Annotated in this window: 47 protein-coding genes (1 of these 47 running past the window's edge); 24 read left to right on the forward strand and 23 right to left on the reverse strand. The window is 30.9% G+C overall.

Going from position 1 to position 57,671, the window contains the following annotated elements; all coding sequences use genetic code 11:
• From AAGU07_RS12135 to AAGU07_RS12165, 7 genes are all read left to right on the forward strand, one after another.
• A partial coding sequence (locus AAGU07_RS12135; RefSeq protein WP_342459378.1) for a CDP-glycerol glycerophosphotransferase family protein occupies nt 1–2,232 on the forward strand: 2,232 nt, incomplete at its 5' end.
• Nucleotides 2,233–2,863: 631 nt separating this feature from the next.
• Complete coding sequence (locus tag AAGU07_RS12140; protein ID WP_342459379.1) at nt 2,864–5,104, forward strand: right-handed parallel beta-helix repeat-containing protein; 2,241 nt, start codon at nt 2,864–2,866, stop codon at nt 5,102–5,104.
• 594 nt (nt 5,105–5,698) lie between these two features.
• Nucleotides 5,699–7,870, forward strand: a complete 2,172-nt coding sequence (locus tag AAGU07_RS12145) for a bifunctional glycosyltransferase family 2 protein/CDP-glycerol:glycerophosphate glycerophosphotransferase (protein WP_342459380.1) — start codon at nt 5,699–5,701, stop codon at nt 7,868–7,870.
• A 29-nt stretch (nt 7,871–7,899) separates the two neighbouring features.
• Nucleotides 7,900–9,135, forward strand: coding sequence for a CDP-glycerol glycerophosphotransferase family protein (locus AAGU07_RS12150; protein ID WP_342459381.1), 1,236 nt, complete (start codon nt 7,900–7,902; stop codon nt 9,133–9,135).
• Between the two features lie 74 nt (nt 9,136–9,209).
• The gene (locus tag AAGU07_RS12155) at nt 9,210–10,361 is read left to right on the forward strand and encodes a CDP-glycerol glycerophosphotransferase family protein (RefSeq protein ID WP_342459382.1); all 1,152 of its coding nucleotides are present in this window, start codon (nt 9,210–9,212) and stop codon (nt 10,359–10,361) included.
• Nucleotides 10,362–10,382: 21 nt separating this feature from the next.
• Nucleotides 10,383–11,543, forward strand: coding sequence for a CDP-glycerol glycerophosphotransferase family protein (locus tag AAGU07_RS12160; RefSeq protein WP_342459383.1), 1,161 nt, complete (start codon nt 10,383–10,385; stop codon nt 11,541–11,543).
• Nucleotides 11,544–12,154: 611 nt separating this feature from the next.
• Nucleotides 12,155–14,506 carry an XcbB/CpsF family capsular polysaccharide biosynthesis protein gene (locus AAGU07_RS12165; RefSeq protein WP_342459384.1) on the forward strand — a complete coding sequence of 784 codons (2,352 nt, stop codon included), beginning with the start codon at nt 12,155–12,157 and terminating at the stop codon, nt 14,504–14,506.
• 279 nt (nt 14,507–14,785) lie between these two features.
• Here AAGU07_RS12165 and AAGU07_RS12170 read toward each other — a convergent pair whose 3' ends face one another.
• The 3 genes from AAGU07_RS12170 to AAGU07_RS12180 form a co-directional block, all read right to left on the reverse strand.
• Nucleotides 14,786–15,517: an ABC transporter ATP-binding protein gene (locus AAGU07_RS12170; RefSeq protein ID WP_342459385.1), complete on the reverse strand. Its 732-nt coding sequence runs from the start codon at nt 15,515–15,517 to the stop codon at nt 14,786–14,788.
• Nucleotides 15,518–15,548: 31 nt separating this feature from the next.
• A complete protein-coding gene (locus AAGU07_RS12175; protein ID WP_342459386.1) occupies nt 15,549–17,021 on the reverse strand; it encodes an ABC transporter permease in 1,473 nt (490 codons plus the stop codon).
• Between the two features lie 340 nt (nt 17,022–17,361).
• Nucleotides 17,362–17,739 (reverse strand): hypothetical protein, encoded by a 378-nt coding sequence (locus AAGU07_RS12180; protein ID WP_342459387.1) that lies wholly within the window; start codon nt 17,737–17,739, stop codon nt 17,362–17,364.
• 1,136 nt (nt 17,740–18,875) lie between these two features.
• Between AAGU07_RS12180 and AAGU07_RS12185 the strand changes: the two genes are divergently transcribed.
• Nucleotides 18,876–19,439: a zinc dependent phospholipase C family protein gene (locus AAGU07_RS12185; RefSeq protein WP_342459388.1), complete on the forward strand. Its 564-nt coding sequence runs from the start codon at nt 18,876–18,878 to the stop codon at nt 19,437–19,439.
• A 219-nt stretch (nt 19,440–19,658) separates the two neighbouring features.
• On the opposite strand, the gene AAGU07_RS12190 is transcribed toward AAGU07_RS12185, so the two are convergent.
• The 3 genes from AAGU07_RS12190 to AAGU07_RS12200 form a co-directional block, all read right to left on the reverse strand.
• Entirely contained in the window at nt 19,659–20,861 is a 1,203-nt protein-coding gene (locus AAGU07_RS12190; RefSeq protein ID WP_342459389.1) for a glycosyltransferase family 2 protein, read from the reverse strand.
• 76 nt (nt 20,862–20,937) lie between these two features.
• Nucleotides 20,938–22,335: a UDP-glucose/GDP-mannose dehydrogenase family protein gene (locus tag AAGU07_RS12195; RefSeq protein ID WP_342459390.1), complete on the reverse strand. Its 1,398-nt coding sequence runs from the start codon at nt 22,333–22,335 to the stop codon at nt 20,938–20,940.
• A 909-nt stretch (nt 22,336–23,244) separates the two neighbouring features.
• Nucleotides 23,245–26,922, reverse strand: a complete 3,678-nt coding sequence (locus tag AAGU07_RS12200) for a glycosyltransferase (RefSeq protein WP_342459391.1) — start codon at nt 26,920–26,922, stop codon at nt 23,245–23,247.
• Nucleotides 26,923–27,942: 1,020 nt separating this feature from the next.
• On the opposite strand from AAGU07_RS12200, the gene mtxX reads away from it, so the two are divergent.
• The 4 genes from mtxX (at nt 27,943) to AAGU07_RS12220 (ending at nt 31,832) form a co-directional block, all read left to right on the forward strand.
• A complete protein-coding gene (gene mtxX / locus AAGU07_RS12205; RefSeq protein WP_342459392.1) occupies nt 27,943–28,677 on the forward strand; it encodes a methanogenesis marker protein Mmp4/MtxX in 735 nt (244 codons plus the stop codon).
• Nucleotides 28,652–29,419: a polyprenyl diphosphate synthase gene (gene uppS / locus AAGU07_RS12210; RefSeq protein WP_342459393.1), complete on the forward strand. Its 768-nt coding sequence runs from the start codon at nt 28,652–28,654 to the stop codon at nt 29,417–29,419. The genes mtxX and uppS overlap by 26 nt, the downstream gene beginning before the upstream one ends.
• Nucleotides 29,420–29,461: 42 nt before the next feature.
• Nucleotides 29,462–30,220, forward strand: coding sequence for a YchF/TatD family DNA exonuclease (locus AAGU07_RS12215; protein ID WP_342459394.1), 759 nt, complete (start codon nt 29,462–29,464; stop codon nt 30,218–30,220).
• 1,168 nt (nt 30,221–31,388) lie between these two features.
• Entirely contained in the window at nt 31,389–31,832 is a 444-nt protein-coding gene (locus AAGU07_RS12220) for a DUF1565 domain-containing protein (RefSeq protein ID WP_342459395.1), read from the forward strand.
• A gap of 878 nt (nt 31,833–32,710) precedes the next feature.
• Here the strand turns inward: AAGU07_RS12220 and AAGU07_RS12225 are convergent.
• Both AAGU07_RS12225 and AAGU07_RS12230 read right to left on the reverse strand, forming a co-directional pair.
• Nucleotides 32,711–32,929 carry a PRC-barrel domain-containing protein gene (locus tag AAGU07_RS12225; RefSeq protein WP_342459396.1) on the reverse strand — a complete coding sequence of 73 codons (219 nt, stop codon included), beginning with the start codon at nt 32,927–32,929 and terminating at the stop codon, nt 32,711–32,713.
• 230 nt (nt 32,930–33,159) lie between these two features.
• Nucleotides 33,160–33,543, reverse strand: a complete 384-nt coding sequence (locus tag AAGU07_RS12230; RefSeq protein WP_342459397.1) for a carboxymuconolactone decarboxylase family protein — start codon at nt 33,541–33,543, stop codon at nt 33,160–33,162.
• A gap of 339 nt (nt 33,544–33,882) precedes the next feature.
• Between AAGU07_RS12230 and AAGU07_RS12235 the strand changes: the two genes are divergently transcribed.
• The 3 genes from AAGU07_RS12235 (at nt 33,883) to AAGU07_RS12245 (ending at nt 35,549) form a co-directional block, all read left to right on the forward strand.
• Complete coding sequence (locus AAGU07_RS12235) at nt 33,883–34,176, forward strand: hypothetical protein (protein WP_048082372.1); 294 nt, start codon at nt 33,883–33,885, stop codon at nt 34,174–34,176.
• A gap of 365 nt (nt 34,177–34,541) precedes the next feature.
• Nucleotides 34,542–34,814: a hypothetical protein gene (locus AAGU07_RS12240; RefSeq protein ID WP_342459398.1), complete on the forward strand. Its 273-nt coding sequence runs from the start codon at nt 34,542–34,544 to the stop codon at nt 34,812–34,814.
• Nucleotides 34,815–34,886: 72 nt separating this feature from the next.
• Entirely contained in the window at nt 34,887–35,549 is a 663-nt protein-coding gene (locus AAGU07_RS12245) for a 2,5-diamino-6-(ribosylamino)-4(3H)-pyrimidinone 5'-phosphate reductase (protein WP_342459399.1), read from the forward strand.
• Between the two features lie 157 nt (nt 35,550–35,706).
• Here AAGU07_RS12245 and AAGU07_RS12250 read toward each other — a convergent pair whose 3' ends face one another.
• Nucleotides 35,707–35,910 (reverse strand): hypothetical protein, encoded by a 204-nt coding sequence (locus AAGU07_RS12250; protein ID WP_342459400.1) that lies wholly within the window; start codon nt 35,908–35,910, stop codon nt 35,707–35,709.
• Nucleotides 35,911–36,394: 484 nt separating this feature from the next.
• Here AAGU07_RS12250 and AAGU07_RS12255 point away from each other — a divergent pair, with 484 nt between their 5' ends.
• Both AAGU07_RS12255 and AAGU07_RS12260 read left to right on the forward strand, forming a co-directional pair.
• The gene (locus tag AAGU07_RS12255; protein WP_342459401.1) at nt 36,395–36,685 is read left to right on the forward strand and encodes a hypothetical protein; all 291 of its coding nucleotides are present in this window, start codon (nt 36,395–36,397) and stop codon (nt 36,683–36,685) included.
• A gap of 54 nt (nt 36,686–36,739) precedes the next feature.
• On the forward strand, nt 36,740–37,453 hold the full coding sequence (locus AAGU07_RS12260) for a glycerophosphodiester phosphodiesterase family protein (RefSeq protein ID WP_342459402.1): 714 nt from the start codon (nt 36,740–36,742) through the stop codon (nt 37,451–37,453).
• Between the two features lie 55 nt (nt 37,454–37,508).
• Here the strand turns inward: AAGU07_RS12260 and AAGU07_RS12265 are convergent, their stop codons facing one another.
• Nucleotides 37,509–38,177, reverse strand: a complete 669-nt coding sequence (locus AAGU07_RS12265; RefSeq protein WP_342459844.1) for a histidinol phosphate phosphatase domain-containing protein — start codon at nt 38,175–38,177, stop codon at nt 37,509–37,511.
• 301 nt (nt 38,178–38,478) lie between these two features.
• Here AAGU07_RS12265 and AAGU07_RS12270 point away from each other — a divergent pair, with 301 nt between their 5' ends.
• Nucleotides 38,479–39,351, forward strand: a complete 873-nt coding sequence (locus tag AAGU07_RS12270) for a pantoate kinase (RefSeq protein ID WP_342459403.1) — start codon at nt 38,479–38,481, stop codon at nt 39,349–39,351.
• Nucleotides 39,352–39,563: 212 nt separating this feature from the next.
• On the opposite strand, the gene AAGU07_RS12275 is transcribed toward AAGU07_RS12270, so the two are convergent.
• The 10 genes from AAGU07_RS12275 to purC all read right to left on the reverse strand — a co-directional run bounded on the left by AAGU07_RS12275 (nt 39,564) and on the right by purC (nt 47,444).
• Nucleotides 39,564–40,349, reverse strand: a complete 786-nt coding sequence (locus AAGU07_RS12275) for a winged helix-turn-helix transcriptional regulator (protein ID WP_342459404.1) — start codon at nt 40,347–40,349, stop codon at nt 39,564–39,566.
• A 286-nt stretch (nt 40,350–40,635) separates the two neighbouring features.
• A complete protein-coding gene (locus tag AAGU07_RS12280) occupies nt 40,636–41,079 on the reverse strand; it encodes a universal stress protein (protein WP_342459405.1) in 444 nt (147 codons plus the stop codon).
• A 277-nt stretch (nt 41,080–41,356) separates the two neighbouring features.
• Complete coding sequence (locus tag AAGU07_RS12285; RefSeq protein WP_342459406.1) at nt 41,357–41,524, reverse strand: hypothetical protein; 168 nt, start codon at nt 41,522–41,524, stop codon at nt 41,357–41,359.
• A gap of 220 nt (nt 41,525–41,744) precedes the next feature.
• Complete coding sequence (gene recJ / locus AAGU07_RS12290; protein ID WP_342459407.1) at nt 41,745–43,154, reverse strand: single-stranded-DNA-specific exonuclease RecJ; 1,410 nt, start codon at nt 43,152–43,154, stop codon at nt 41,745–41,747.
• A gap of 617 nt (nt 43,155–43,771) precedes the next feature.
• Complete coding sequence (locus AAGU07_RS12295; protein WP_342459408.1) at nt 43,772–44,044, reverse strand: signal recognition particle protein Srp19; 273 nt, start codon at nt 44,042–44,044, stop codon at nt 43,772–43,774.
• Nucleotides 44,044–44,838 (reverse strand): uroporphyrinogen-III synthase, encoded by a 795-nt coding sequence (locus tag AAGU07_RS12300; RefSeq protein WP_342459409.1) that lies wholly within the window; start codon nt 44,836–44,838, stop codon nt 44,044–44,046. Before AAGU07_RS12300 ends, AAGU07_RS12295 begins: the two co-directional genes overlap by 1 nt.
• A gap of 20 nt (nt 44,839–44,858) precedes the next feature.
• Nucleotides 44,859–45,572 carry a uroporphyrinogen-III C-methyltransferase gene (gene cobA / locus AAGU07_RS12305; RefSeq protein ID WP_342459410.1) on the reverse strand — a complete coding sequence of 238 codons (714 nt, stop codon included), beginning with the start codon at nt 45,570–45,572 and terminating at the stop codon, nt 44,859–44,861.
• Nucleotides 45,573–45,627: 55 nt separating this feature from the next.
• Nucleotides 45,628–46,284 (reverse strand): phosphoribosylformylglycinamidine synthase subunit PurQ, encoded by a 657-nt coding sequence (gene purQ / locus AAGU07_RS12310; RefSeq protein WP_342459411.1) that lies wholly within the window; start codon nt 46,282–46,284, stop codon nt 45,628–45,630.
• A gap of 43 nt (nt 46,285–46,327) precedes the next feature.
• Nucleotides 46,328–46,582: a phosphoribosylformylglycinamidine synthase subunit PurS gene (gene purS, locus AAGU07_RS12315; protein ID WP_342459412.1), complete on the reverse strand. Its 255-nt coding sequence runs from the start codon at nt 46,580–46,582 to the stop codon at nt 46,328–46,330.
• Between the two features lie 115 nt (nt 46,583–46,697).
• Nucleotides 46,698–47,444 carry a phosphoribosylaminoimidazolesuccinocarboxamide synthase gene (purC, locus tag AAGU07_RS12320; protein WP_342459413.1) on the reverse strand — a complete coding sequence of 249 codons (747 nt, stop codon included), beginning with the start codon at nt 47,442–47,444 and terminating at the stop codon, nt 46,698–46,700.
• Between the two features lie 257 nt (nt 47,445–47,701).
• Between purC and glmS the strand changes: the two genes are divergently transcribed.
• From glmS to AAGU07_RS12335, 3 genes are all read left to right on the forward strand, one after another.
• Entirely contained in the window at nt 47,702–49,480 is a 1,779-nt protein-coding gene (gene glmS, locus AAGU07_RS12325) for a glutamine--fructose-6-phosphate transaminase (isomerizing) (protein ID WP_342459414.1), read from the forward strand.
• Between the two features lie 336 nt (nt 49,481–49,816).
• Nucleotides 49,817–50,587: an epoxyqueuosine reductase gene (locus AAGU07_RS12330; protein WP_342459415.1), complete on the forward strand. Its 771-nt coding sequence runs from the start codon at nt 49,817–49,819 to the stop codon at nt 50,585–50,587.
• Between the two features lie 99 nt (nt 50,588–50,686).
• Nucleotides 50,687–51,721 (forward strand): NAD(P)/FAD-dependent oxidoreductase, encoded by a 1,035-nt coding sequence (locus AAGU07_RS12335; protein ID WP_342459416.1) that lies wholly within the window; start codon nt 50,687–50,689, stop codon nt 51,719–51,721.
• Between the two features lie 39 nt (nt 51,722–51,760).
• On the opposite strand, the gene AAGU07_RS12340 is transcribed toward AAGU07_RS12335, so the two are convergent.
• Together AAGU07_RS12340 and AAGU07_RS12345 are read right to left on the reverse strand one after the other, a co-directional pair.
• The gene (locus tag AAGU07_RS12340; RefSeq protein WP_342459417.1) at nt 51,761–52,570 is read right to left on the reverse strand and encodes a response regulator; all 810 of its coding nucleotides are present in this window, start codon (nt 52,568–52,570) and stop codon (nt 51,761–51,763) included.
• Nucleotides 52,571–53,380: 810 nt separating this feature from the next.
• On the reverse strand, nt 53,381–53,551 hold the full coding sequence (locus tag AAGU07_RS12345; protein WP_342459418.1) for a hypothetical protein: 171 nt from the start codon (nt 53,549–53,551) through the stop codon (nt 53,381–53,383).
• 82 nt (nt 53,552–53,633) lie between these two features.
• Here AAGU07_RS12345 and AAGU07_RS12350 point away from each other — a divergent pair, with 82 nt between their 5' ends.
• From AAGU07_RS12350 to AAGU07_RS12360, 3 genes are all read left to right on the forward strand, one after another.
• The gene (locus AAGU07_RS12350; protein WP_342459419.1) at nt 53,634–53,864 is read left to right on the forward strand and encodes a hypothetical protein; all 231 of its coding nucleotides are present in this window, start codon (nt 53,634–53,636) and stop codon (nt 53,862–53,864) included.
• A gap of 258 nt (nt 53,865–54,122) precedes the next feature.
• Nucleotides 54,123–54,431 carry a hypothetical protein gene (locus tag AAGU07_RS12355; protein WP_342459420.1) on the forward strand — a complete coding sequence of 103 codons (309 nt, stop codon included), beginning with the start codon at nt 54,123–54,125 and terminating at the stop codon, nt 54,429–54,431.
• Nucleotides 54,432–54,625: 194 nt separating this feature from the next.
• The gene (locus AAGU07_RS12360; protein ID WP_342459421.1) at nt 54,626–57,148 is read left to right on the forward strand and encodes a DUF5814 domain-containing protein; all 2,523 of its coding nucleotides are present in this window, start codon (nt 54,626–54,628) and stop codon (nt 57,146–57,148) included.
• 143 nt (nt 57,149–57,291) lie between these two features.
• On the opposite strand, the gene arfB is transcribed toward AAGU07_RS12360, so the two are convergent.
• A protein-coding gene (arfB, locus tag AAGU07_RS12365; protein WP_342459845.1) for a 2-amino-5-formylamino-6-ribosylaminopyrimidin-4(3H)-one 5'-monophosphate deformylase crosses the window boundary here: on the reverse strand, nt 57,292–57,671 show its 3' portion. 313 nt of this gene lie beyond the right edge of the window; the window shows 380 of its 693 coding nt (coding positions 314–693); its start codon lies off the right edge, out of view; it ends in the stop codon at nt 57,292–57,294.

Genomic DNA, 57,671 nt, shown 5'->3' on the forward strand with positions numbered 1-57,671 from the left:
AATATAAAAATTGATTTAAATGACCCTAAATTTCTAAAACTAGGATCTGGTAAATATAAACTTATAATAAACCTTCAAATGCCAGGAATAAACAGGGACATAATTTTAGGAAGCCCAAATAAAAAACCAAAACTAAAACCTTACTTAACTCATTACAACAATATAATATTTGAATATAATGCTAAAGGGGATTTATGCCTTTTTGTAACAGAACAACATTTGGGAATTAACAATTCTTATTTTAAGAATGATGATTTATATTTTGAGGGATGGGTCGATGATGAAAAATTAACCCATGAATTTAGGATCGATGCAATAGAAACTGAATCAATGACCAACAAAAATATAAAAATTCCAATTACCCTCAAAAACTGTGACATCAAATTAAATAGATTAATACTTGATAAATTTCCAAATGCAAAGTGTTTCACTTCTATTATTTCTGATGATCTAATAAATAATTTAAAAATAGGTGAATGGTCCTTAAATTATTATAGAAATAATCAAAAAGAGGAGTTAAATGGAAATATTTATCAAAAAAAGATTTTTGGCAATAATCTAATTGAATTAAATAATTCAACGTCAGAAGGAGTCATAATAACAAAATATCGTGCTGAAACCTATTTAAATTCATTAAATTGGGAAAATGATAATTTAAAACTCTCCATATATTTAAATAAAAATAGTTTAGGCGAAGATCAAGAGATATTAAATTCTAAATTAAGGGGTGTTTCCAAAAAACAGGGTTTTATTATTTCTGTTAAAGAAGAAAACATTGAAGAAAATGAGAATATTTTAAAGAACACATTTATCATTAAAACTAAAGATGAAATGAACAACAACTTATTCATTAGTGATACATGGGAATTTTATGTAGATTATACTGTTAAATCTGGCACTATATCTCATAAAATACAGATAATCTATGATAAAACTTTTGAAAATAAGCAGTTTAAAACTCATAAGTACAGAATTATCAATTCTAATGGTTATTTAAGTTTAAATGTGAGTTTAACTTGGTCAAGAAAAGAAAATACCACAAGAAAAAGAGAAGCCTTAGAAAGATATTTCTATCCATTAATGAGGCTTTTACCAATAAATAAAAAAAGAATAATATTTGAGTCTTACTGGACTAACAAATACAGTTGTAACCCCCGCTATCTGTACGAATATATAGATAAAAATTATCCGGAATACGACTGTATCTGGGTATTTTTCGATGAAAGTGTTAAAATTAATGGAAATGGAAAGAAAGTACGTTTTAGATCCTTAAAATACTTTTACTACATGGCCACTGCTAAATACTTTGTAAACAACGTTAATTTCCCAGACTTTTATAAAAAAAGGAGCGGTGTAGTTGAAATTCAAACCATGCATGGAACACCACTTAAAACACTGGGAATAGATGTGCCTGATGACTTTAAAACAAAAGAAAGTTTAAATAGATATATAAACCGGTGCAACAGATGGGACTATATTACTGTATCCAGTGATAAAGTAGCAGATATTGCCAAACGCTGTTTTATGTTTAAAAAAGAGTTTTTAAAGTCAGGTTATCCTCGTATAGATGAAATATTTGCATTGAATACTCCTAAATCCATAAATAAAATTAAAAAAGAATTAAACATTCCTGAAGACATAAAAATTGTTTTATATGCTCCAACATGGCGTGTGAAAAACAAATTTGACTTAATGTTAAACCTTAAAAAGATGAAAGAAAAATTAGGAGACGAATACGTCCTACTCTTAAGAGCACATCCACTATCAGCTAAAGGGTTAAAAAGGGAATTGTTGAATGATTTTGCAGTAGATGTAACTGGATATAGCAGTATAGAAGAGTTGTATGTTATATCCGATGTCATGATAACTGATTATTCCTCTGCTATGTTCGATTATGGAGTTTTAGACAAGCCTATGATATTTTTTGCTTACGATTTGGAGTTATATAAAAACAATTTACGCGGATTTTATCTAGACTTTGAACAAGAAGTACCTGGACCAATAGTATCCACTTCAGATGAGGTTATTGAGGAATTACTAAAATTGGATTCCATCAAATCCAGGTACAAAGACAAAATAAATGCTTTCCATAAAAACTACTGCCAGTACGAGAATGGTGATGCATGTAAGAGTATTTTTAACGATGTTTTTAACAAAAATAATCCACAATATAAAGAAGAAAATCCATTTAAAAATATTTTTAGCAGAATTTTTAAAAGACATGTTAATTAAAAATTAGATATGTTTGAATTAGAACCTGCAGATAATGAGAGAATATTTAACAAATTTACAGCAAAAATATTTACTATAAAAGAGGATATAGCTACTGGATTCACTATTTCACAAATATGTGAGGTAATTATCTTTTTGGAAAATTAGTTTTTATAATTTAGCCAGTTGCTGCCAAATAAGATTTTATTCTTAACGGCATAATATCCTATTTTTTGTTTTATTATGTGTTTTTATCACCCTATTGATCTTTACTGCATTTACACCATTTATATCAACGAAATCCAATTTAAGCGTCAGTTCATAAATGCAATGTTTTATGGAATACTTTTAGCAAACTAATGGAACCAGTGTTTAAGTTTTATTACTGGATTTAATGGTAATTATATTAAACAGTACATTTTCATCATAATATTTGAATTAAAGTAGATAAAATAAAAATACATTACTACTCTATTTTATATTCATTTAATTTGCTTTAGTAATATTTTTTCATACTAATTAATTCATTAAGATTTAACTTTCAAAAATAAAAAATAGCAAATGATATATAAAATAAAACAGTATCCATATGTGTATGAAAAAGATAATCCTCGTTTTTTTATTTTGTAGCATAGCTTTTGCAGCGTTATCAATGACTAACACAGTTTCTGCTTCTTCTACAATTATTTATGTAAATAGTTCGCATGGAAGTGATTCATGGGACGGTCTTTCCTGGAGAACAGCAAAATTCAGTATTAAAAATGCAACAGGGACGGTATCAAACGGTGGAGCAATTAAAATTGCAAATGGGGTTTACACAGGGACAAAAAATACGGGCATCATTATTAACAAGGATATAACCTTCACTGGTCAAAGCAAAACGAGTACTATAATAAACGGAACCAATAGAGCTGAAATATTCCAGATTATAGCAGGTAAAACTGTAACATTTCATAATTTAACATTTGCAAATGGAAATACAACGTATGGCGGTGCTATTGCAAATAGCGGTAATTTAATTCTTGATAATTGTAATTTTAAAAATAACTATGCAACTAGTGGCGGAGCTATTTATACTGTAGGTAACTTGACTGTTAGCAGCAGTACATTTACAAGTAACCATGCATCTTATGGCGGCGCTGTCTACGGTAAGTACGGATCTTTGACTTTTATTAAAAGTATTTTTACAAGTAACAGTGCAACTTGCGGGGGTTCAATTTATAATATGGGTAGTTTGGGTGTTAGCGGCAGTACCTTTACAAGCAACTATGCAACTTATGGAGGTAATGTCTACAGTACAAGCAGTTCAACCTTTAATAGCAGTAATTTCAAGGGTAACCATGCAACTAGTGGTGGTATGATCTTTAGTACGGGTAGTTTGGGTGTTAGCGGCAGTACCTTTACAAGCAACTATGCAACTTATGGAGGTAATGTCTACAGTACAAGCAGTTCAACCTTTAATAGCAGTAATTTCAAGGGTAACCATGCAACTAGTGGTGGTATGATCTTTAGTACGGGTAGTTTGGGTGTTAGCGGCAGTACCTTTACAAGCAACTATGCAACTTATGGAGGTGCTGTCTATATTAACAATAGTTTGAGTATTAATGATAGTATTTTTACAAGTAATCATGCATCTTATGCAGGAGCTATTCTTAATTATGGCAGATCTTTGACATCTATTAAAACTACCTTTACAAATAACAGTGCTTCTAATGCAGGAACTATTCTTAGTTACGGCGGATCCTTAACTTTTATTAAAACAGCTTTTACAAATAACAGAGCAACTGTTGATGATGGCGGCGCCATATTTAATAAAATAGGCGGACGTCTAACTATAACTGACAGTACATTCACGAATAATACTGCTGGTGATGGAGGCGGTGCGATCCACAATTATGGTACTTTAAAGGTAACAAACAGTACTTTCACAAAAAATAAAGCAGATCACGGCGGCAGTATTGACGATGTTACTGAAGGTACTGAAGTCTACACTTCGACTTTTATCAGTAGCAAGTTCTATAATAACTCTGCAACCGGTGTGGGTGGTGTTATACTTTCTTACGTTACTTTGATCATTAGTGGCAGTATTTTTACAGGTAACCATGCAAATTATGGGGGTAACATTTACGAAAACGGTAAATTGACTGTCAGTAACAGTACTTTTACAAGTAACAGGGCAGATAAAAGTGGAAGTGTTATCTTCAATAATGGTAAATCATTGACTATTAGTAACAGTACTTTTACAAGTAACCATGCGGCTTATGGAGGTACTATTTACAGTACAGGTAGTTTAAGTATTAATAACAGTATTTTCATGGGTAACAGTGCAAATTATGGTGGAGCTATTTTCAATAAAGTAACCTTAACTGTAATTGGCAGCACATTTACTGGTAATTCTGCATCGTATGGTGGTGCTATCTGCAATAGCAACGGTACTTTAACTGCTCACTTTAATAGGTTTGTTAGAAACACTGCGACAAGTAAAGGTAAAGATATCCTCAGTTCAAGCGGCACAGTTAATGCCAATTACAACTGGTGGGGCTTAAATAGTGGCCCTGCTACAGGAAGTATAATCGGTTGCACTCCTACAACATGGTTAGTACTCCGCGTTGCGTCTTCTCCAAGCTCAATTAATAATCTCACAACATCTACAATAACTATAAATTTAATGCATGATAACAAAGGTGTTTACCATAATCCTTCTTCAGGGCATGTTCCAAATGGCATTCCTGTGAGTTTTACTACCAGTTTAGGAAGTATAAAAAGTCAATTATCTACAATTAATGGAACTGCCACGAATAATTTAAGTAGTGGAACTGTTAACGGAACTGCACGTGTTACCGTAACGGTGGACAGTCAAAAAGTACAGACTTCAGTCACTGTTAATAAATAAGTAGTATTTTTCTTTATTTTTTTGTTGTAAACAACTATCAAAGGTTAAATATCGTTCCAAACGGTTCTTTAGTTTTGAAAGTTGAGTCAATGTTTGAAAAATTAAAATATGACATTTACACAAATAATGAATTCTAAAAAAGTTTTTAAAGATAATTATACGACTTTTAATAAAAATGAATTGTTTAAAATTAAGATTAAACTTTGAATTTTGGTTATAAATTCATAAAATATTATAAATCATTTTCAATTAGTTTTATGAAGTAAATATTAATTTTTAATAAACAGCACTGTTTATTCAATTAGCATTTAAATTTATTTAACTAATGATCATCTAAAAAGAATCTAAATGTCATGAATCCATTATAAAAATACAATACTAAAATGCATGAAGTATCTACTAAATAGTTTAATATTAAGTAATGAAATATATCGCCCAAATAATTATATAATGATAACTTAAGGATAAAATAAATAAGAGGAATAGTTGAATATCATCATATTCAATCAGAGTTTTTAAGTACGTTAAAAAACATTATCCGATATTTATTAGAAAATTAAAATGTATAACACTTTTAATAACTATGGTGATTTTATGGTCTTTACAAGTATAATTATACCATTTAACAAAGGTAAAAAATATCTTAAAGAATGCCTTGAAAGTTTGTGTAATCAAAAAATAGAAAATTATGAAGTTATTTTAATTTTTAACGGTGCGGATGAAAATGTAGAAGATATTATCACCACTTATCAGACAAAATTGCCTTTAAAAATAAAACGCTTTGAAGAAGAAATTGGAGTTAGTAAAGCTCGTAATGAAGGAATAAGGACATCTAACGGAGAATATGTGTATTTTTTAGATAGTGATGATTATTTATTTCCCCTTTCTCTTGATAAATTAGTTGCTGTAGCAAAAAATAGTAATGCAGATGTTATAAGCGGGAGAAAAATTGATACTTTTTATAATCTTGAAAGATTTTATGATAGTTATTCCCAAGATGATTTTGATAATGAATGTAAAATTTCTGCCAGGGATTGTTCAATTAACAGCATGATTCCTCCCAGTGGCGATATTTCAAATATATCAGCTTTACATGTTTTAATAAAAAAAACAGTGCTAAAAAATGATATATTCTTTGATGAAAGTTTAAGATATTTCTCTGATGTTCCCTTTATTTTTCAAGTTATTGAAAATTCAAAAACTTTTAAACATGTTGAAAATGCAATTTACGCTAAAAGAGAAAGGGATGATCCAATTCAATTACCTTCCTTAGATCAAGAGGATCCTGAAAATAATCCTTTGCATCATGCAGAAGTGTATACTAAATCTTTAAGTTTTATTGATTCTGAGGAAAAGTTAAAGATAAGACTTGATAGAAAAATGGTATATTATTATTTAGAAGATTTTTCACCAAAATTTCACAGGGACCCTGAAAATCAGTTAATTAGCGAACATTTTAAAAAATTAGCTGAAATTTCAACCAATTTCCATCCAAAATCCATTAGATGGTATCAAAAACCTGAAATCAGATCATTACAAAAAGATGATCTTAAGGGCGCAAAAAAATATTTAAAGCTTAGATTAAGTTTTAGAAAGATCAAATTACTTATTAAATCACCTTCCAAAGTAGATATAGCCATTTATATCAATATATTCAATAAGCTAAAAATAAAAGAGAATATGATCCTTTTTGAGAGTTTTAGAGGAGATTATTACAGTGATAGCCCTAAATATCTTTATGAATACCTGTATAACAACTATAAAGACAATTTTAGATTCATCTGGGTTATAAATGATAAAAATAAAAAGATACCAGGTTCTCCCAAACTGGTTAAAAGACTTTCACTTTCCTATTATTATTATATAGCCCGCTCAAAATATTGGGTAATTAATCTCAGACAGCTGAGAAGGCTACGTAAAAGAAAAGGACAAGTAATATTATCTACATGGCATGGGACTCCCCTTAAAAAGTTAGGACTGGATATTGATGAAATCTATTCCGCTACACCTCAAGTTAAGAAACATTATGTAAGTGATGCAAGTAAATGGGATTATTTAATATCTGCCAATGAATACTCCACCAAAATATTAAAGAGAGCTTTTAAGTATACTGGGGAAATTTTAGAGTACGGTTATCCCCGTAATGATATATTATACACTAAAAATAAAGAACATTCAATAAAAATTAAGAAAGACCTAGGGATACCTTTAGATAAAAAAGTAATTCTCTATGCCCCTACATGGAGAGATGATGAATATTATGAGCAGGGACAGTACAAATTTAATCTAAAATTAGAATTAGACAAGATTCAAAAAGAATTGAGCGAAGAATACGTTATTCTAGTGAGAACCCATTATTTTATAGCAGATAATCTGGACCTATCAAGATTTAACAAATTTGCTTACAATGTTTCTTATTACGATGACATTGCAGAACTTTATCTGATATCAGACATATTAATAACCGATTATTCATCAGTATTTTTTGATTTCGCTAATTTAAAAAGACCTATACTCTTTTATACATATGATCTTAAAAAATATTCATCTGTTTTAAGGGGATTTTATATAGATATAGAAAAAGAGGTTCCAGGACCACTGTTATTTACAACCGAAGAAGTAATTGATAATATTAAAAATATTGATAGAATTTCTGAAGAGTATAAAGAAAAATATGATGCATTCTATAATAAATTTTGTTACCTGGACGATGGTTATTCAAGTAAGAGGATATGTGAAAAGGTATTTAAGGACCATCTTAACTAAGATGATAATTATTTTAACAAGGGACAACCATGATCAAAAATTTCATTAAAAAATATTTAATTTTACCAGGATATGCTTTTTTCAGAAAATTACCTGCAAATAACGATTTAATCATCTTTGAGAGCAATATGGGGCGCAATTACAGTGGAAATCCTAGACACATTTATGAAGAAATGGTTAAACAGGGATTAGACAAAAAATTGAAATGTGTATGGATACTGGAAGATGTAAATACTGAAATCCCAGGAAATACCTTAAAAATAAAGAGATCAAGAATAAAATATTACTATTACATGGCAAGGGCTAAAATATGGGTGTTTGATACACGAGATCCTCCCCATATCCAAAAAAGGGAACAATGTTATTATATACAAACCTGGCACGGCACTCCCCTTAAAAAACTGGGGTTAGATATGGATGATGTTTTTATGGCAGGTAGAGAAGATATAGAAACTTATAAACGTAATATTTATCAGGATTCCAGGAAATGGGATTTTCTTCTCTCCCAAAATGAATTCTCAACAGAGATATTTAAAAGTGCATTTGCATTTTCTAAAAAATTTTCCCCTTGCAAAGAGATATGGACTTACGGCTATCCTAGAAACGACATTTTAGTTAACAGTAACAATAAAAAGTATATAAATAAACTAAAAGACGATTTAGGTATTCCTAAAAACAAAAAAGTACTTTTATATGCCCCTACATGGAGGGATAATGAATTTCACAGAAGAAGCATATATAAATTCGCCACAGCTATGGATTTTGATCTTCTGAAAGAAAAATTATCCAAGGATTATATTATAATAGTTAAATATCATTATCTTGTTATGGAAAATATCGATTGGTCAGATTATAAAGATTTTGTCTACATATTTGGAGCAGGCCAGGATATAGCAGATCTATATCTGGTTTCAGACATGTTAATTACAGATTATTCCTCAGTGATGTTTGATTACAGTATATTAAACAGGCCAATGTTCTTTTTTATGTATGATTTAGAATCATACCGTGATAAACTCAGGGGATTCTATTCCAATGTAGTTGAAGAGATCCCTGGGCCCATTTCAAAAACTACTGAAGAACTAATCAATGATATAAAACAATACGATCCCAGTTTGTATAAAGATAAATATAATGCATTCCAAGATAAATATAACAAAAAAGACGATGGTAAATCATCCGAAAGAATAATCCGTCGCATTTTAGAACTCAGAAATACTGATAAAGTAGCCGCTCAAAAACAGCTGGAAAAAGAATACAATTAAAATTACCATTATAAAAACTAATATCAGAGGCTAACATGAACATTAGACAGATAATTAAAAAATTAGTGATATTAATGTATCACATTTTTCTAAAGCTTTTACCTGTAAATAACAGTGTAATATTCTTTGAAAGCAGCGTTGGCCGAAATTATTCCAGCAATCCAAAATATGTCTATGAAGAAATGGTAAAGCAGGGATTAGATAAAAAATTTAAGTGTATATGGTCTTTAGAAAATACTGATTTAGAAATTCCAGGAAATGCTAAAAAGATTAAAAGAGCAGGATTATTTTACCTATATTATTTAGCAGTAGCTAAAATATGGGCATGTGACACAAGACTACCTGCATTTTTAGTTAAAAGGCCAGAAACCACATACATCCAGCTGTGGCATGGGACTCCATTAAAGAAATTAGCTATGGACATGGATATTTTGAGTATGAGTGAGAAAATGGAGCTGTCAGAATATAAAAAGTTGTTTAAGGAAAATACTGAAACCTGGGATTATTTAATCTCTCAAAGTGATTATACAACGCAGCGATTCAAGTCATGTTTTGATTTTAAAAAGGAAATATTATCCACTGGTTTTCCTAGAAATGATATACTCTTTAAAAAAAATGATACAAAATCAATAGAATCTATTAAAAAGAAGTACAATATACCTCTAAACAAAAAGGTCATTTTATATGCACCTACATGGCGAGATGATGAGTTCCATAAAAATGGGATATATAAGTTTTCCACACAGATAAATTTTGACTTATTAAAAAAAGAATTGGGCGATACCCATATAATACTGGTTAAGTTACATTATTTAGTGAAGGACCCAGTAGATTGGAGTAACTATGAAGGATTTGTCTATAAATGTGATCATCTCCAGGATATACAGGAGCTGTACTTGATTTCTGATATTTTAGTAACAGACTACTCCTCAGTAATTTTTGATTATGCACTACTTAAAAGGCCCATGATCATTTACGCCTATGACTACCAAAAATATAAAAATGATTTAAGGGGATTTTACTTCAACATATTTGAAGAATTCCCTGGCCCAGTTGTAAAAAATAACATTGATTTAGTTGATTCAATTAAAAACTATGACTGTAATTGCTACAGCGGAAAATATAGAGAATTTCTGAATAAATTCACGAGTTTTGATAAGGGAAATGCTTCTTCAAAAATTGTTGATCTGATCCTGGAAAAAACGCATTGTTCAAATAACAGCTGAAATTAGATAAGAGGAATAACAATGAACAAATTAGCTTTTTTCAAACGCACATCATATCATATAATGGCTATATTCTTTTATCTCAGCTATCTATTTCCCATAAACAAAAAAAAGATACTTCTCATTATGACCCATGATAATACTAATGAAGGAAATGTAGGGTCAACCTACCACTACTTCCAAAAACAGGACCCCACATTAATATTTAAAGAAGTTACTCGAGATAATTACACATTTAAATCTGATAAAAACCTGTTTAAGAATTTAATTTACATGTTCATATCTGTACCTTACCACATGGCCACTTCCAGAACTATATTCATGGATAATGTGTTTCTACCATTTTCTGCTGTAAAAATCAAAAAAAATACCCAGTTAGTGCAGTTATGGCATGGTACAGGTGCTATAAAGAAATTTGGCCTTGATTGTGAGGAAAAGTGGATCAAAAAGCTAGCAGTAACTACCAATAAAAATACCACTCACTTTATTGTAGGATCCAGTTGGATGAAAAAGATATATAAAACTGCTTTTGAAGCGGAAGATAATAAAATATTCAACATAGGATGCTCTCGAACAGATATCTTCTTTAATAAAGCTGCTCTTCAAGAAAAAAGAGATGAATTTTTCAGCAGCTATCCAGAATTATCTGGCAAAAAAATAGTACTCTATGCGCCTACATTCAGGGATGAAGAGTATAACACAAGTGAAATTAAGATTCATCTGGATATTGATAAATTAATGTCTAATTTAGATGATAATTATGTTTTAGGCCTTAGGCTCCATCCACGTATAGCAGATAAGATTAATATAAGTGAATATTCTACCCACTATCAGGATAGCATCTTTGATTTTTCGGGTTACAACAAATTGAACACACTTTTAATCTGCTGTGATATCTTAATAACAGACTATTCTTCCATAATTTATGAATACGCTCTAATGAAAAAACCAATGATATTTTACAGTTATGACCTATCTAAATTTGAAAAATCAAGTAGAGGTTTCTACGAAGACTATAAAACAGCTGTTCCAGGACCTGTTGTTTTCAAGACAGAACAAATAGGAGATATAATTAAGGATTACCCTGCAGATGAATATAATATAGATAAATTCTTAGATATTTACCTGGAAAATTGCGATGGGAATTCAAGAAAGAGATTATATGATTTGTTGATGGCATAATCCATACATTGTTTAATATTTGAAAGTATTACCAAAATATATGGGGCAAGTGTTAAAAATGGAAATATAGACAATTTATAGATTTTCGATTTTAGTTGTCTTAATTTATAAAAAGATCATATTATAATGCGAATATTTTACAGAAATAGTAGAAATATAATATTCTAGAGTTTTTATGTACTGAAAATAGTGCAACATAATTGAAGGGTAGAATTTATGTCGTTAATAAATATTGAAATAATAAGAAGTTGTGTTTCTAGAGATAATTTCAATTCAATGTTCAATGCTAGATATACTTGATTATTTAATTGTAAACTAAGCATTAACCATATAACAATCCATATCATCGTTTTAGAAAGTTAATTAGAACCATCACCTAATGTCTTAAAAAAGTACATCATGTTAAAATACATTATGAATATATAAATGTTTCCAATTTATGAAAAAAGTCTGCTGATCTTGGGACTAAAATTCTCACGATGAATATAATTAGTCAAGTTTGTTTGGGGATTTCAAGATGAGCAATTTTAATAATAAGTTTATTAAATATGATTCATGCAAAGCAAGTGAGAAGTTAGCAAAAGTTATTTTTACGAAAAAGGAGGGTAAACATGCAAAATAGTTTAAAAGTTGTTACAATTGGTAGTCCTGCTACACAATATATTTTTGATTCTCGAACAAATCCCATTTTTGATGAACAGCTTTTTGAACATATATTACATATCGATTATATGTCCATGATGAGTTTCCAAAATAATGAAAAATCAGATATTCCATCCAATTATGCACGACTACATGATTCAAGAAATGTGATAAACCAAATTTTGGAGTTGTTGCCGGATATTGTGGTCATTGATTTTTTTGCAGATGTTTATTTTGGTGCGGTTAAATTAGATAACGGAGACTACATTACAAATAATACATGGGCATTCCAAGATGAATTTAAAGGCTCAGAAATATTTTTTCCGAATGAGTCCGATTATCCTTTGTGGAAAAGTCATTTCACCTCATTTTTGAATCAATTAAAGATAGTAAAAGAAGATAATTATCAGTTGTGGAAAAGTCATTTCACCTCATTTTTGAATCAATTAAAGCTGGTAAAAGAAGATATTCAAATTATTGTGAATGGGGCTAGATTTCCAAAATATGCAATTAATGCTGGAAAAAAAGTGAATAAATTTCCTAAAAAGTTTAGCTGGCAATCAAAAGTTGATAATTTTAATCAATCTTGGGAAAAGTTAGATAAATTTGCTTCAACATTAGTGCCCGTTTTAAGTTTTGATTTCGAAGAGTCGTTTGCAGACTTGGAAAACCCAATTAAACAGTGGTGGTTTTACTATAATGACAATTATTACCAAGATGCTTTTATTCAGCTAGAAGATGTCATTCGACAAAAAATGGGGGAACAACTGATGCCTAAATTTAAGACCCGAATGGAACTTTCTTTGGAGGAGAATTGGGATGAAATCCGTGATGTCGATGAGATTTTAGTTTCATATAATGCAGATACGAGGAATATTTTGTCAACAAGAAGAGACGACTTTTCGCGAAATCATATTCAGAAATTAGCTGCATTAGGTTATATTTTACATGGTTCTTACGCAAAGAATGCTCGTTTTATTAAACGAAGGCAATTTTCCACGAATAGATTGAGTCAATATAAAGATGTGTTTTATGATATTGAGTGCCCTGAAAAGAAGCGCCAAACATCCAAACCAAACAAATTATTGATTTCTTTCTTAACATTACCTCCTAAAAGTGATATGGAGAGTAATGATGCTTTAAGAAGATATTATTACTATTCTCATTTTAAAACACTACATAAAAGTATTTGTAAAGACACTATTATCGTGAGGGTGGCGGATGCTAACCTTATTATGGGTTCATTTTATATTAATACACCTCATTTCCCGGACTATGAAGAACAAATACAAGAGCTTATTATGTATTTGATGAAAAAATACGATGTTGTTTCGGAAAATGTAGTATTATATGGAGTTTCCCGTGGAGGTGTCGGTGCTTTAGTTCATAGTGCACTGGGAAATTACAAAGGTTTAGCAGTTGATCCAGTTGTCAATGGTACATGGCATTTTGAAAACTGGAAGGATCCCCATTTTGCTGAAGGGGTTCGTGAGATTGATTTGGTACCTAAAATTAATCGATATCTTTTAAATAGTGAGTCTAACATTTATGTTTTGGGTAATCAGTTCATAGATGTTACATGGCCTGAACTTTTACGTCTTAATCAAGAAAAAATTAATTTGATGGATATGAATGATGAAACTGTAAAGGAACATCATCATTTAAGTCCGAACATTGTTCCTGAGCAACTAATGTATTTGAACATGTTATTGAATAACTTGCCTATCATTAGTGATTTCTCCGATATGCAAGAAAAATATTATACAAACTTAATGAAGCAAGATACGGCTTGTTTGAATTTAATTGATAATGCTAATTTTAAAATGGGAAACATTGGCTGGTCATATTGGCATAGTAACTTTCATATAGTTGATAATAAAGTTGTAATTAATAATAAATACCTTGAACAAGAAGGATATAATTCAATATTATCTAATCCGATTAAAATAAAAAAGGGGGATATATATAGCTTATCTTTTAGAGTGTATATAGATAGCTCAGTTGAATTTGACAGTTATAAAACGATTTTCACACTGAGGATATTCAATCACCCTACAAAGATTTCCCAAAAAGATGCAGTGTGGTTTAAAAATTTTAAGTATTTTGATTATACAACTGAAAATGTTCAGAATGAATGGATAACTGTTAACTACTCATTCACTGCTCTAAATGATGGATTTTTAAAGGTAGGGCCATTTATTGCTAAAAATGGTCATGTCATATGGAAAGATATTTATTTAACAAATGGATTAATTAATAATTCAAGTTGGAGTCCTTCCCATAAGGACATAATTAGTAAACAGTACGAATATTGCAAATAATAGTAACTGGAAATGTGTTTGACTATTATAATTTATTCATTTTTTGAGAAGTAGTTATAGATAATTTGGCCGATATTATTTGGTGTTTTGGCATTTGTAATAATTCCATTTGAAAACATTCAAAATGAAAGACAACCATAAGGCTTAAAACAAGTTTTTAACTTCTGTAACTGTTCTTACATATTTTGAGATGTTTCAAAGAAACTTAATATATGCTTGAGAATTCTCCAATTCACTCACAGTAATTGAATATGTACAAAAATACTCTATTTGTGTAAACTAACTCTTATCATACTTATCGCAAACTTCATTGGCGTTTCCTTGCATGACTAACTTTCCATTTTCAAGCCAAATAGCCTTGTTACACAGCCTTTTTACTTGATGTACTGAATGAGATACAAACAAAACAGTTATCCCTTTATCAAAAAGTGACATTATCCTTTCCTCACTTTTCTTTCTGAATTTTGCATCCCCAACAGATAAGACTTCATCTAACACAAGTATTTTAGGCTCTACCATTGTAGCAATTGAAAAACCTAATCTAGCTCTCATTCCAGATGAATAATTTTTAAGTGGAACATCGATGAATTTCCCAATCTCTGAAAACTCCACTATTTCATCAAATTTCTCTTCTAAAAATTCTTTTGTATATCCTAACATGGCACCGTTAAGGAATATATTTTCTCTTCCAGTGTAATTTTTATCAAATCCGGCCCCTAATTCCAATAAGGGTACAATTTTGCCATTTATCTCAACAGCGCCTTCTGTAGGTTTCATAACCCCTGAAATTATCTTGAGAAGTGTGCTTTTACCTGCACCATTTAGTCCAATTATTCCCACTCTATCTCCTTTTTTAACTTCAAAAGATATATCTTTAAGGGCCCAGAATTCCTGAAATAGAAGTTCTCTTTTTAAAAGTTTAATAAAATACTCTTTAAGGTTATCTACTTTTTCCTGACTTAAATTAAATTCCATTCCCACATTTTTAACTTTGATAACCGTTTTATCCAAATTATCACCTGATAACTGTAATTTATATCTATTATATATATAATATGAATTTATCCTGATATTTATAGAATACAACAATTCCAACGACAAGAAGCACTATGGCTGAAACTGCTGCATATAATAAAGTTGTAGGTTCAAATGCCCTCCCATACAAGAAGGAATCCCTGAATAATGATATAAAAGCATATACTGGATTCAGTTCAAAGAAAATTCGATAATTTTCCGGGACAATTTCAATTGGGTAAAATATTGCACTTCCATACATCAAAAGAGTTATGAAAACTCCATATAAATGTTCCATATCTCTGAAGAATACTGTTACTGTAGCAAGTATAAGACCAGCACCTATAGTAAACATAAGCAACAATACAATTGGTAAAATTGCAAATAATATGTATATAGTAAAAGGAGCATTTGTAGCGATCATTACCATGAAAAGGACTATAAGGGAAAGTGCAAATGTAACAAAGTTTGATAATACTGAACTTAAACTATACATATATTTTGGTATGTATACTTTCTTTATGATAGATGAGTTTCTTTTAATTGAATTCATGGCTGCCTTACTTCCTTGTGCATATAAATCAAATACTATTCTCCCTATCAATAGATAAACAGGAAAATTAGGTATATCTCGAGCAAAAAATACTGAGAATATTAGAGTTAACACTATCATAAATAGCAGCGGATTTAAAAAACTCCAGAATATCCCCAGTACAGATCTCCTGTATTTTATTTTAATATCCCTTTTTACAAGTTCCATGAGAAGAAATCTATATTTTAAAAAGTTAGCGAAAAAACGGTGCTTCAAAATAATACTATCCGTTTTAAATAGATAAGTTACCATTAAAAATATAATTAAAAATAAAATAACCAAAATTAATTGAATCCCGATTAAAGGGTACAAAATAACTCCAGATATAATAATCAACGATATAACCAGCAGTGATTTGAATTTAGGCAAATTATTTTCAGTATTTGTACAGTCATCATTAATCCAATTAGGTTTAGGTGAAATCATTCCTTCAGCATATTTTAGCCTGCCGCCGCACCGACATGCCTCAAAATCATCTATTTTTTCCCCTTCTCCAAGTTTATAATAACTTTCACAGCTTTCACAAACTATGTATCTATCTTCTTTTTTATTTGAAGATCTTATTCTCCGTATAAATGCGACTGCAATAAAAACATTGGTAAGGACCAGTGCAGTATTAATAAAAGTTCCGTTGTTAAAATCTAAAAATACGCCAAGTATTAATGCCAGTAAAAAAACAAGTATTATACTAACTAATATACTTACTAAAACAAATTTAACTTTACTAATATTATTTTTGGGAAATAGAGCAGTTAATAAAGAATATCCAAGTAAGAAAAATACGGCGATCTTAAGAAGCATCAATATTTCTGCATTGTTTAAGATTGGAATGTTAAACAGGAATATACTCAAAGTAGTGAAAATAACTACAATACCAATGTCAGTTTTAGATGTTTTTATTTCATTCATGTTTTACCTTTGAATATTCGATGTTTAACCAATGGATATAGAAACGGATTATTTTAATATAAATTCGTTCTATGTTAAATTAGTTTCAATTTGTAATGATGAGAAAAATACCTTGTTTAACTGTTAAAAACAGAATTCTAATTATATACATTTATACTAACTTGAATAATTATTCTATATAATATTTACTGATGAATTAATACTTTTACTCATAAATTAATTAACTTAAAAGTTTAAAATAAATTTGAATAATCTACAGCATTAATCATAATTAATAATCAAATCAAGTACTGCTACATTTCAGATTTTTAATTAAACTATTAGTTATAGCTTGATTTGATTATTGTAAAATCTCACCAGAATCATCCGTTCCAGCATCATCTTGGGAGTTCCTATCGTTACTATCTTGAGACGTTCCACCAGAATTACTTCTGTAATTACCGGAATTATACCTTGTACTGTCCCGTTGACTGTACTGATTACTACTTCTGTAGGTTTGGTCTTGAGAATATTGTGATGTTGCATTGCTACTCAATTTTTCAGTAGCATTTGTTTCATTACCATAATTTAAAGTTGAATTACTATCATTTAGACTCTTATTTAAACTAGTTTGGTTATTATTTCCATCAGGGAACGCTATTACATCGCTGAAATACAGTCCTATAGCTATAAAATTTATTAAAATAAATAATATAATTATTTTGTCCTGTATTTTCATATAAGTCAATTTCTCCAATTTAACATAAATAAACATCTATTTATTCATTTTATTTATTATTTACTATTTTAATATTTAACATAAGTTCTAAAATAGTTCATTTAGTGTTTATTTAAAAATTTAAATTATTTATAGCTTTCTTATTAAATGCAAATTTAATACATTAAAAATATGAATAAAATATAACTTTTAAATTTTTAAAAAACCCGCAGATAATCCAATGTTCGCCCCACAATCAACAATTACTTCAGGAATATTCTTGTAATCTAATTCATAATCTAATCTATAGAAAACCTGATAAAAAGTAGGTATATCAGAAGTATTATTTCTTAGATAAATTGGATGTTTAATTTCTTTTGAATCAAAACATATCACTTTATTTTTTTTCAGATATTAATTTTGAATAAAATAACGCCCCTTCTTTTCCAAATCTCTGTATATGAGGTATTATTTTATTATATTGAGGATAAAAATTAGTATAATACTCATCTTCATATAAATTTACCATAAATACTATCTGGAACTATTAATTTAATACATTAATCGTTGCTTTAAAAAGTTTGATTATATGATCATTAAAGAATTTTAAGTAAACTTTAGCTTTTTGATATATAACATTATATATTTTCAAATTGTATTTTCCAATGTAAAGTATTAATCAATTTTTTATTGATACATCAAAATCTTCTTATTAGATACTTTGTTTTATTTCATCTAACTGAAATAAAGATTATACTATTTAAAAATATTCAATGATCATTTTATATTTTCTATTCATTTGAAATTAAGCTATTCTTGTTTGACGTGTCCACATACTCATTAACAAAATTAATTGATTATATCTAAATGCCTTCTTTTTAAATTGTAACATGCAATAGTAAAAAAATTGAATAAATAAACAAGTATTCTTTTTCTTTTATGCATTTATAATCATTTATACTAATTTTATATGCCACAAGGCATATTAAAACTTAATAGAAGTTAATACCTGTTTATATTAGTTTTCGAGATTCTAAAATTACTATTAGGTGAAAGTATTAACTTACATGGTACGAAAGTAATAATAATTAGTAATAATATATTACTATATGATCTATTAAGGAGATGATAATACGAAAAATGTTGTGAAAATTTTGATGGTTTTTCTGCTGTCGGTACCCCTACTGATTTCACCAGCAGCAGCATGGCATATACAAACACATCCAACAATTGCAGATAAAGTCTATTACTCATTACCAGCATCAGTACAACATAAACTAAGCTTATCTGAAATGGAAAGAGGATCAAAAGCTCCAGACCAAGTTTTCAAGGATTTTAAATACCACCAATATACTGCAAGTGTTTCAAAATCTAAATATTGGTTAGATAGAGGTAAAGCAGCATATAAAAGCAAGAATTATAAATACGCCAGTTACTGTTTTGGAGTAGCTTCCCATTATATTTCAGATACGTATTCAGCTCCCCATTGTGTAACTGGAGAAGGAGATGCTAATCATCTTGCTTATGAAAAACAAGGAATGTACATGGCACCATCCATAAGGTATATGAGTGGAAGTGTAGACTCAATACTACGTAATGGTTATCTGCAGGGACAAAAAGACTGGAAACTATGGATTGTAAACAAAAGTAGAAGTGTAACACAAAGAGATCTAAACAATGCAGGCTCAGCAGCATACAGTTTAATAAGAAACTGTTTTTAAAAATAATTGATTAAAATTTTTGAAATTTAACCAAACAAGTCATTAAATACTGGCTAGTTTGATGTTTTTTATTTTTTTAAATTTTAAACTTTTCCAATTTCTGTTTTACAGATTTTATGGCGAGCTTATTGTAAAATTAATCTTATCAATCATTAAATTGATACTTATAAATATTAACCTTATTTCCTAACTTAAGAAATAAAACCAGACTGTTTCATATTAAAGGACATAGCTCATTTTTCGTTTTAATCTTTGTCCAATATTTTTTATTTTATATTCAAGCCAACCAAGTGTAGTTTGAAGTTCAGCAACCTGTTTTTTTCTTGCATCCAATCTAGTTTCAAGCTGCTTTTGTTTTTTTATAAGATCAGCAGCCTGTATTCCTTTTGCATCCAATCTATTTTCAAGCTGATTTTGTTTTTCTATAAAATCACTCAATATTTCAGCAATTATAATAGCTTCATCATATTTTTTACCTGCTATAAAATTAAATAACTGAATTAAATACTTTATATTAAGATCTGCTCCGTATTTTTTGAATTCTTCAAAAAGAGGACCTGCATATTCTAGAAGTTCCCTTTTTTCACCATAGTCTGCACTGCTTAATATGAAATTCCTCATCCAAAAGGGCAAATGGTTTCCAAAAATAATTGGGAAATATTCTTCTTTTTTGTTATCCTTTAAAATATCAAAAAGGGCGTAGTATGCGCTGACCATTCCCATTAAATTGTTTTTGTTCCTATTATGGCTAACAGACATATCCTCATTGGAATCACGTATTCTATAATTGTATGGAAAATAATTTTGTAAATAAACAATACCCTCTGCTTTTAAGAACATGTTTACAACAAAAACAGCATCCTGTCCAGGCATACCCTCTAAAAATGTAATATTATTCTCTTCAATGAAACTCTTTTTAACTATCTTTGTCCATACAGAGGGGGATGTTTTAAATAATCTTTTATCTTCATCAATTGAGTTTACCTTTATTTCACCATCTTTAAATGGGCTGAAACTCTTCCTATTTAACCTTTTCCCATTTAAAATATAATAATATCTACCAAATACAATATCTACATCTTCTTCAACAATTTTATTGTACAATGTTTCACAGGCATCGTCTTCATAGTAATCATCAGGGTCAAGGAACATCAAATATTTCCCACTAGCCTCATTTATTCCAATGTTTCTGGGTTTTCCTGCATATCCACTGTTTTCAGGTAGATGAATTGCTTTAAAATTGTCATATTTGGAGGCATATTCATCTATTATTTCCCCACTTCGATCAGTAGAGCAATCATTAACCAGTATCACTTCCAAATGTTCAAAACCAATAGTCTGTCTTACAATAGACTCTAAAGCTTCTTTAATATAATCTTGAACGTTGAATACTGGTATTATAATACTTATTTTACATTCCATGATTTCTATTCCACTCAATAAAAATTAAAACTTATAAAAATATGTTTAAAAATATGAATACTGATTTAACATGATTTCATTTACTCCAATAATCTAAATACATGCTATGTAATGAATTCACATATAAGTATTGTCTGGAGATTCTTGGCCGGCTATTACCTACCTGATAATATTCAAAGCCCAATTTTTCAAGGATGTCCTTGTTATACTGGTTTCTGCCATCAAAAATTATCCTATTTTTAATCCTTTCTGCTATTTCATAAAAATTAGGGCTTCTAAACTCCTTCCATTCTGTTACGAGTACCATTGCATCCGTATTATTTAATGCTTCATACTTGTTATCTAAAAAATTTACGTTATTTTCATCTTTAAAATAATATTCCCTTGCGATATCTGTAGCTTTTGGATCGTAAGTGTTAATTTTAGCACCTAATTCTATTAATCTATTTATAACAGCTACAGATGGAGCTTCCCTCATATCATCAGTTCCTGGTTTAAAAGCTAATCCCCACACTGCAAAAGTATATCCTGATAAATCACAGCCAAATCTTTCTATTATTTTATTTACCAGTAAAAATTTTTGCTTGTCATTTACCAGTTTTACTTCTTTTAATATCTTTGAATCACAGCCACAATCATCAGCAGTTTTTATTAAAGCATTAACATCTTTTGGAAGACAGCTCCCCCCATATCCGCATCCTGGATATAAAAAACTGTACCCTATTCTAGAGTCACTGCCTATACCCTTTCTAACATTGTTAATATCTGCACCGACCCTTTCACAGATATTTGCTATTTCGTTCATAAACGAAATACGGGTAGCAAGCATTGCATTGGCCGCATACTTAGTCATCTCTGCACTGCAAATATCCATAATTAAAAATCTATCATGATTTTTGGTAAAAGGAGCGTACAATTCTTTCATAACTCGAACAGCTTCTTCGTTATCCGAACCTACAACAACCCTATCCGGGCGCATAAAATCTGCAACTGCAGAACCTTCCTTTAAAAACTCAGGATTAGATACAACATAAACATTGCAGCTAACATTCCTCTTTTCCAATTCTTCAGTTATGATTTTTTTAACTTTTTCAGCTGTTCCTACTGGAACTGTTGATTTATTAACTACAATTAAGTCATTGGACATTACCTGACCTATTTCTTTAGCTGCTGCCAGTAAATACTGTAAATCCGCACTCCCATCTTTACCCATAGGAGTACCTACAGCTATAAAACAAATATCAGAATTATTTAAACCTTCCATCAAGCTACAGGTAAAATTTAAATCACCTGTTTTATAATTCTTAATTACCAGTTCTTCCAAGCCCGGCTCATATATTGGGATAATACCTTTTTTTAGGCTTTCAATCTTGCTAGCATCAATGTCAATACAGTAAACCTTGTTTCCCATCTCTGAAAAACACGTTCCAGTAACTAGTCCTACGTAACCTGTTCCAATGACAGTAATTCTCATGTTATCACTTAAATGTTCAATAGTGTCTCTGATTTATATTATTTTTTCAGTGCGTGAGTAACTATTAATTTTAACCCCATATAAAGTCTACTTCAATAATACAAACGATAAATCAAATTATTATACAAAAATAAAGAATGTTTTTAGGGATTTTTTAATTTAAAGCATTGAAATTAATTATTATTACAGCATATAAACAGGATATATGGTATTACACAGCATATGCTAAAATTATAGATCCACTTAGATTAAAAATCAAAAAATTAGTATTTTTAGATTAAAAAAGATATTTATTATTATTTCTATACTTCAAAAGTAGAATTTTAAAATACATTTAAATATAATATTTTCAAATATCATCCATTTAGTTTAATCCATACAAAATTTTAATACATTATTTAGTATATATTTGATTTTCAGACATATTTATTTATTTTAGGTAATAATTACTACTAAACTTAAAACAAGACCTCCTATATACCCTATCCCTGATAAACATAACATAACTATTATTATAACCAGAAAATCTAAAATTAGGATAATTTTTAAGACATAAACTTTAAACAAAGGGAATAATAACCTAAACGTACATGTAGCGTTTTAAATTAATAAATATTACCTTCAGAATCTATTTTAATTATTTACAAAATTATACATCAAATTCACAATATATTTTATAAAAGTAAAAAACATATTCTGCACATTTTTCTGTATAATATAAAAAGTTAACAACATTTATACACATGAAACATGTTTAGCTCTTTAACTAATATCATTTGCATTCTTTAAAATTATTATAAGTTTCAAGGTCAATTGCGTTTTTCTGGATAATTCCATTAAAAAATAAGTTATGCAAATATAAATTGACAAAAAATTAGATCATTAAAAGTAAAAACTAGAACACATTAACTAAAAATCCCAGATTGGAGTCTTATAACCTAATTTTGCTGCCAGTTCATCATCCCACTGGTTTTTACGGAAAATTATATCAAATTCAGAGTCTTTACCTTTAGATTCTTTACGCAGAACATGGGTGGACTTCTGTAATTTGTGATAGACAACTGCTTCAGCTACATGGTAAATTTTCAAGTTCATTACGTGGCGTATATAATTACAAAATATCCTATCAGAACGGTAATGGCGACCCCTTTCTGCATCAAGGCCAGCTGAAGAATTCAATACATCACGTTTAATGTAAACACAGAAAAATGGTGCAAAGCTAAGCTCTAATAATTCACCTGAATGAAACGTAGGCACGTTAATTATATTCTTATGGACCTTAGACAAATTAACATCACATTCATATTCAGGATTTGCATGGGGAACATGGGCATTTAGGGTTCTTGTTTCTCCAGGAAGCACCTGTTGTGGGACTGTTATACCGCACTGAGGTAATTTATATGCTGCATCCTGCATAGCCTCGACTGCGCCAGGCATTATTATTGCATCATTGTTTAAAATAATGATATCACTATCTGGTTTGGAAGCAGCAATCCCCTGGTTTACAGCGTAAGTAAACCCATAATTAACATCATTTTGTATAAGTCTAATTTTACCGGCATCTGCCATTTTCACAAGGTAATTAACTACAGGCTGACTAGAATTATTGTCCACTACAATGATATCTACCCAATCATTATCCTGCATTAAAACAGCTACTATACACTCTTTGATATCATTTAATGATTCATAGCTAGGAATAATAACACTAACCTTAGATAAATGTGCTTTTGATTTTAAAGTAGGAGAATAAGCATACTTTAAACGTTCCCCTTGCTTTTCACGTAGTATCTCATGATAGTGTACTAAACTAGCATCATTTGTAATAGTATTATCTGCCAGGTCATAATAATAATTTGATAACATTACAGGCACGGAATACATTTTTGCAGATTCAGAGATACGTATAACTAGATCCCAGTCTACATATCTTTTTATACTTTCATCAAATCCACCTAAGCGATTATAAATATCGCGGGTGTGGCAGAAAGAATTCATATCAATGTAATTTCTATTTAAGAGCAGTGACCTGTTAAAACTTCCAAAACGGGCCGCAAATGGTTTTTCTGAGTTTCCTTTAAATAAGAATTGGCCGCTGTAAACTGCTTCAGCGTCAGGCAGCTTCAAAAATGCTCCAACCATTGCTGCTATATACCTTAAGTCCCATGTGTTATCAGAATCAAGATAAGCTATATATTTACCGCGAGCAGCTTTAAGTGCCCTATTACGAGCTTTAGATACGCCCTGACAGCTATTATTACGCAGCAGCACGATTCGATCATCGTTTATATCTTCGATTAATTCAACTGTACCGTCATCACTCCCATCATCCACGATTACAAGCTCAATATTGCGGTAAGTTTGAGTTAAAACAGAATCTATCGCTGACTTTACAGTGCGGGCACGGTTGTAAACAGGCATGATTACTGAAACTAGAATATTCTCCTCTACATCAAAGGCCAAATTTGTAAGATGTTCTGCTATATTTTCCATCACTGCAAAACATCTTTTATCTTCTTCACGAAAAGGAGCATTTATAACAGGCGATACAAGCGAATCAGCTAAAAATCCTGAAAAATCTGTAAAATGTCGTTTTTGATGCCATACAGCTTCAGTTTTAGCTATGCATTCACCCGTTTCCTTATCAAAAAGTTCTATTTTGTGTTTTTTTCCGTTTACAAAATTTAATGGGACAACAAATTCAAAAGCATGATTACCATCATTAATTTTTCCTTTAAGATCCAAGCGGAAATTACTGCAGATAAATTCAAAACTTTGATTATCTATTTTTAAAAGTGCTAGACGTGGATTATTATTCCCAATTTTAGCTAACCAACCCCTAATAAGGGTTGTATCAGCAGGACAATTTATATGGCCTTTTATATTTTTATGTTTTGCAGAATTTAATCCTTCCTTGACTGTATCTGTTTTTCTCCCTTCTTCTATTCCGTAAAGACTATAATGAACCAGCGGGTTTAAATTTGATTTTTTAACATCTTTATACTTCTTTAGATAATAATCGCCGTTAAATGCAGCATTGGGCTTTTTACCTTCTTTAAAACCATGGTACATGTAGTGCAGGATAGGATCCATGCCTGATGATCTAACGCCCCGGTTATTTTTTAAATAATAGCCAGTATCAACTAATTTATTCTTTTTAATGGACCTGTATCCTTTTATATTAACAAGTGCATTCTTTAAACCAGTTTCATTCATATTAAAAAGGACGTACAAACCTGGGAATTTTGAAATAAGCCTCTGTGTGATCGATCTGCTTTTATTACTTAAATATTCCATTTCAATTAAACTAGCTTTGAGATTATCAATTTGCAGGTTCAATTCTTCAGCTGCTTTTTCTCTTTTTTTTACATGATCAATGAAATTTTGTTTTTCTTGAATTAATTTGTTTAATTGACTTTCAGTTTGTTCTAATTTATGTTCAGCATGATTTAACCTGAATTTTACTTCTTCTAAACATTTTTCTTTTTCATTAGCCATTTCATTAGATAATTTTAATTTTTTTTCTGTTAGATTTAATTTATCCACTGTTTGATTAAACTGAATTTTTATATCTCCCAGTTGACTCTCTTTTTTATGAATTAATTTATTAGATTTATTTAGCCTGTTTTCTATTTGCTCTAATTTATTTTCTGTTTTAACAAGCTTTAGTTCCGCTTTTTCTATTTTTGCGCATTTTTCTTCAATTAATTCATCTTTTAACTTTAATTTATTCTCAGTCTGCTCTAACTTACTCACTGTTTGATTAAACTGATCTTCAAAATATTCTAATTCCTTCTTATTTTCATTTAATTGATTTTTAAAGGAATTAACTCTAATTTTTTCTTCAGAATGTGCAATTTTAAACTTCACTCGTTCTTCTTCAATGATATCCAGTAAATTAGCATTTTCTATGACTTTTTCAATGAGATTTTCCATTTCATCATTTTTAGGAAACAAAATACATAATCCATGGAATGCATTGATAACTTTAAATGAAAGTTCTAATTCAGATTCACTGATAAAATCTTCTATGGCAGTTAATATACCATTTTTAGGATTATTTTCATAAATAGAATTATAAAGATGATTATTTAATCCACCCTGCTCTTTTAAATTTGTTTGGCCAGGGTACATTCCCAATTTTTTATACGGCTGCCTGTAAACTGCAGGTATATTTTCAGGGCTGTAATATAAGTCCCTTCTAGCGTAAGGCCAACCTACATCATGCAAAAATACAACGGGAAACTTCCTGTTTTTAAAGCTTTTTTCAATTATTTTTAATTCATTATAAACAGTATACCAGTTGTGGTCCCCATCTATCAAAACCATATCATAACCTTTAAGCAGGGGCAATCTACTTAAACTTAATTCATTATAAATCTTAAATTTATCCCCATATTTCGCTTTAAACTCATCAACATCAAATTTAGGAAAGGGATCAATAGCAACCATATACGCGTTGTGTTTTATACAATATTTCAAAATGTTTTTCGTGTTTATACCTGTATCTGAGCCTATTTCAATGATATAATTAGTATTAATACCCATAGTAATAGGTTGTATTATGTTGCTCCAGAATCTATTCATATTTTACCCTCATTCTTGAGGTATAAAAACTTTTTGACAATTAATACAAGCTAATTTCTAATTTAAGGAATTTAAATATATTTAATTTTAATACAAATATTTCTCCATTAGAAAATAGCACATCTGACAATGCAAATAACCCTTCTCTAAAAAAGTAGATAATTAAAATTAAAAGCTATTAGGATTATCAGGATATTATAATGCACAAGTATTATCCTTATCAATAATATTTGTTTTATTAACTGTTTTTAATATTAAATTGAAAAATTATTCTGGCTAAACTAAAAATTAATATTGTAAAACAAAAGATTAAGATGACCTAACATCATTTTCTTTTTTTTAAGTACTTCTAAACTAAAAATTAATTTTATATTTATATTAAATGTTTTAAACCGTTATAAAGAGCCGTATGACATAATGCCAGATTTAGTTTTTTAAAATTATCCAAATCTAAAAATAGAATCAAATTTTTAAAAAGTAAAATTAATTAGTAAAAAATATTACATTTTTATGGATATAACATTGAAAAAATTTATAAAAATTAGTTAACATGCCCATTTAATTTAAATATCAACTTTTAAATTAAAAGATAATCTTCTGGTGTTCATTTTGAATATAACCTAATTAAAAAAATATATAAAGAAGAGATGTCTATTATTATTTCAATGAATAACTGAGAGGATAAATGTGAATATAATTTTACCCTTTTTTTATTAACAGAATGTAGAATATATTGACTAAACGAATTTATTGAGTTGTAAATTATAAAAATATAGTTTAACCACCATACACTTCTTTAAAATAAGTATTATAAAAATAACTACATTTTATAGTGAATGAAGTAATTTTTTAAACTTATAAATTATTAGATATTCAAAAATAGTAGATTTTTTGAAGGTTCAACACATATAAACAGATTATCTAATTAAATAATTAATCAAAAATATTTGGTCATTTACTATAAGTTAAGTTAATATTTAAGTAATATAATTATAAGTTATAACTCAGGTTACAGATAACATGAAGATTGCAGCTGGTGTCGGTGAAAATAAGAATATAATTGAAGCTTCTAAAAAAGTAGATTTCGAAGTTATTTTAACGGAATCTGAAGATAAGCTTATTAACATGCTTCTAAATAAAGAAGTAGATGCTGCTGTAAGAGGATCCCTCAGCGCTTCCAAGATATTAAGTATACTAAAAGAAAAATATCAGGGTAAATTATACAGGGCCTCTTTTTTAGAAACAAATGGTCAAAAATTTTTGTTTGCCCCTGTGGGAATTGATGAAGGAGATAACCCTGAAGAAAAAATAAAAATAATAGAATTAGGGGCAGAATTCTTATCAAAATTAGGAATAGAACCTAAAATCGCGGTACTTTCTGGCGGAAGACCTCAAGATGTTGGTAGAAGCCAGAAAATTGATGATTCCATTGCAGACGGAGAACGTATAACAAGTGCCGCAAAAAGTAAATATTCTGTAAAACATTATTTTATATTAATAGAAAATGCAATAAAGGATAATGTAAACTTCATTTTAGCACCGGATGGTATATCTGGAAACTTAATATTTAGAACTCTGATTTTTTTGGGTTCAGGAAAAAGCCATGGTGCTGTAACACTTGGAATTAACGAAATTTTTATAGATACTTCAAGATCACAAAGCGTAGAAGGATATATTAGAGCCTTAGAATTTTCAAATTATCTAGCAAGATTAAAGAGTAGGAATAAAAATGCAACCATTAAAACCACTTTATAAAATTTATGAATGGTACATATCAAAAAATCTCAAGCCCGAAAACATGCCTAATCATATTGCCGTTATAATGGACGGTAACAGGCGCTACACAAAATTAATGGGCAACATGGAAATTATAGACGGTCATAAAAGAGGGGTAAGTACCCTTGAAAAGGTTCTGGACTGGTCCATTGAATTAGGGATAGAAATTGTAACTGCCTATGCATTTTCTACCGAGAATTTTAACAGACCTCCAAAAGAAGTGGAAGGTCTAATGAAGTTATTCCAGAAAGAATTTGAAGGAATAGCAAAAAATCCAAAGATTCATAAAAATGAAGTAAGAATAAATGCAGTAGGTAATTTAAACTTACTTCCAGAAAATGTAAGAGAAGCCATAAGAATCGCAGAAGAGGCTACATCTTCCTATGACAAACGAATTGTAAACATTGCAATAGGTTATGATGGGCGGATGGAAATAATCGATGCTATAAAAAAGATTTCAAAAGAAGTTAAAGATGGAAAATTAGACTGTGAGGAAATAGATGAAGATTTAGTCAATAAAAATCTATATACTGCAGGCTTAGAAGACCCTAACCTTATTATAAGGACAAGTGGGGAAGAAAGGCTCAGCGGGTTCCTACTATGGCAGTCTTCTTATTCAGAGTTATACTTCTGCGATAGTTTATGGCCAGAACTTAGAAAAGTTGATTTTTTAAGGGCACTTAGGTCATATCAAGAAAGAGAAAGGCGCTTTGGGATTTAAACCCATAGCTTACTTAATTTTATTTAGAGTTGAGGGAACGTTATGATCGATGTACATTGTCATGTTGATTTTAAAGATTTTAACAAAAACAGGGAAGAGGTAATGGCACGGGCAAAGAAAAAATTGTCCGCCATTGTTGATTCTGGAGCTACATTAGGTGGAAATAGAAGAGCTTTAAAGCTTGTAGAAGATTATAAAGGTTTTGCACATGCTGCACTTGGATTTCACCCGGTTAATGCGATAAAAGCAGATCTTGACATAATCGAGAAAGCAGTTAAAGAAATACATGAAAATATAGATAAAACAGTGGCAATTGGAGAAACTGGCCTTGATTTTCATGAAGTGAAAGATACTGAATCAAGAAACAGGCAGGTAAAAGTCTTCAAAACATTCATTGACCTTGCAAATGAATATGAAATGCCCATTATACTTCATGCAAGAGATGCTGAATTAAAAGCTTTTGAGATAATAAAAAAGTATTCAAAAGATATCGAGGTTATATTCCACTGTTATGGTGGGGATATTGAAACAGCGCATAAAATAGTAGATGAGAGCTATTATATTTCATTTTCAACCATAATTGCTTATTCTAATTATCATGAAGAGATTGTAGAAGAAATACCAATTCAAAATATACTAACTGAAACTGACAGCCCTTATCTTTCACCTTTCAAAGGACAGAAAAATGAGCCTTCATTTGTAGAAGAAGCAGTTAAAAAGATTGCTGATGTAAAATCTTTACCAGTATTTAAGGTGGATCAAAAAACAGGACGAAATGCAAAGAAAGTTTTTGATATCTAATCGCAGGTATCAATTACAATTCTAATACTTCATTTTGCTCCTTTAAAAAGAAATTAAATTGATTTCATAAAAAAACTATAAAAAAGTTGAGATTTTAATAGGAAACTGCATATCCAGTTAGTTTTTTATAGTGTATTTAAAAAAAAGTTATTATGCAAAATGATCTTTTAATATTTGGAATAATCATTATTTTCACAGCTTTATATTTTTAAATATCAATTGGAACTGGAAGGAGAAAGATTCACCTGATAAATACTTAATCAACGATTTAAGTATGGAGTATCCCAAATATATAGGCGTGTTTTTAGGCGGAATTATACTTATTCTGGCTATTTATGTTAGTTAAAATAAACTTATTCTGGTCTTTTAATATTCTCTTATTGTCACCAGAATGGGGGTTTCATAAAAAGCAATCAATATAGTTAAAATTTTAATTTAAATTACATTTCCTACTTTTTTTATATGTCCACTAATAATAAACATGTAACATATTAACCTAGGGGCACTCTTCTCATGGTATCATGGAGTTTAAGGAGTGCCCCTGAATGGTAGGTGCTTATTTTGTAGTGGTCTTACACCTTTGAGAACTTATGAATATAAATATGTTTATTATGTGCTATTAATCACATTTGCAATGAAATGAAATTATTTACTTCCAGTATTTATTAATTATTACTAATATATGTAATTTAATTTATATATTAAATATTATTACCTTTGTGATTATGGAAATTTAATTTTTAAACTGTGCAAACTCTATATTTAATGTTATTATTCTTCCTTATAAAATTAAATATAAGTGAATTTGTGAAAATGTAGTATATTTATAAATTAAATGAATTAATAAAGAAATGGTTATCTATCATCATAAAAACTATGACTAATAATTTCTAAATAATTATATCAGTATTTTTGCAGAATTCATAAAAAGTAATTATATAAAATAAGTTATTTTTAGCCTTTTAAATAATTTTAATCTTAAATTAAAATTTATTTATAATGTTATGCGCATATTACAGTTTAAATAACATTAATAGAGATCATTAATAAATTTTAGCCATTTATTTTATTAAATAGTTATTATTTATGTATAATGAGCTTATTTCGATCCATATAAACCAAATGAATTGCAATTACAGCTTTATTTTAGGAAAATTATTTATATCACTTGCCACTTACTTGTGATCATTTATTATCATGGCATAAATGGAGTGAAAAGATCGAATATAAAACAACAAGAGGAGTTTTAGGTAACAGGTTAAATGACAGCATCTATGTTGATCCTGATACTGGAAAAGATGATAACACTGGTGCAGATTACAGTCCATATCGAACAATAAAGAAAGCCCTTAAAGAAGTAGAAACAGACGAAACAATACTGTTAAAAAACGGGATTTACACTGGAAAAGGCAATAATACGTTGATAATTGATAAAAATGTTACAATAATTGGTGAAAGCCAAAAATATACAGTAATAGATGGAGGAAAAATTTTTTCTATATTTGAAATCGATTATGATGCGCACTTAACACTCCAAAATTTAACAATAAAAAATGGAAGAGGAGATAATGGCGGTGCTATCTGCAATGAAGGTACTTTAACCGTAGAATAGTGCACTTTTGAAGCTAATACATCAAACGAAGGCGGCGCTATCTACCATAAAAATAATGGTAAATGTACAGTAACAAAATCTAATTTCAAAAATAATAACTCTAAAACCGCCCATGCTATTTACTGCAATAGCGATGTTTACGTAGAAGCCATATCAAACTGGTGGGTTCTGCAGCAGGCCCAACTAAAAAAGATATTTATGACCATGTAAAATACACTCCATGGTTAACAAAACCCATTAAATAACTCTACAAAAAATGAGCTGTTTTATTTTTTATTCTTTTTTTGAAAAAATTAATTAATCTTAAATCGGTTTTAGCTATCCTAATTTAGATAATTTTACCGTATTTACTTTATGGCAATTTAAATAGTCTTAAAATATAATCTCTGTATTTTTCCGTTATGGAAATGAGTATTTAATCCCAATAAATATCAAACTGAATTATCCATAGAAGGTATAGATGAAGGCGCAGGCATAGTTGTTGGGAGCCATCCCCTCATGCCTCGGAGCATAGAATATTATAAATGAAAGTTAATATCCTACAGCCTGAAAATTACGTTTTTAAAACCAAAAAATCCAATTATGAATGACTCCATGGTTTTAGAGCTGCAGATCGTAAATGGAAATGAAAATGTGACAGTTATTCCCATCCATATTTCAAACACCAGCCCTAAAATTATAGGTGATCAACATGCAAATAAGTTTTTAAATTAAACTTAAAATCTAATATTAAAATGAATATATTAAATGGAAAAGGCAAATTGACTGTAAATGTTTGAATTTAGTAGCATGACTAATAAAATAGTTAATGAACTTAATATTTAATTTAGAAGTTAATTTTAAAAAAAAATATAAATGATTTTTAGAGTTCAACACATTTACTTAAGCATTACTTTTTCACCGATAGTATCGACCTGGTTGCATGGTATAACTTTCTTTTCACCTATGCCTATTTTTGTAGCGGCTCCACCTTCTTTAATTACTAATGATTTAACCTGTTGTTTTCCTCTGACTATTTCTACGTCTTTAACTTCTCCAACTCTATCTCCAGAACTATCAACAACTTCTTTTCCAACTAAATCGCCTACAACATGCATACTATCACCCTTCTTTATTCATAATTATATTACATATATTATTACTATTAAAGATGATATTTATACATTTCATCCAGGCCAAAGTTTCAAATCATCTACTAAAATAGGAGATAAAAAAAACCTTATTTCACAATATAATCCAGATAAGCATCAAAATTCAATTTTAACAAATTCATATGATTAATAAAATTTTTAATTATGGCCAAAATTTAAAAGAAAAATAATTATAATTATTCTTCATTTTCCAGCTCTTCAAATACTTCTTTAGCTGTATATACTGCATTTAAAGCTGTTGGAAAGCCCGCATAGACGGCCATCTGGATCAATACTTCCACGATCTCTTCACGGGTACAACCAACATTTAAGGCCCCTATGATATGGCTCTTGAGTTCTGTTTGGGCATGTCCCAAGGTAGTAAGACTTGCAATTGTTACAAGTTCCCTTGTTTTTAGATCCAAACCAGGACGGGTATAAACATCCGCATAAGGAAATTCAGCAACAAAACGCGCTAGATCAGGAGCGATATCCTCCAAATTATCTGCTAATTCTCCATAAGACTTGGGATGCATCATTTTAAGCATTTCTAACCCTTTTTTGTATCTATCTTCACTCATTTTTCGTCTCCATTTAATTAGTCAAAATCCACGTATTTAGTTTTGATTCAAGTTATTTTAAACTTTTTTATTAATTTATTGTTATCACCACATTATTTGGAGTGAAAATGAATATCAAAGCACATAATGACATATATACCCCTAAAAATTACATTCTAATCCCAATTAATGTCTAATTTGAGAAATTTGGAAATTAATTTTCCCATACTGCCTTTTGATAATTATAATTTCACAGATAAAAACTAAATAGAAAATCATTTATATTACTAAAGAGAATATACATGCTAATTTCTAATAGCTTAATACAACCTTAAGGATCAATTGTTTAAGTGATGATTCATGTTAAAACAGATAGGAATTACAGGACATAATATATTCTCATTTCTGGATGATGGGTGGCTGTTCGACCATATAGACGAAATTAACATGAAATTAAAAGCATATAAAGAAGAAGCATTTATAGATGAACTTTTCAGTAATCCTAAAGAAATTATCGTACTGCTAAAACTTGACTATTTTCACGAACTAACTCCAGAATACATCGAATCTGCTATCTATGAATTTAAAGAATATTATGAATGTGTAGTGGACAAAATTATGGACGGCCATTTTTTAAACGACCAGAAAGGGTAATTTACGAAATAATCCATGTGTAAACTAATGTTCATGTCATGGAGATTGTAAAATCGAAGATTTTACACAGCACATAACATGTTTGCATGTTGTGCAATGTAATATTTTCATGTGTTCCTGAATAATTAATAAGTATAATTCATGCACATTTAATAAACATAAACGATTAAATTAATTGCAGCTGTTTTTTAACTTAGTTTATAAACTGAAAGTTCTAAATTTTAAAAGTAAAATATTATAACATATCTTTCTTTAAATCATTTACATTTGATACGATTTTAAATCAATCAGGTTAATATGTTAAATATAATGATGTTTAAAATACTCTTAAATTTTAAATAAAAAATAGAGATGGGGGAATGAATATGAAAATCGTTAGTATAATGGCAGTAATCATTATAATAGTAGGATTTGGTCTTCAATCGGTAAGTGCAGCATCATCCATACCTTCATTAGATAATATTACAAACACAACACAAGAAGCAATTAATAACGCTTCTGATACAGTTAACCAGACAGCCCAAGATGTCCAGAACACGTTAGATCCTATTCAAGACATTTTAAATAGCATAAATTCAGTTTTAAATACTATAAGTTCCATGGTACAAAATATCCAACAGATATTTGGCGGCTACTAACCATCCACATTATTTTTTTAATTTTATGTTCAAAAAGAATTTAAAGCTTAAATGATTCGTAAACGTGATAAAATGAAACCTCATATAATATTAAACGCTGCAATGACCTTAGACGGCAAAATTGCAACCAGAACAGGAAGTTCTGAAATTTCAGGCAAAGAAGATTTAATAAGAGTTCATAAGCTGCGGAAAGACATGGATGCAATAATGGTGGGAATAAACACACTTCTTGCAGATGATCCAAGACTTACAGTGCATAAAATTGAAGCTGATCCTGAAGACAGCCCTGTAAGAATAGTTGTTGACAGCAAAGCCCGTACTCCCCTGAATTTTCGTATTTTAAACAATGAAGCGCCTACAATAATAGCAACAACAGAAAGTGCAGACCCTGAAAAGATCGAAGCTCTAGAAAAAAAAGCAACTGTTTTAAAATGCGGTAAAGATAGGGTTGATCTTAAATCTTTAATGAAGGAACTTTCAAAAATAGAAATAAAGACCTTGATGCTTGAAGGAGGATCAACGCTGAACTATTCAATGCTTGAAAATGGACTTGTTGATGAAGTCAGGGTATGTGTAGCTCCAATGATTGCTGGTGGATCCAAAGCCAAAACTCTTGTCGATGGTAACGGTATTGATAAAATGAAAGATGCAGTTAAATTAAAGCTTAAAAAGAGTTATGGTTTAGGTGAAGATCTAATACTGGAATATGATGTAATTAAAGGAAATGCTAAATAAACATTTTCAATATTTAATTTAACACCATATATGTTAAATCTGATACTTGAATACGATGTAATTAAAGGAAATGCTAAATAAACATGTTAATGTTTAATTTAACATTATAACCTAAATACAATGTAATTTTGAATAATAATAATAATACCATATCTGATTAACGGCGTTTAAATAAGAGCAAGTAGATTCCCAGTACAAGTAATATGGCCGCTATTATCATTACCAGATAATCAAAGAAATTTGGAACTGCAACCCTTACCACTACTATTAAAACAGCAACTATAATATATATGATACCTGTAAGCCTGTCATCTATAATTACACCCCCCTTTTTCCCTTTTATAGTTATTATTAACAACATAATTATTATATTTTTGTAAATGTTTAGGCAGTGCATGATTAAAGGAATGAAAAGGATTTATTATATCAATTAAACCATAAATCTCAAAAACTTCCAGTACTTGACTGCAAAGGTAAAGTCATTGGCATCATAGAAAGGAGATGTAACTAAAAATCTGCTGAAAATGATTGCTGCAAAATAAAAGGTTCTATTAACATATATGAAAAATAAAGTTAATCCATATAATTTTTTGAGTAATTTTAAGTTGATTTTAACTGGGGTTTAAATACCTTCGAACACAGGAGGATATCCAATTCAACCATCAAATAAAGTTAACCCACATACTTAAGTAATTATAAGTTGATTTTAACCAGGGGTTTAAATACTTTTGAACCTGGTAAAATATCCAGTTTAAAGTTAAAAAATAAAATTTAGAAAAATATATAACCTCAAAAACTGATATTATCATGCGATAAAACATTTTAAGAAATAGGAGACGATTTTAATGGAAGTTGAAAATGTATTTACTATAACCAGTTTAGATCAATTAGTGGTATTAGAAATAAATGAACGAGTACACGACATTTTATATAAAGCAAGTAACGACATTGAAATTACAGAAATAGATATTGAAACTTTAAAAATAGACAGTTTAACTTTAGGGTTAATTGAAGACAACGGCCCATTTAGAGTAATAGCCTCTAACCTTATAGCTAAAATTAACTATATACTAGACAACATAGAAATGGAAGAAGATGAAGACATTTGCGGGTGCGGGTGCGAAGAAGAATATTAATTCTTTTTCTTTTTGTTATTTTGATTTAAATTAATTTTAATGCAGGTGTGTTAAATGCAGGTCATAGCCCACAGAGGTGCGTCCTTTTTAGAGCCCGAAAACACCATAAGAGCCGTTGAAAGGGCCGTAAAGATGGGTGCTGATTTTGTTGAAGTTGACGTGCGGGTGAGTAAAGATAACAAGCTTGTTGTAATGCACGATCCAGATATCAACCGTACGACAGATGGAAAGGGGCTTGTAAAAGATTATACGGTTCAGGAACTTAAAAACTTCGACGCAGGCTATCAAAACTCTAAGTTTTGGAGCCGCAAAAATGAAATTTTTGCAGGAAATGGAGAAACAGTTCCAACCTTAGATGAAATAATAACCTGCGTAAAAGACAGGATAGGGCTTGTAATTGAGATTAAAGAGCCTGGGACCGAAGTTAAAATCCTTGAAAAGATAGATGAAAATAATTTAGAAAATGTCATACTGACCTCTTTTTACCATAAAAGCATTAAAAATGCAAGAAAAACGGACCCTTCTGTAGATGCAGGGATTATATTTACCTGTCAGCCTGTAGATGTGAATCAGATGGTGTCAAATGCATGTGCTAATATTATTTTTCCAAGTTACAGATATATGAATGAAGATATGGTAAAACAAGCCCAAAATAAGGGCATATCAGTTTATCCATGGACCATTGACGATCCAGAGATATTTGAAAAGTTCGTTGAAATGGGTGTGGACGGTATTGTGACCAATAAATTGATAGAAAAATGTAAATGAAGAGTTTAGGTTTATTTATAGTTAAGTATACTTTAGAAAAAGTAAAGAATAAAAATCACTCAACTATACCCTTATTCCTTAAAATTTCCAGAGGGTTGTCTCTTAATGCTCGTAAGATCTCTTTTTCAGGTAATCCTGCACCCTTAGCTATATTATAAGCAGTTTCATAGGAAATAATATCTTCAGGCGCGTGGGTATCTGTATCCACAACCAGATTTGCACCGACTTCCATGGCCACTTTAGCTACATGCCCATTTGAAAGTGAATGGCCCCTTCTTGCACTTATTTCAAGCGCAATGTTGTTATCTTTAGCAGTTTGAGCTTCTTCCTGAGTTATTAGTCCAGGGTGTGCCAGTATATCCACATCAGGACAGTTTACTGCAGCCCAGTTGGTTCCTTCCACTACAGGCTCCATCAGGGTTTCCCCGTGGACGACTATTATTTCTGCCCCTAATTTTTTGGCCTTGTTTGCGAGTTTGCCTATAATTTCAGCCGGAGCATGGGTTATTTCAGCCCCCGGAATGACTTCTATATTCCAGTTTTCTCTTATATCTAATATTACATCTCTTATCTGCCTAACACAATCAATGTTAGACGCATCAACGTGATCAGTTATTGCAATTGCTTCATGATTTAATACCTGTGCTCTCCTTGCAATTTCAGACGGTAAAAGTTCCCCGTCGCTGAATATACTGTGCATGTGAAGGTCTATTCTTTTATTTATATGATTCCCTCCCAACTGATATTTGAATTTGAATTATAATTGTTTTTAGATAATTAATATTGAAATTTTCCTTATCTTTTTATTGTCAAACAGCCTATTAAAATATAGTGATAAAATGGAAATTTAGATATTATTGATTTATAAAAAAAATGTTAAATTGATAATCACGATCAACTTCAATATTTTGATAATGTGCTTAAATGAAATTTTAAATTTGCTGGTTTCATTACTTAAAAAATTGTTAAATAACTTTAAAATTCCGATTAAGTCGTTTTTATCTTTAAATTAATAGGGTGTTAATATGAATTGTTCAATATTTGTTCCATCTCACATTACAGGGTTTTTTGAGATACTAGATAATGATAATCCCCTTAAAAAAGGATCCCGCGGTGCGGGAGTTGTTATGGATAAAGGAGTTGTAACAAAGACAAAAATAATTGATGGAAATGGAGTACAAATAAAAATTAATGGAAAAACTGATGCGCGAAATGCTACAATAACTGAAAAAACCATAGAGATCATTAAAAGAGATTATAATTTAGACAATAAAAAAATAGTAATCACTCATGATGTAGATGTACCTATCGGTGCAGGATTTGGGACTTCAGCATCATTTGCTCTTGGAACATCCCTAGGAATTTCAAAGATTCTTGATTTGCCATTAACATTTAATAAAGCCGCACAAATTGCCCATCTTGCAGAGGTGGAAATGAAAAGTGGTTTAGGTGATGTTATAGGGGCTCTATCTGGAGGGCTTGTTTTAAGGCTCAAAGAAGGCGCACCTGGGATTGGAGTAACAGATAAATTACTCTTAAATCAGTCTGAAGACCTTTATGTTATTTCAAAATGTTTTGGGGAAATAAATACAGGAGACATCATCGAAGATCCCGTCCATAAAGAAAGGATTAACTCAACAGGGCGAGACCTGCTATTTAAACTTACGAGTAATCCGAGACCTGAAAATTTAATGAAATTATCAAGGAAATTCGCTGAAAAGACCATGCTCATGAGCAGTGAAGTTTGTGAAGCTGTAGATATATTGGAAGAAGAAACAATAGGTGCTTCCATGGCTATGTTGGGAAATACAGCTTTTGCAATTTCTAAAAGTCCAGATACAAGTATTGAAAATGCAGTAGTTGCAAAACTTAATTATAATGGATTAAAATTTTTATAAAATCTTATACAATAATTTAAATCAGTTTTCTAAATATAATAATCAAAATAAGCACTATAATCAGTACTCTGAAGATAACATAAAACAGGACCCAATACATTATTAAAACCATATTATAATTAATATTAAATTTTTATATTATATTATTGATTGAACATGGCTTAAAAAATAGTAAATAATCAAGAAGATAAAGCAGACCCCTGTGACACAGATCATTCCTTAAAATCTTCTATAGTGTATTGAATACCTTCCTCATCCATTTTTTTTGTTATACTTTTAGTCATGTTACCAACAGCAAAAACCAGCACGTTTAAACCTCTTTTTGCTGCAGCCACAGTGGCATAAGGGGTTGCAAATTCAAAATCTGGAGAAATTTTTAATTTATCTGTCACGGCCCTTGAGATGGTTCCCATTATGCCCACCCTATCAAATCCTTTTTTATATATTTCCTGTATTTTATGGGTATTAACTGCCCTTGATCCCCCATGATTTATTGTAGGAAGTTTTATTATGGTTACATTACCAGATTTAAGCTCTATTGTACCATTTAATCTGCTTAAAGCTACATCTTCTCCTGAAACTGCATCATTAAGCACTTCTGCTGATGCCGATGTTTTTTCATTTGTGGCATATAAAACTCCATTTTCCATTTTAAGCCAAACATTCTGGCCAGATTTAAGTTCTTCTTTTGCTATTGCAGGCCATATTGACTTATAAGTATTCATTGTTTCTACAACTTCATCAGCATACTTTCTAAGGTCAACAGCTTCTTTTTTAAGCTTTTCAATTCCTCTTTTTGTAATATGGTACCTTGCAGTTCCTTCCCTTATTTCTACAAAACCGTCATCAGTTAAGCTTTTAATATTTTCAGAGACTGCTTGAATAGTTATTCCAAGTTTTTCAGCTATGTCCTTTTGCCTCAGGTGGGGCTGCTGCTTGGCTATCTCTGCAAGAATCTGAAACCTTGTGAGTTCTCCTTTTTTCTTGAAAACTTTCATTTATTCACCAATTTAGTAATTTAAAGATTTAAATTGAACTGAAATAGTAAAGACTAACTTATTAAAATCTATCATGAAAATATTCTTAAGTAGAATATAAGATATTATCATATAACTAATTTATTAAATAGGGCCTTGTGTTTGTCATGAATAACCAAACGTTAATGTATTGTTTATAAATAAGCATTATTGCTAAATTATTATTAAAATTTAATAAGTTAAAGTCTACATCATATAAAATAGTCTACAGTATAGTATTTCCATTATTTCTTAAATATGATTAATTTTACCGTACTACCAATACAGGACATGATGCAGTTCTTACTACTTTTTCTGCAACGCTTCCAAGTAAAAATCTGTCCATACCATGTTTTCCAGCAGTCCCCATAACAACAAGATCAATTCCTTCCTCTTCAATGGTCTTACGAATTGTACGGGCGGGACGGCCTTCCTTGGTCATAAAAACTAATTTTATTTCAGTATTAAGTTCTTCTTTACATTTTAATGACATATCAATGATAACATCAAAGGATTTTCTTCCTTCATCTTCAAGCATTTCTTTAACCCTTGTTATTGCTTTTTCAGTTGGTAATCCCATAAATAAAGAATTATCAATTACATATAATGCTAAAAGTTCTGCATTACTCTTACCTGCAATCCATATAGCCTGTTCTGCAGCTTTAAGGGCGGGTTGTGAACCATCTGTGGGCAACAATATTTTTTTATACATTTTAATCACCTTTAACAATTAACCTGAATAATTTTTTACTTAACCTAACACAAATTAACGAGAATGTTCCGTTAAATAAATTTCAATGTGATTGAACAGGCTGGAGATGATATCCATAGTTAGGGCTATTATATACCAGTGATATTCTTTTGATTCTAGAGTTGTCATGTTTTCCATTTCTTTTCCCATTTCACGAAGCGTGTTTAGGGCTTCTTTTAATCGAGACCTTGTTTTACCTTTTTCATATTCATATGGTTGAAATTCTATATCTTCAAGCCTAACCTCCAGAATATCTGATGCTTTCTGCAGTTTGCCCGATTATCTTTGGATTACCCTCTTCAATGGTACCTGAATTAACAATGCTAATAAAACCACCTGAAGTTTCTCCCATCTCATTGATATAATTTAAAAATAATTTTTCAAGTTTAGGGAATGCTTTATTCATAGTAATATTTATACGAAAAAAAGTATTTTAATATTTCTATCAGTATCAAAGAAATTTATCTTATTTTATCCTGCCAATGGTGCATTTCGTAAATTATAGGATTCATTTATATTTTTTACAGCATTTAAGGTGCTGGCAAGATTTTTTATTAAATTAAATTATGAAAAATTAAAAATGATACACCTTACCAATTTTAAAGAAAAAAAATATTAAATTGAAACTAAATTTTACCGGTTAAATATTCATCAAATACATTAAGGAATTTATCCACATTTTCTTCAGGAATATACGCCCCGCATGCAACAGAGTGTCCGCCGCCGTTTCCGCCGACTTTAGCTGCCACTTTCCTTATTATATTTCCAAAATGTATTCCATCATAAGCTAAAAGCCGTGAACAACGCAGTGATACTTTTATTCCTTCAGAATCTTCCCCAACAGGAGTAAATCCGATTATTGGTTTTCTCCAGTCACCATAGCTTAAAATCATTCCAGCAACAGTTCCAATTACTTCACTTTTTATTTCGCTGCCCTCAAAATACTGCAGGTTTTCTAAAGAAATAATCCTGTCTTCTTCCGTTACCCATTCCATTTTTTGAGCAAGATACCTCCTGTGCTCAAGCGCAAGCTGATCCATCTCGTCCAGTGCAAGACCCCTATCGCCTTTCAGGACATTGAGTGCAATTTCTGGATGTTTATGGCGGCTGCAAGCATTAACCGCAGTTGAAAATTCACTGGCATCCCGAAGTGGAGAATACTTTCGTTCCCCTAAAAAGTCATAAGACTCTCCAGCAACAAGTTTTGGAACGTGCTTTATGTACCTTTGAGGTACTTCCTTGCTTAACATCCGGACTAACTCTGAAAATATTTTGCCCTTTTCTTCCTGAGTTAAATCACATAAAACTCTTGCTCTTTTACCATTTTTAGTTGGAATATCAAGCTTATTCAACATATGAATACATTCAGTCCTACTATTTGTTATAGGGAGTTTAACATCCCCAAAATATGAAAGCGCCACAAATATTGGCCTTGTCTGTCTTCCATAGATAGAAAGATCATTATTTGTAGCTATAAGTTTATTTTGAACACTTGCTGCAAGAATTTCCTTATTTAAGCCCACTAATTTTCCAGACATGCTGTTTTGCATATCTCCTACTGCACTTAAGACTCCTAACCAGCTTAGATCATCAAATCCAAATGTGTGTGCAAGTAAGTAGGACATTCCACCTCCTGAAACATCATGTGATCCATCTATACCATAGTAATGGCAGTTTAATTCCAGGAAATTGCCCGAAACATGGTTGTCAAAAACCATTGGTCTTAAAGGAGGGTGGTGGTCTAAAATAAGTATATTAGATGAACCATTTCCTAATTTGTCTACATTTTGTCCAGAGCCCAAATCCGAAAATATGGTAAGTTCATTCTCAAGTTCAAGGCTGTCTAATTTATCAAGAGTTACAAATTCTACTTCATGGTCTTTCTCTAGATTATCCAGCATTGAAGATAATATTGCACCTGCGGTTATTCCATCGCAGTCGATGTGGCTGTATATCTTAATATCTTCAGCATTCTGGACCATTTCATGAGCCTTCAAAAAAGCGAGGTTCATTTGATCCTGTTTATTGATTTCCATTTCCTTTTTAGCTCCAGTGAAAATTTAATTTAGTAGATTTATTAATGATGTGATTTATAGTGGATGACCAAATATTTTTGATGTTTGCAAATCCTCAAAATCTTTCAAAATTCATAGAATTTTAGAAAATACCTTGTATTTTCTAACCTTTGGAAATCTGTCAAATCTTTGATTTGACGCCACAAAAATCAAAGATTTTTGTAGGCTTTGATTTCCAATGTTTGCAAATTGAAAATTTGCAACCGTAAAAAATCGTAGATTTTTTACATGCTCAAACGTTCCGCGTTTGACAGTCCCAAAAATCTACGATTTTTGGGTATTTTGAATGCACAAACACAACGTGTTTGTCAGCTTTGCATTTTCTTTAGTTACAATTTTTGAATATCTAATAATTTATAAGTTTAAAAAGTTATGTTTACGGAACTTCGTTCCGTAACCGTGAAAATTTATAAGTTTAAAAAGTTATGTTTACGGAACTTCGTTCCGTAACCGTGAAAATTCTATGAATTTTCACATGTCATTCACTATGAAAATAAAAGGAATTATAAATGAAATTAAAAATTATCAACTAAATTTAAATTATGAAATTATATGTTTTAACTTCATTAAAATATTAATTAGGACCGCATTCCCTTTATCATGTTACTTATTTTAATCAGTGTTTCTTTTTTAGTGTTGCTTTTATCTACAATCACTCTACCAGATGATTCCCACCATGATCTAGAATAAGATTTATATTTTTCAACTTCAGGGTTAAGATGGAGTTTTTGTGCAGCTTTGTTAATTTCCCTTATTTTTGGAGCAGATATTGCATCTTCCTTAGAAATACGTCTTCCATCTTTTTTTGTCCTTTCAGAATCAATATAAGCCGGCCATATTATTGTTCTCATCAGTTTCCCTCACTTGGTTTATCATTCATCACATCTACCAGTTTATCCAGCATATTTTTAAATGTGTACACTTCAGGCATTATGGGATTAATTTTATACGCATCCAGCACCTTTTTGGTTATAGGGCCAATTGCTGCAACTAAAACTTCATTATTCCGGAATATATCTAAAATTTCTGCCTTATCTTCCTCTTTAGCAATTTTAATAAGATTTTTAACTGTTAAAGGGCTTGTAAACATTACAACATCTATATCTTTATTCAATATGTCATCTATAAGCTCATAAATCTTTGATTTATCATCAGGCATCTCTGACTTATATGCGTCTGCAAGGAAAACCTGCGCCCCTATGTCCTCAAGCCCATCTGGAAGTGTGTATCTTGCAACCATGGTTCTTGGAAGCCCCATTTTCATGCCTTTAACGTCAAATTTTTCAAATGCTTCCAGAAGTCCTTCTGCAGTATAATTATCAGGGATAAGATCGGCTTTTACATTGTACTGGTTTAAAACCTCTTCAGTTTTAGGGCCTATAGTTGCGATCTTTAAATTTCGAGCACCTTCAAGACTGCAATGTTTAAAAAATGATTTTATAGCCCTTGGAGACGTGAATATAAGCCAGTCAAGTTCATTTATCATATTACATAATTTTATCACTTCTTCTGGCTTGGAATCTTTGAGTTCAATTGTAGGAGTTACAATTGGAACTGCTCCATAAGATTTTACCATTTCAACTGAGTCTTTAGCCCTTTCAGCAGGTCTTGTTATAACAATTTTTTTACCTTCTAATCCCTTCATGATATTGCCTTCTTAATAGATCAGTCACTGATTTGATTCATCTCTTTAAATACATCAACAACATTTCCAATAACCACTAAAGCAGGTGGTTTAATATTTTTTTCAGCTATGTTTTCCAGTGTGCCGGTTATTATCCTTTGATTTTCCATCGTACCATTTTCAATTACACAAACTGGAGTTTGAGGATCTTTATATTTCATAATTTCTGCTGTATTTTCAGCTAAATTTCCAATACCCATAAGTATTACAATTGTATCGGCTTTAAAGTCCCATCCTACCTGTTTTTTACATTTAGTTGGGTCTTCGTGGCCTGTAACGATTGTAAACGATGTTGCAACACCCCTGTGGGTAACTGGAAGTCCAATTGTTGTGGGAACTCCGATAGCAGAAGTTACACCTGGAACTAACTCAAAATCAATTCCTTCTTCTACAAGGGCCAGAATTTCCTCGCCCCCTCTTCCAAATACGAAAGGATCTCCACCTTTAAGACGTACAACTACATCATTTTCTTTTGCTTCTTCAACAAGGAGTTTGTTGATTTCATCTTGAGACTTATAATGATGTCCTGCTTGTTTTCCTACATATATCAGTTTTGCGCCTTCTGCATATTTTAAAATTTCTTCGTTTGCAAGTTTGTCGTACAGCACAGCATCCGCTTTTTTTAACACGTTTACAGCTTTGAGAGTGATAAGTTCGGGATCTCCTGGACCCGCACCTACTAAATAAACTACCATGTGTTCACCGTTTAAATTATAAAAGAATTAATAATGGATAATTCTATGGATTATCCTATGATTTAAAATTAACTATTCCCTTAAAGAATTTAAGGCCATCTGAAGAACCTAAAATCGTTTCTGATGCTCTTTCTGGATGAGGCATCACAGCACATATAAGCCCTGTTTCATCACAGACTCCCGTTATAGCTTCCATAGACCCATTTGGGTTTTCTCCTTCAAATTTCAGCACGATTTGATCCTGATCGTGAAGTTTTTCAATTTCTTCATTGTAATATCGGCCTTCAGCGTGTGCCATTGGCATGTTAATTATTTCATTCTTTTCATACATGCTTGTAAAAGGAGTTCGGGTCGATGCAACTTTTAATTCCACCTGCTTGCAGATGAATTTAGCATTATCATTGTTTGTGAATACGCCGGGTACCAGACCGACTTCTGCCAGTATTTGAGCTCCATTACAAATTCCAAGGACGGGTTTTTCTTCTTTAACTATTTCTTTTATACCTTCTATAACAGGAGTTATTGAGGCTATTGCTCCAGCCCTCAGGTAATCTCCATAAGAAAAGCCGCCAGGAATTACAATTGCATCAAAATCAGATAAGTCTTTTTGATTCCACCAAACGTAATCAGGTTCTCCTCCTGCAATTTTTAGAGCGTGAAATACATCTCTATCACAGTTTGAACCTGGAAAGCGTATAATTCCTACTTTCATTGTTTTCCTCTTTATATTATTTTTATAAATACCTATTCCAATATTATGCATCACTTGGAGTTATATTAATTTCGTAATCATGAATTACAGGATTACAGAGAAGTCTCTGGCACATATCGTCCACTTCTTCCATTGCAAGTTTTTCATTTTCTTCTTCGAGTGTAAATTTAATTATTTTAATAGTTACAGTTCCTTCAACTTCATATCCTAAAAGAGCAAGAGCTCTCTGTGTTGTTGAAGCTTCAGGATTTAACATGCCTTTTTTAAGGCTTATTTTAACTTCAGCATCGTACTTCATATCATCACCAATAAAATAAAATTAAAAGTAATAAGTTTATTCATTCATAGATTACACTTTATCCTTATTAACTTTATTATGAAAATTTTACTTAAAGTCCATATTCAGCTTAATTCTATAATTCGATATTCCATTTTTCTTTATCTTCATCATCAAGTATCATGGATGCAACTTTTTTATAAGCGTCTAGAACACCAGACTCGCCTTGTCTAAATAAATCTTTATCAAGAGTATCACATGTTTCCATATCCCAGAATCTACATGTGTCCGGACTTATTTCATCTCCTAAAACTATATTTCCATCTGCATCATAACCAAACTCAATTTTAAAATCAGGGAATAAAATTCCTTTAGACTCTAAGAAATCTTTTAACACTCTATTTATTCTTAAAGTGGTCTCTTTAATAATTTTAAGTCTATATTCATCTATAAGGCCAAGTGCAATTGCAATGTCATCATTTAACATTGGGTCTCCATATTCATCGCTTTTATAGTCTATCTGTATTATTGGAGGCTCAAAAGTCTGTTTAGGTTCAAAAGGATATCTTTTTAAAAGACTTCCAGCTGCTATATTTCGTGTGATCACTTCCAGAGGGATCATTTCAAGTTTTTTTGATAACATAAGTCCTGGTTTTATAAGTTCTACATACTGGGTTCTGATTCCAGCCTCTTCAAGTATTTCAAAAAGTTTTGCAGAAATTATTGAATTCCAGAATCCTTTTTCACTTAAATTATCTTTTTTAGCCCCATTTCCAGCTGTTATATCATCTCTAAATTCTACAACAACTTTCTGAGGGTCATCAGTTTCATATACGCCTTTGGCTTTACCTTGATATATTAGGGTTCCAATTTCGATAGTCATGTTAAACTCCATTTCTTATATTTAGTATCAAATATTTATATAGATATAAATTCCAATTAGTGATGTTGTAATATGTTGTAATTTTAGGATTATAAAATTGATGCAAAACTTAAAAAATAAAAGAATGTTACTCATTTATATGAGATAGGAATTATAATAAAGTTATTATAATTTTAAAATTATAAAAATTGATGAAAGACAATTAATAATAAAATAGAATATAATTAATACTCATATGACACCTTTTGGTGAAATTTATGTGCGGGATAATAGGATGTATATTAAACAATGAAAAGGCTGCGCCTGTACTTTTAGAATGTGTAAAAAGGCTTGAATATAGAGGCTATGATTCTATAGGCATTGCAACATCTGGAAGCGATATAACTATTAAAAAAGACAAGGGAAAAATCGATGATGTCCAGGCAAATCTAAACTTAACCGACCTTCCTGGAGAAATGGGGATAGCTCACGTCAGGTGGGCCACCCATGGATTACCTACAAAAGAAAATGCCCATCCACATACTGACTGTAAAAACAGAATAGCTGTAGTCCATAACGGAATAATTGAAAATTATAAAGAATTAAAAAGCCAGTTAGAAAAAGAAGGACATATATTTAAGTCCGAAACCGACACTGAAGTTATACCCCACCTTATAGAAAAATATATGGAACAGGGAAACAATTTAGAGGATGCAACAAGACTTGCAATTGGAGATCTTAAAGGTTCATATGCTCTGGCAGCTATATCCCGTGATGAACCAAATAAAGTTGTAGGTGCAAGAAAAGAGAGTCCCCTTATAGTAGGAAAGGGCACAGGTGAATATTTTATAGCATCAGACGTCCCTGCCATATTAAAACATACAAATAAAATTATTTATCTTGAAGATAACGAAATGGTTATTTTAAGTGATGAGGGGATCACAATAAAAGATCCTGAAGGCAAAGTAATTGAAAAAGAAATTTTCGTCATTGATTGGACCCCTGATATGGCTGAAAAAGGTGGTTACGATCACTTCATGTTGAAAGAAATTCACGAACAACCAAAAGCAGTTAAAAATACCCTTCGTGAAGCATCTGAAATTAAAAAAATTGTCCAGAGTTTCCCTAAATTTAATAGAATATGTTTTGTAGCTTGCGGAACATCATACCATGCATCTTTAATTGGTAAATATCTATTCGAAAATTTGGTTGGAATTTCAACAGATGTTACCTTAGCTTCTGAATTCGAATATTCTGCAGAAACGCTGGATGAAAATACACTTGTAATTGTTATAACACAATCTGGAGAAACTGCAGATACTCTTAAAGCTTTAAGACTTGTTAATCACAAAGCCAAAACACTTGCCATTGTAAATGTGGTCGGAAGTACAGTAACCAGAGAAGCAGAATATGTTGTATACACAAGGGCAGGCCCTGAAATAGGTGTAGCAGCAACTAAAACATATATAAGTCAGCTCACATCCATCTATCTTCTTGCAATCTGCATGAGCGGGCGGATGGAACTTTTAGAAAAGTTAGAAAGTATTCCAGATTATATGGAATCAATACTTGAAAATGAAGACTTCATTAAGAAAATAGCATGCAAATATAAAGATGCTAGAGATTTCTTCTTTATTGGACGAGGATTTTCATATCCAACAGCTTTAGAAGGTGCTTTAAAACTTAAAGAGATAACTTATATTCACGCAGAGGGTTATGCGTCAGGTGAATTAAAACATGGCCCACTCGCACTTATTGATGATGGCATTCCTGTTGTTGCAATAGTACCTCCAGGTAAAAGCCATGATAAAACATTAAGTAATGTTGAAGAAGTAAATGCAAGAGGTGCTCGTGTTATTGGTCTTGGATCATCAAAAGACGAAGATTTAAGGTCAGAAACCAGGGATATGATTGAATTTGACGATGAGATTAATGAAATATTTTCAGCTATACCATATGTCATTCCTCTACAACTTTTATCATATTACATCAGCGTCATGAAGGGTATAGACCCAGATAAGCCTAAAAATCTGGCTAAATGTGTAACAGTAGAATAAACTACTGAAACATATCTTTTATAATTAAAAACTAATTTCACTCTTTTAATTCTTTTTAACTGAATTTATAAACGCTCATGTCCCTGATCATGTGTACAATTCATGTTTTATGTTAAATTATAATATCAATTAAGTATAGTGGATTATACTTCAAAATGTAATTTATTTTAACCAGATAACCTATAAAAATTCAAAGAGAGATTGCCACACATGCACATGAACGACAATAAATCAATACTCTTAAGATTTCCAAAAAGTTTAAGAACTTAATTTGAAATTTATAGAAAGCATTGAAAAAGTAAGATGTTGGTATTAAATCTTTAGCAGGTAGATCAGATGTTATTAGACACTATTAAAAAGAATATGGCAGAGTTTATCCAAAATAACCCGCAAAATTTTGTTGAAGAACTTGATATGATGCAGATATGGGATCAACCGCTGATTGGCGTGGCGAGCGCGTCTGATCCACTTTGGGAAAAATTAAAAGAACCTAATGTAATTGGACCAGATCATTTAACACCTGATGAATGGTTATCTGGAGCAAAATCTATAATTTCATATTTTTTGCCATTTACAGAACATGTACGCAGTTCTAACAGATCAAAAGGTCTGCCATCTAAAGAATGGCTTTATGGGCGTTGTGAAGGTGAAATATTTAACAATGCATTACGGAGACTAATTGTGAGACTAATTGAAACTGCTGGAGGAAAAGCAGTTGCTCCAGCTTTAGAAGAACGTCTTACAGTTGCTAATCATGTAAGTAACTGGTCAGAACGTCATGTTGCTTTTATTGCAGGCCTTGGAACTTTTAGCTTGAATTATTCTCTAATTACCAATTTAGGGTCGGCAGGTCGTTTTGGTAGTGTCATCACAGACCTTGAATTTGAACCCAATTCCAGGCCATATCAAGAAATAGATGAGTACTGTACCAAATGTGGGGAATGTATTGACCGGTGCCCTCCCCTAGCTATCAATGAAAAGGGTAAAAATGCTGAATCTTGTTCTAAGTTCCTTGATAAGACACTTAAGTTAAATAAACCAAGATATGGGTGCGGTAAATGTCAGACAGCAGTTCCATGTGAATACCAGAATCCAACGCTTATTTAATAAAGAATTACCCTGACATTTTTAAGGATATAATCAATCCAAACATGAAACTTTTAAGGATTATATACCTATTTTTACTTTTAGGAGGAATAAATTTAAATGTATGACGTAATGGTAATAGGTGCAGGCCCTGCTGGTTGTATAACAGCAAAAAGGTTGGCTGATGCAGGTTATGATGTTCTGCTGGTTGAAAGAATGAGTATCCCCCGAGAAAAATCATGTTCGGGTATCCTGATTAAAAAATCCATTAATGTGATAGAAAACGAATTCGGAAAAATACCAGATTCAGTTTTATGTAAACCCAATATAAGTAAAGGCATTGTCATTACCAACGAAAAGGGCCAAACATTCAAGTTTAAAAGCGACGGTTTAAATGTATGGAGGAGCCTATTTGACGAATGGCTTGCTTTAAAAGCTCAAAATGCAGGTGCTGAACTTAGACAATCAACTTCAGCTATTGCTTGTGCAGAAAAACAGGATTATGTATCAGTAAAACTTCATGATGGCGAAATATATGAAGAAAAAGCCAGAATTGTTGTGGCATGTGATGGGGCAGACAGTAATATTAAAAAGGATTTATTTAAAAAGCCAAAAAACTATGTTTTCACCTATCAAACCTTTTGCAGAGGTACTATTGATTTAGACCATGACTTCTTTCATGCGTTTTTGGATCCTCAACTTTCCCAGTATGATGCGTGGTTCAATGTTAAAGATGATCTTTTAATTTTAGGGGTAGGTGTCAAAGAACCAGCATTAATGAAAATGTACCATTCAAGATTTCTTTCATTTCTTAATTCGCAGTTCAATGCCAAAATAGAATCACGTGTTAAAGAAGAAGTTGGAATAATGCCTACTGTTACGTCGGGATGTCCAGTTAATTTAGGGAAGGGCAGAATTTTATTTGCAGGAGAAGCAGCAAGTTTTCTTAATCCTATTGGAGAAGGAATATCAAGTGCATTAGCCAGCGGATATGCTGCAGCAGAAGCTGTTAAATCTGTATATAAAACTAATAATTTCAGTGTTAAATCTTTAATAGATACGTATAACTACAACATATCATCTGAAAAAGAGTACATGACAAGACAATGGACTATCCTAGCCGGCATGTCATCTAAATTTTCTTATATGAAATAAAAAATAATGAAAACAAATTTTATTTTAATAAAAGTTTATCTATTGGAAACTTGAACCCATTCCAAGATCCACGACGTAGTGTTCTTCTGCAAAATATCCCCTTTCTCCTAATTCCTTAATAAATTCCACCAGATTTTCAAGGTCATTTGCCTCAGCGGATTCAAGTTTAATATTCTTTTCATCCACAGATAACTTTTTTTCAGGGGTTTTAAAGTCTCCAGCAACCTGTAACCATAAACTTTTGGGAACTCTCTCATTGAAAAGTTGTATATTACCAGCTCCATCTTTAGCTACTTTTACATCAATATTTGAACTTTTCAATTCTTCAAAATTTGCAATTTTTGTTTCTAAGCTTTTATGCATATCTTCTGCTTCTTTAACGCCCCTTTCCTTTAATTCTGTTGTGTAGTTATTAATTAAACTTATAAGGTCATTTCGGCTTTCTATCAGTTCTTTTTCAGCATTATGGCGTTCAATTGCATAACTAATAGCTCTCGAAAGTAATCTAGCACTGACTTCCCCTTTCATCAGGTAATCCTGTGCGCCTTCCCTTACAGCCCTAACTGCAACCTCTTCATCATCTAAACCACTTAAAATAACAATTGGTAATTCAGGTTCATATTCATGTGCTCTTTCAAATGTTTCAAGACCTATACTATCAGGTAAACTAAGGTCTAAAAGTAGAACATTAAATAAATCATCGTCTAAAAGTTTAAGCCCTTCATCAAGTCTTTTAGCCCATGATACTTCATATTTTGTTGTTTTTATATCCTTAAACATCTCGCTTATAAATCTTGCATCCGCGTCGTTATCTTCTATTAACAACACTTTAACGAGTCTATCTGCCAATGTATTCACCTTTTCATTTCCTCATAAATTAAATCATCATTTATCTGAGCATTTAAAAATTTTACAATTTTTATTCTAGTACTATTTTGTATATTCATATTATTCAAATTTACTAAATTTACTAATATGAATACAATACATTTAAAATCCCAAAAGAAACAAAATATTATGTTAATTATACTGCAAATGTATTACTACTATTTTTAAGTATTTCTAATTTTAAGTAGTTTAACTATTTTACTTGCCTAGTTACAATCCATAGTTCTCATTAAGTGCCATTTTAAATGCAAATAGTTAAATTTAAGAATAAAAAATAAAATAAAAGTGGTATAACATTTATAGATTCGGGTTAAAAATTTCAATAACCAGAACTAATGGAAACATAGGACAATCGCTCCACGGAAACATAAGGAAATATTATGGACTGCTCACAGTATTATGTGTAATTTTAGGCTTCATATTCCCCCAATTTTCTGTCTTATCCCCATATGTATCGATTTTACTTGCCGTTTTAGTCTTCTCCAGGTTTTGAACACAAAGTAGCTGATTTCACAAGAATAATAAATCATCCCAAAAAGTTTTAGTACTTATTCTATCTAATCTTGCATTATATCCTGTTATTGGGATTTTATTTAGCTATTTTATTCTGCCGTCACAGGATATTTACGTTGGAACAATTCTTTTATGTTTTGCTCCTTCACCCGTCGTCACTGCATTATGGGCAGAACTTTCAAACGGAGATAGTACTATTTCTGTAACTACAGCACTGTTTTCCATGATGTTAATTATATTAATTTATCCCATAATCCTTTATTTTATGAGTATTGCATCCCCGGAACTTGCAGTGTCAATATTTAAACTTCTTGCTTTGTCCATATTTGCTCCAGCAGTTATTGCGCTATTTTTAAGAGTAGAAGAGGATAAATATATCCCCACTAAAAATATAATTACTTTAATTTCCTCTTTTGTGAGCTTAATCATAATATAATTGCAATAGCCCACATGGTATCAAATGTAATGAACGATGAATTCAGCATAATTCTGCTGCTTGGAATGTTAGTCATTGTTTTACTTACAGCAGGTTTTTGGCTACGGCTACCTTTTAGGTAAACTGTTTAAGACATCTAAAAAAGACAGCATTCCATTTTTATATTCAAGCAGTATGAGAGATGGAATCACCCCATTAAGTGTTGCAATTACATATTTTTCTTCCAGTTCAACTATTGCATCTACAGTACTGTTAATCGTGATGCCCTTTTTAGTTACAGGGGTTTACTACATTCTACGTAAATAATATATTAAATCTTAAATAATTCATATTTGCTAGCATAACACTGCTCTTTAATATAAAAGTATAATTCGTACACATGATCATCAGACATGAGCGTAAATTAGATTAGTACTCTCCTGTAAATCGAATTTATTAAATTCAACTTTTTGATACAAATTTCAATTTAATTCGCCACGTTTAGATTAATTAGATAGTTTTATAAATCTCAAAATAAATTTAATATTAACAGTGAAAAAATATTCCAGTAAATGAGGAGTTTCTATGAATCCAAGAAAAGCAGGGAAGCTTTTTATAGTTTTAATGATATCTTTAATTGCATTCGGGTTTGGATCATGTGCAAACGCGTTAAATTCAGGTAATGACGTCACATCAGGCATATTACCTTCTATGATTGCTTCAAATACTAATGAACAAATCTCAACTATAGGTGATCCTTCCTTTGAACCAGTTCATCTCATGAAACAATATTACAATATCACTAATTCCACCAATTCAACTCCAGTAAATAATACCAGTAATTCAACCAATTCAACTAAAAATTCAACTAAAAATAACACATGGTGGGATTAATTAAGCTGTAGATAGGATTTGTTTTAAATGCAGTTATAATCTGTTAACATCATCCAATGAGTTACAGACCTTATTTAAATATTTTGATGCTAAATATACATTTTTAGAATTCACAGAATTTATAAATAATAAAGACCTATCTTTTTATGATCCCATTATTATAAGAATTCTATTTTTTTAATTGGTAGATAATCATGATAATTTTACGGCGTAATAAAAAAATTGTGGAGTTATTTCCCATTGGAAGCTCAAAAGGAGCATTAAATTCAAGGAGAAAACCTCTTTTTTATGGATATTTAAGGCTTAAACGAACCAATAACCAGATACGGCCTTACAAATTTATAGTGAAAAAAGGAGATAAAGAGTCCCTCTTTCCTCCAAGTGAAGCTATGAAAATTTTAAAAAAGCAGAACGTTTATTTAATCGATGGAGACGAAGAAATAGAAGAAATGTTAGATTCTCTTAACATTGACTTTAAAAAAACACTTATCTGCAGGCACTGTACGCTGGAGGGATACATAACTGTCATAAATAGAAATTCTGCTTATTTATCTAATAAAGAGTACATATGTAAATTATGTGCTGAAGAAGAGATTAAACGTGAAATAAAGTATAAAGGCCTTAGTTTAAGCACATTCAATAATTTTAAGAGAATGTTGGATGAAACTGGTGATCTTGATAAAGTTTTAAGCATTTTTGATCCTAAATTCAACCCTGTGAAGAATCCAAACCTAACTTTATTTGATAAAATTGTAGTTGGTAAGGATGACTCCCCTAAAATGGAAATAGATAAAATACAAATCCCCAATGAATTTAAAAAGATATTAAAACTCCATGGTAAATACTTACTACCTGTACAATCTCTGGCTTTACAAAATGGACTTCTTAAAGGGGAAAATCTGCTTGTTGTATCAGCAACTGCAAGTGGAAAGACTTTAATTGGTGAAATTGCAGGCGTGCCAAACGCAATGAAAGGTAAAAAATTCATTTTTTTAACACCGCTCGTAGCACTTGCAAACCAAAAATACGGAGATTTCAAGAAAAAATACGGGAAATTAGGACTAAAAGTCGCTATAAAAGTAGGTATGAGCAGAATAAAAGCAAAAGAAGAGCTCAAACTTCCAGATGATGATGTAAAAAATGCAGATATTGTTGTCGGTACCTACGAAGGGCTTGATTTTCTACTGCGATCTGGAAAATCAGGAGATTTTGGAGAACTTGGTACCGTTGTAATTGACGAAATACACATGCTTGATGATAAAGAGCGCGGCCCTAGGCTAAATGGACTTATAAAAAGATTAAAATCCCTATTTAAAGATATACAGATTATTGGGCTTTCTGCGACAGTTCAAAATCCTCAAGAGATTGCAAAGGAATTCTTGATGAAGCTTGTTGAATACGACAGGCGCCCTGTTCCTTTAGAAAGACACCTAATATTTGCAAAGTCAGAATATGAAAAAACAGATATAATGACCAAACTTGCAAGAGCCGAATATAAAAATGTCTCTAAAAAAGGATTCCATGGGCAAACCATCATATTTACAAATTCAAGGAGAAAAACACATTCCATTGCAGATTATCTGACAAAAAGAAATATTAAAGCAGCCGCATATCATGCAGGGCTTTCATATTCAAAAAAGAGCAAGATAGAAAAAGATTTTGCAAATCAAAAGATTTCAACTGTTGTAACAACCGCCGCACTTGCTGCAGGTGTGGATTTTCCCGCTTCACAGGTTATATTTGAAGCACTCTTAATGGGAAACAAATGGTTATCCAACAATGAGTTTTCCCAGATGCTTGGAAGGGCAGGAAGGCCAACTTATCACGATATTGGAAAGGTATACCTGATACCAGAAGTGGGAAGAAAATACGGGGAAGAAACAGAAGATATGCAGGCTGTAAGCTTGCTTGAAAGTGATGTAGATCCTATACATGTAGAGTACGATGAGGATGATGTATTAGAACAATGCTTAGCAGACATATGCTCTGGAAGAGTACATACCTTTGAGGAACTTCAAAATGCCTACAAAAATTCTGATCTCCCATTAGGTATAGAAGAATCGTACGATGTTATACATGATGCAGGCCTGGTAAAAGAAAAAGACAGTAAATTATCTTCAACAAATTATGGAAAAGCAGTTTCTGTATCTTTCATGGATTTAAAAGCTGCAGAGTACATAAGAAAAAGCATAAATTCTAAAAATCATGATAAAAAGAAGAAAAAACGTATAGATCCTTTAGAAATTGCAGTAAAACTTGATCCTTTTGAAAATGCCTACATGTCAAACAGGTTAAACAGAAGATTAAGTAAAGCGCTCAATATCAACTTATCTGCAAGATTATTCGCTGATTCCACGCTGGACATACTTTCTTCTGGAGAAACATTATCAAAACTTGAACCCAGCCTTCAAGACGCTCTGATAAACATGCAAATTGAATTCATGTCCTGCAAATGTCAGGACAGACCGTTCTGCAACTGTTTTCAGGAAGAACTCTCCAGGCGAATTTTAAAACAGAGAATGATCCATAAAGACCCTGTTGATATCAGTAAAAAGCTCTTAAAGAAATATCAAATACATTCATACGCAGGGGATATATTTTCATGGCTTGATTCAGTGATAAGAACACTGGAAGCCATAAGAAGAATTGCAAATGCGTTTAAAAATCATAAAGTAGCAAATGAGTGTTCAAGGCTTATAAAAACTATTGAAAATTAATTTTCAGTAAGTTTAATTCTTTTAAAGTACATCTAAACTCCATATCTATAATGCTGTGAAAAATCCGGGATTTTTCATTACTACAATTTAACATAATTGTAGTTTGCAAAGGACCAGGACTGAGCTATCTTAAAATAAGTTAATCAATTTACCAGTTTTTTAATATCTTTTATTATATCTTCAACAGCAATATCAAGCAGCTGTTTACCTAACTCCACATCTATGCATACCCCTTCTTTTTCAACAGCTCTTGCACCCTCGTTTATCCCTTCATTAATATTTCTTGCCTCTTCAAGACCAACCATGCCTACTTCAGGATATTCTTTGAAATCACAGTGCCCTGATAATTTGGATTCATCTACAATCTTTAAAATGCTTCCCATTGAAAGTTCACCTGTTCCTGCATGTGGACCTTCAATTTCCACTATTTTATTATTAAAAACTATTTTAAGTTTTAACTCTTTTTCGATCTCTTCTATATGATCAATTAATGGAATATTGCCTCCATGTCCATTAACCAGAA

Origin of the sequence: Methanobacterium sp. (assembly GCF_038562635.1) — an archaeon.
GTDB lineage: Archaea > Methanobacteriota > Methanobacteria > Methanobacteriales > Methanobacteriaceae > Methanobacterium_D.

What these genes read in the sequence shown, in the direction of transcription:
- uppS (WP_342459393.1), top strand. Translation starts at nt 28,652, where the DNA reads ATGCAACCATTAAAACCACTTTATAAAATTTATGAATGGTACATATCA.
- AAGU07_RS12300 (WP_342459409.1), bottom strand. Translation starts at nt 44,838, where the DNA reads ATGAAGGGATTAGAAGGTAAAAAAATTGTTATAACAAGACCTGCTGAA.
- AAGU07_RS12255 (WP_342459401.1), top strand. Translation starts at nt 36,395, where the DNA reads ATGGAAGTTGAAAATGTATTTACTATAACCAGTTTAGATCAATTAGTG.
- purS (WP_342459412.1), bottom strand. Translation starts at nt 46,582, where the DNA reads ATGAAGTACGATGCTGAAGTTAAAATAAGCCTTAAAAAAGGCATGTTA.
- purQ (WP_342459411.1), bottom strand. Translation starts at nt 46,284, where the DNA reads ATGAAAGTAGGAATTATACGCTTTCCAGGTTCAAACTGTGATAGAGAT.
- AAGU07_RS12155 (WP_342459382.1), top strand. Translation starts at nt 9,210, where the DNA reads ATGTATCACATTTTTCTAAAGCTTTTACCTGTAAATAACAGTGTAATA.
- AAGU07_RS12140 (WP_342459379.1), top strand. Translation starts at nt 2,864, where the DNA reads ATGACTAACACAGTTTCTGCTTCTTCTACAATTATTTATGTAAATAGT.
- AAGU07_RS12275 (WP_342459404.1), bottom strand. Translation starts at nt 40,349, where the DNA reads ATGAAAGTTTTCAAGAAAAAAGGAGAACTCACAAGGTTTCAGATTCTT.
- AAGU07_RS12330 (WP_342459415.1), top strand. Translation starts at nt 49,817, where the DNA reads ATGTTATTAGACACTATTAAAAAGAATATGGCAGAGTTTATCCAAAAT.
- mtxX (WP_342459392.1), top strand. Translation starts at nt 27,943, where the DNA reads ATGAAGATTGCAGCTGGTGTCGGTGAAAATAAGAATATAATTGAAGCT.
- AAGU07_RS12145 (WP_342459380.1), top strand. Translation starts at nt 5,699, where the DNA reads ATGGTCTTTACAAGTATAATTATACCATTTAACAAAGGTAAAAAATAT.
- cobA (WP_342459410.1), bottom strand. Translation starts at nt 45,572, where the DNA reads ATGGTAGTTTATTTAGTAGGTGCGGGTCCAGGAGATCCCGAACTTATC.
- AAGU07_RS12180 (WP_342459387.1), bottom strand. Translation starts at nt 17,739, where the DNA reads ATGAAAATACAGGACAAAATAATTATATTATTTATTTTAATAAATTTT.
- AAGU07_RS12295 (WP_342459408.1), bottom strand. Translation starts at nt 44,044, where the DNA reads ATGAGAACAATAATATGGCCGGCTTATATTGATTCTGAAAGGACAAAA.
- AAGU07_RS12175 (WP_342459386.1), bottom strand. Translation starts at nt 17,021, where the DNA reads ATGAATGAAATAAAAACATCTAAAACTGACATTGGTATTGTAGTTATT.
- AAGU07_RS12165 (WP_342459384.1), top strand. Translation starts at nt 12,155, where the DNA reads ATGCAAAATAGTTTAAAAGTTGTTACAATTGGTAGTCCTGCTACACAA.
- AAGU07_RS12195 (WP_342459390.1), bottom strand. Translation starts at nt 22,335, where the DNA reads ATGAGAATTACTGTCATTGGAACAGGTTACGTAGGACTAGTTACTGGA.
- AAGU07_RS12280 (WP_342459405.1), bottom strand. Translation starts at nt 41,079, where the DNA reads ATGTATAAAAAAATATTGTTGCCCACAGATGGTTCACAACCCGCCCTT.
- AAGU07_RS12245 (WP_342459399.1), top strand. Translation starts at nt 34,887, where the DNA reads ATGAAACCTCATATAATATTAAACGCTGCAATGACCTTAGACGGCAAA.
- AAGU07_RS12190 (WP_342459389.1), bottom strand. Translation starts at nt 20,861, where the DNA reads ATGGAATGTAAAATAAGTATTATAATACCAGTATTCAACGTTCAAGAT.
- AAGU07_RS12185 (WP_342459388.1), top strand. Translation starts at nt 18,876, where the DNA reads ATGGTTTTTCTGCTGTCGGTACCCCTACTGATTTCACCAGCAGCAGCA.
- AAGU07_RS12230 (WP_342459397.1), bottom strand. Translation starts at nt 33,543, where the DNA reads ATGAGTGAAGATAGATACAAAAAAGGGTTAGAAATGCTTAAAATGATG.
- glmS (WP_342459414.1), top strand. Translation starts at nt 47,702, where the DNA reads ATGTGCGGGATAATAGGATGTATATTAAACAATGAAAAGGCTGCGCCT.
- AAGU07_RS12270 (WP_342459403.1), top strand. Translation starts at nt 38,479, where the DNA reads ATGAATTGTTCAATATTTGTTCCATCTCACATTACAGGGTTTTTTGAG.
- AAGU07_RS12360 (WP_342459421.1), top strand. Translation starts at nt 54,626, where the DNA reads ATGATAATTTTACGGCGTAATAAAAAAATTGTGGAGTTATTTCCCATT.
- AAGU07_RS12355 (WP_342459420.1), top strand. Translation starts at nt 54,123, where the DNA reads ATGAATCCAAGAAAAGCAGGGAAGCTTTTTATAGTTTTAATGATATCT.
- AAGU07_RS12240 (WP_342459398.1), top strand. Translation starts at nt 34,542, where the DNA reads ATGAAAATCGTTAGTATAATGGCAGTAATCATTATAATAGTAGGATTT.
- AAGU07_RS12260 (WP_342459402.1), top strand. Translation starts at nt 36,740, where the DNA reads ATGCAGGTCATAGCCCACAGAGGTGCGTCCTTTTTAGAGCCCGAAAAC.
- AAGU07_RS12160 (WP_342459383.1), top strand. Translation starts at nt 10,383, where the DNA reads ATGAACAAATTAGCTTTTTTCAAACGCACATCATATCATATAATGGCT.
- AAGU07_RS12345 (WP_342459418.1), bottom strand. Translation starts at nt 53,551, where the DNA reads ATGATTAAGCTCACAAAAGAGGAAATTAAAGTAATTATATTTTTAGTG.
- AAGU07_RS12215 (WP_342459394.1), top strand. Translation starts at nt 29,462, where the DNA reads ATGATCGATGTACATTGTCATGTTGATTTTAAAGATTTTAACAAAAAC.
- recJ (WP_342459407.1), bottom strand. Translation starts at nt 43,154, where the DNA reads ATGGAAATCAATAAACAGGATCAAATGAACCTCGCTTTTTTGAAGGCT.
- AAGU07_RS12200 (WP_342459391.1), bottom strand. Translation starts at nt 26,922, where the DNA reads ATGAATAGATTCTGGAGCAACATAATACAACCTATTACTATGGGTATT.
- AAGU07_RS12225 (WP_342459396.1), bottom strand. Translation starts at nt 32,929, where the DNA reads ATGCATGTTGTAGGCGATTTAGTTGGAAAAGAAGTTGTTGATAGTTCT.
- AAGU07_RS12285 (WP_342459406.1), bottom strand. Translation starts at nt 41,524, where the DNA reads ATGAATAAAGCATTCCCTAAACTTGAAAAATTATTTTTAAATTATATC.
- AAGU07_RS12250 (WP_342459400.1), bottom strand. Translation starts at nt 35,910, where the DNA reads ATGTTGTTAATAATAACTATAAAAGGGAAAAAGGGGGGTGTAATTATA.
- AAGU07_RS12335 (WP_342459416.1), top strand. Translation starts at nt 50,687, where the DNA reads ATGTATGACGTAATGGTAATAGGTGCAGGCCCTGCTGGTTGTATAACA.
- AAGU07_RS12150 (WP_342459381.1), top strand. Translation starts at nt 7,900, where the DNA reads ATGATCAAAAATTTCATTAAAAAATATTTAATTTTACCAGGATATGCT.
- AAGU07_RS12235 (WP_048082372.1), top strand. Translation starts at nt 33,883, where the DNA reads ATGTTAAAACAGATAGGAATTACAGGACATAATATATTCTCATTTCTG.
- purC (WP_342459413.1), bottom strand. Translation starts at nt 47,444, where the DNA reads ATGACTATCGAAATTGGAACCCTAATATATCAAGGTAAAGCCAAAGGC.